This is a genomic window from Aliidiomarina taiwanensis (assembly GCF_003987015.1).
In the GTDB taxonomy this organism is placed as follows: domain Bacteria; phylum Pseudomonadota; class Gammaproteobacteria; order Enterobacterales; family Alteromonadaceae; genus Aliidiomarina; species Aliidiomarina taiwanensis.
The window spans coordinates 172,455-222,721 of sequence record NZ_PIPQ01000003.1; the positions used below are offsets into that span (position 1 = coordinate 172,455).

The following is a 50,267-nucleotide window of genomic DNA, read 5'->3' on the forward strand; positions in this document are numbered from 1 at the left end:
AACCGACCTGCAAATGGCCGCGGCCATGGGAATTCGCGGGCTGCTCTATAACCGCAACACCCTAGGTTGGCCGGAGTTAGTGCGCACCCTCACGGGGCCCGAGCGCACCGCCAGTGTCACGCGTGTCACCCGCGAAACGGCCATTGAGGTGTCGGTGAATTTAGACCAAACCCAGCCCTTAGCCTTTGACACAGGCATCGGCTTTTTCGACCACATGCTCGAACAGGTGGCCACCCATGGCGGTTTTTCCTTACAGGTGAGCGTCAAAGGCGACTTGCACATCGACGACCACCACACAGTAGAAGACACCGCCTTGGCCCTCGGCGAGGCCATGCGTAAAGCGCTGGGCAACAAACGTGGCATCGGCCGCTTTGGTTTTGCCCTGCCCATGGACGAGTGCCGGGCCGAATGCCTTATCGACTTATCAGGCCGCCCTTGGTTGGAGTTTTCAGCAAACTTTAGTCAAGCACAGGTTGGTCAACTCAGTACAGAGATGGTGCCCCACTTCTTTCGTTCCTTTGCAGACAGTATGAAAGTTAGCCTGCACCTAAGCACCACCGAAGGGAACAGCCATCACCAAGTAGAAAGCCTGTTTAAAGTGTTTGGCCGGGCTTTGCGCCAAGCCATTCGCAAAGAAGGCAACGAACTGCCATCCACTAAGGGCGTACTCTAACCAAAGGAACACAAAATGCTTATTCCAGCACTCGATATTATCGAAGGACAGGTAGTGCGCCTACAGAAAGGCGACTTTAACCAACAAACCAATTATCACTCGGACCCTGTGGCCGTGGCACGTGACTATCAAGCCCAAGGCGCTGACTATTTACACCTGGTTGATCTTGACGGCGCGCGCGCCCCTAAACTGCGCCAGCTAGCACTCATCACCCAGCTTGTGCAACAACTTGATATTCCCGTACAGGTCGGCGGCGGCGTCCGTCATCGCGAAGACATTCAGCAGTTATTAGCTGCCGGGGTGGCCCGGGTTGTTATTGGCTCCACAGCGGTCAACCAACCCACCCTCGTGAAGGAGTGGTTTCAAGAGTTCGGTGGCGAACGTTTGGTCCTCGCCCTCGATGTCAATATTAATCAGCAAGGCCAGCGCATGTTGGCCACCCACGGCTGGCAAACCACCTCGCAACAGCAACTCGAGCCCTGCTTGCAAGCTTATCTCGACGTGGGCTGCCAACATGTGTTGTGCACCGACATAAGCCGCGACGGTATGCTGCAAGGCAGTAACGTGGCGTTGTACCAAGAGCTCAAGCAGGCCTTTCCAAGTATTCAATGGCAGGCTTCCGGCGGTGTCGCCAGCTTAGCCGAGCTCACTGAGTTACAAGCAGCCCAATGCGACAGCGTTATTTTAGGCAAGTCGCTTCTTACCAATACATTCACACTTGCGGAGGCCCTAGCATGTTGGAACAACGCATCATCGCCTGTCTCGATGTAAATAACGGCAAAGTTGTCAAAGGCACACAGTTTCGACAACACGAAATTATGGGCGATATTCTGCCCTTGGCGGAAAAATACGCAGCAGAAGGAGCCGACGAACTGGTGCTCTACGACATTAGCGCCAGCGTTGAACAACGGGTCGTGGATAAGTCATGGATTCAAGACATTGCCGAACGCATTCACATTCCCTTGGCTGTTGCAGGCGGCATCAATAGCGTCGAACAAGCACGAGAAGTTCTTGCTTATGGTGCCGCTAAAGTGTCTATTAACTCCCCTGCATTGCAGCGACCCGAACTAATAAATGAATTGGTGGCTGCCTTTGGCTCGGACAAAGTTGTGGTGGGCATAGACAGTTTCTACCATGCAGAAACTAACAGCTACCAAGTCCTGCAATTTACGGGCGACGAAAACCGCACGGAAACGACCCAGTGGAACACCTTCGACTGGGTAAAGGAAGTGGTAAAGCGAGGCGCCGGTGAAATTGTATTGAACTGCATGAACCAAGACGGTGTTCGCCAAGGTTACGACATTGAACAACTACAGGCGGTGCGCGCCATTTGCCCAGTGCCTTTGGTAGCCTCTGGAGGGGCTGGCAGCATTCAGCACGTGCGTCAGGTGTTTGCCGAAGCCCGCGTCAATGGTGCCTTACTGGCTTCTGCTTTACATAAAAACCTGGTCAGCCTTCGCGTCTTACAGGCGGACCTTCGTGTAAATCCTGTGCGCGCAACCTCCGTGTGCACAAACAGCTTGAACTTAGATACCCTAGCATGGCAGAAAATGAACCAGCTGTTACCCTGCGTGGTGCAATGTGTGTCCACCGGACACGTGCTGATGCAAGGGTATATGGACCGGGCGTCGGCTGAGGCCACCTTAGCTTCTGGTCAGGTTACTTTTTTTAGCCGCAGCAAAAACCGGTTGTGGCGCAAAGGCGAAACATCAGGAAACACCTTAGATCTGGTCGAGCTCACCGCCGACTGCGACCGCGACGCACTGCTCGCTTTGGTACGCCCTCAAGGGCCCACCTGCCATTTAGGCAGCACCAGCTGCTGGCAAACGCAAACGCCTTTAGCCACAGCGCCCTACACGCAGCTGGCGACACTTGAACAGACCATTGCCGCACGCAAACAGGCCGCTGCGCCAGACACCAGCTACACTGCCCAACTGTTTGCTGAAGGGGTGCAGCGCTGCGCTCAAAAAGTGGGTGAAGAAGGTGTGGAGGTGGCGTTAGCTGGCGTGGTAGAAGACGACGCGGCCTTGCTCAATGAAAGTGCAGACTTGCTCTACCACCTTCTGGTGTTACTGCAAGCCCGAAACCTAAGCCTCGCAGATGTCAGCAAGGTATTAGCCACGCGGGCTCAAGCTTAAACGAAAAAACGCACCCAGTTGAGGTGCGTTTTTATTCTCTGCATACCCTGTTAGCCGCTCACCAAGTGCCGTTTTTGAATACGCAGCAAGCGAATGGTCAGCATCACCGCCGCCACACTTAAACCACTAATAAAACCAATCCAAAAACCTGCTGCACCTAGGGCCGGTACAACCAAGTCCGTCAGACCTAACACAATCCCCACGGTTAAACCAAAGGGCCAATAGGCAATAATAGTCACCAACATGGCTGCACGGGTGTCCTTGTAGCCGCGCAGGGCTCCCATGGCAATAGCCTGAAAGCTGTCAGACACCGTATAAATAGCAGCCAGCCCTAACAAGGTACCTGCTAGCTCAATAATCTCGGCATTCCCTGTATAAAAGCCCGCAAGCCAGCGCCCCCCAAACCACATACCCATGCCATTCACAATGGCAAAAGCCACGCCCAGCATTAACGCCACATGGTAGGCATGCACTGCGTCTTTAGGCTTGCCTGAACCAAGGGCAAAGCCAACTCGCAAGGTAATAGCCATACTGAGGCTCAAGGGGAACATATACACAATGGAGGACACATTTAGCGCCACCTGGTGCCCCGACACCATCACAGGCCCAAGGGGCGCAATTAAAATAGCCACCGCTGCAAACAAGCTGGTTTCAAAAAACAGCGACATAGATATAGGCCCGCCTAAACGGAAAAAATAAACAATATCGTCCCAGTCGGGTTTAAAGAATTGTTTGAAAGGCATCACCTCAGCGTAACGTTTCGAAAATATCACATAAGCTAAGAGACTCAATGCCATGGACCACAGCACAATAGCAGACGCTAAGCCCGAGCCAGCACCGCCAAGTGCTGGCATACCGAGCTTGCCGTATATAAAAACATAGTTCATGGGAATGTTCACCAGCAGCCCAATCACACCAATCACAAGCGAAGGCATCGTGTGGGACAAGCCCTCACAGAAATTTCTCAGCACTGCGTAAAGCACAAAGGCAGGCAAACCCCACATAATAAAACGCAGGTACTGCAAGGTCATTGCCCGAAAGGCAGGCTCCACATCCATCAGCGCCAAAAAGTACGGTGCCAAATACAACAACAAGCCCGTAAACAAGGCGCCCACAATGCAGGTGTACAGCGACTGCTGCACATAGCGTGGCATTTGGCTTTTGTCGCCGCGGCCATGGTGGTGGCTTATTACAGGTGCAAGAGCCATGCTCAAACCAAATATAAGCAGAGTCAACGGCATCCAAATAGCACTGCCTACAGCTACAGCTGCCAAGTCAATAGCCCCGACGCGGCCGGCCATTAAGGTGTCCACCACGCCCATCAGCATTTGCGTTAACTGAGCCACCAAAATAGGCCCTGTCAGTAGCGCAAGTTTCTTCGTTTCAGGCCAAAAATGGCGCATGTTGAGTGTCCTACAGTGTTACAAAAAAGAAAATTCTATTAACCGGGTAAGGCGTTTAACAGTAAGGGTGTTACGCGTCGGGCATCTGTGAGAGGGCCCATATGCCCTGCCTCGACACGGGTAAGGTTCGCCTTCGGAATCGCCTCGGCCAATAACTGAGCCACGGTTCTACTCGACAAAGGCGACTGTGTGCCTTTGAAAAGGTGCACGGGCATTGGCAGGTTGGCGTAGGCGTCAAGGCTTGCCGGCTCGTTCAGCAAGGCATCGAAGTCTGCGCTTACTTTTGGCTGCTGCTGCACCATAAGTTGCTGGGCCGCTTTCGGTAGCGCTGCAAAATAACCAGGGGTATTCCAATAGTCCACAAAGTGCTGGCAAGCTTGCTGGTCTGTCATACTCTCCATGGCATCGGCCACAGCCGTTATTTCTGTACGTGCCACATGCCCCTCTGGCAATACATGAAAGGCCACAGGCTCATAGAGTATAAGCGCCTGGACTGCCTCGGGAAAGCGCCTGGCCCAATGCAGCGCTAAGGCTCCACCATAAGAGTGCCCAACCAAGACCACAGGCCCTTGGCTTGGGGTCAGGCCTTGCCGCTCTATAGCCGCAAGCTCATGGCTTAAACGAAAGTCAGGTGTTGGCGTAAACGTTTGGTTTGCGCCATAGCCTATCAGGTTGGGCGCTTCTAAACTAAAGCCCGCCGGCAATCCTTTAGCAAAAGAGCGCCACTGGCCGCCATGGCTTTGAGAGCTATGCAGAGCAATACAACGCATACCAATAACAGCGCCCTTTTATCCTGAGTCTGGGTTACAGGGTGTAACCCAAGAAAAATCCAATGAGGTAAGCCGCTTGGAACAGCAGCACAGCAACCGTTCCCAGCACACCAAAAGCACGGAAACTGCTGGTGCCAATACTGCGGGTCAAGCCAAATGCATGACTGATCCGAGCGACAAACAGCAGGCCACCGCAAGCATAGAGTAGCACCGCACTGGCGCCAGCTAACTCCATCAATGCGAGTAAAATAATGCCCATAGGCACAAACTCAGTGAAGTTCCCGTGCACCCGCACCGCTACTTCCAATGGCTTGCTTTCGCCCACACCAATACCCACTCGTTCTTTCCAGCGCAAGGCAATAATGCGGAAGGTAAGAACCAACAATAGCAAGGCAAGTAGCCCAGCAAATAAGCTTGTTATAGGTAATGGCATGGCGGTGTCCTTTTTGTTTAACCGAATTTTTTAGGCAACAACTTACCCAAGCAGCTCGCTCAGTTGTTGATGAATCGCTTCAACCTTCTGCGTACCGTCTAGGCTGTGAAACTTCACCGTACCCTGTTCAGCAAGCTTTTGGTAGTAGCTCACCAAAGGCTCCGTTTGTTCGTGGTAAATCGCCAAACGCTTCCGCACGGTTTCTTCTTTATCGTCGTCACGTACCAGTAAGTCTTCACCAGTTACGTCGTCTTTGCCTTCTACTTGCGGTGGGTTGTATTCCACATGGTAAACACGGCCAGAACCAGGATGCACGCGGCGGCCCGCCATACGCTGAACAATCACGTCGTCAGCCACATCAAACTCAAGCACAAAGTCCACGTCAATGCCTGCTTCTTGCATCGCGTCTGCTTGTGGAATCGTGCGCGGAAAGCCGTCCAATAAAAAGCCATTTTTACAGTCGTCTAGCGCAACACGCTCTTTCACCAAACCAATCATAATGTCGTCAGAAACGAGCTGGCCCGCATCCATTACCTGCTTCGCTTTCTTACCAAGCTCTGTACCTGCTTTAATGGCCGCACGAAGCATATCGCCCGTAGAAATTTGCGGTATCTTGTAGGTGTTCATAATAAATTGTGCTTGAGTGCCTTTTCCTGCGCCCGGCGCCCCCAGAAGGATAATGCGCATGGTATGTCCCCTCGTGAATGATTGGTGAGTTCAAAGAATTAGCGCAACTTTACCCGATAGCGCTCCGCTAGGCAACGGAGCATCCAACGAAAAACCCCGCTTGAATTAAGCGGGGTTAATTTCTACTATCGGCTTACGCCTTTATGAACGGCTCAGACTACGCCAGTTTCAGTAATAAGTCGTTCATACGACGTACAAAGCTGCTTGGGTCTTTCAAATTACCCCGCTCGGCCAAGGTTGCTTGGTCCAGCAACAGCTCCGCCCAGTCAGCAAATTGCGCTTCGTCTGTTTCGTCCGCAATACGAGTCACCAAGGGGTGCTCTGGGTTCAACTCCAGAATGTACTTGGTTTCTGGTACCTTCTGACCCGCCGCTTCCATCAGCTTGGCCATTTGCGTGCTCATATCGTTCTCATCGGTCACAATACATGCCGGCGAGTCCGTTAAGCGGTGCGTACTACGGACCAACTTCACCTTATCGCCCAGCGCTTCAGTAAAGCGCTCCACTACAGGCTTAAAGGCTTCATCTGCAGCTTCTTGCTCTTTCTTGTCTTCTTCTGTGTCTAAGTCACCTAAGTCAAGATCACCACGGGTTACCGACTGGAACTGCTTGTCTTTAAACTCCGTGAGGTGCGTCATCAACCATTCGTCAATACGGTCGGAAAGCAACAACACTTCCACACCTTTCTTACGGAAGATTTCCAACGACGGGTTATTGCGCGCCGCTTCAAAGCTGTCAGCCACAATGTAGTAAATCTTGTCTTGGCCTTCTTTCATTCGCTCAAGGTAGTCGTCTAGCGACACACGCTGTTCTGCAGTGTCCGTGTGCGTAGAAGAGAAGCGCAACAACTCAGCAATTCGTTCTACGTTGGCTTGGTCTTCTGCTGGGCCTTCTTTTAACACAGTACCAAAGGCATCCCAGAACGTGTTGTAGGCGTCCACGTCGTTTTTCGCTAAACGGCTTAGCATACTCAGTACACGCTTGGTGCTGGCTGAACGCATAGAGCGAGTAATTTTGTTGTCTTGCAAAATTTCACGCGACACGTTTAATGGTAGGTCGTTCGAGTCGATCAAACCACGGACAAAGCGCAGGTACGGCGGCATAAACTGCTCTGCGTCGTCCATAATAAAGACCCGCTGCACATACAGCTTAATGCCCTTTTGCGCATCACGATTCCATAAGTCAAATGGCGCGCGCTGCGGAATATAGAACAGGCTGGTGTACTCGTGCTTACCTTCTACCTTGTTGTGACTCCACACCAATGGGTTTTCAAAGTCATGGGCCAGCGACTTGTAAAATTCGTGGTGCTCTTCATCCGTCACTTCGCTGCGGTCACGAAGCCACAGTGCTTTACCTGCGTTAATGGTTTCCCACTCGCCAGGTACAGCCGCAATTTTCTCACCGTCTTCCCCTTCACGCTCTGGCTGCTCGTCTTTCCACATTTGCACCGGCATGTTCAGGTGGTCTGAATAACGGGTAATAATTTGGCGCAAGTTCCAGGTCTCTAAAAACTCTTCCGCGTCGTCACGTAAGTGCAGAATAATGTCCGTTCCGCGGCTTTCTTTTTCAATTTCCGCTAGGGTGAACTCGCCATCACCTGCCGACTTCCATTCAACCCCAGCCGACTTGTCGACACCTGCAGCACGGGAACGTACGGTGACACTGTCGGCCACAATAAAGGCCGAGTAAAAACCAACACCAAACTGGCCAATGAGTTGTGAGTCTTTGGTTTGATCGCCAGAAAGCTGGCTAAAGAATTCTTTGGTGCCCGACTTCGCAATGGTTCCTAGGTTCACCAATGCTTCGTCTTTGGTCATACCTATTCCGTTATCGCTCACGGTCAGCGTACGGGCTTCTTTGTTTACGCTAACGCGCACATGTAGGTCTGGGTCGTCTTCAAAAAGGCTGGTATTTTCGAGCGCTTTAAAACGTAATTTGTCCGCCGCGTCCGAGGCGTTGGAAATAAGCTCACGTAGGAAAATTTCTTTGTTTGAATACAGCGAATGAATCATTAAATTCAATAGCTGCTTTACTTCTGTTTGAAATCCATGTTTTTCTGCAGTTGTATTATCAGCCATGGCTGAGTCTCTCCTGATCATACGTTATTTAAATGAACGTTATGAAGGAGATGGGGACTCAGCCTGGTTTTTTCAATCCTTTCGCCATTAAACTTTTTTACGGCCCTGAAAAGCATGGCCCAAGGTGCGGTGATCCACATACTCCAGCTCACCTCCCACAGGCACGCCATGGGCAATCCGACTAGTGTCAATTTGGTAGCGCGCCGCAGACTCTGCAATGTAATGCGCCGTGGCTTCACCTTCAACCGTGGGGTTGGTGGCAAGAATAACCTCTTGAATATGGCCTTGTTGCAAGCGTTGCTCGAGTAAGTCTAAGCCAATGTCTTTCGGGCCAATGCCGTCTAACGGCGACAGGTTACCCATTAAAACAAAGTATTGGCCATGAAACTCCCCAGTTTGCTCAACGGCAATCACATCTGCGGGTGACTCAACAATACACAATACACCTTGCTCCGCCCTTTGCGGGTCAAGGCAAATAGCACACACTTCACCTTCGGTTAAGGTGCGGCACTGCTGACAGCGCCCCACCACCTGTAAAGCATGCTCAATACTTGCAGCCAGCTTTTCAGCCCCGCCCCGCTGCCGTTCAAGCAGCATAAAGGCCATTCGCTGTGCTGTTTTTTGGCCTACGCCTGGCAGCACCCGCAAAGCCTGAATCAGCGAAGCTATCGCAGGACTAAAACCGCTCATTAAAATGGCATCTTAAAGCCTGGTGGTAAACCCATACCACCGGTAACGTCCGCCATTTTCTGCTTCGACGCTTCTTCCACACGGCGCACTGCGTCGTTGGTTGCCGCAGCAATTAAGTCTTCCAGCATTTCACGGTCATCTTCATCGCCAATAATGCTTGGGTCAATTTCAACACGCTTCACATTGTGGTTACCGTACATGGTCACTTTTACCATGCCAGCACCTGCTTCGCCTGTTACTTCCAAGCTTGCAATTTCTTCTTGGGCTTTTTGCATGCGCTCTTGCATTTGCTGCGCCTGCTTCATCATATTTCCCATACCGCCTTTAAACATGTGCTTCTCTCTTTTTCAGTACAAATAAAGTCAATTATACACTGCCCATGCAGCGTACGTATCATAACAGCCTCAATCGCGTGGTTGAATACTTCCATCCACCAGCTCCAGTTCCAGGGCTGCTGTTAAGGCTTGAATATCGTCGTGTTGTTCTACATAGCTGGCCGCAAGTTGCAGTCGGTAACTGTCAATTTCTTGCTGAATCATAAAGGGCGTGTTCTGCACCTCACCAAACTCAATGGTTAAAGGCGCATCCCCTATCAGCTGTTGCAGCGTATTCGTTAAGTGCTGCTCGGTTTGTGGCGACCATAAGGTTTGCTTGTTGCTGCCTATGGTGAGCACATAACCGCCAGCCTGCTGCTTTAAGTTCGAATGCAGTAATAACTGTCGTACTAAGCCTTGCGGCTCAATACCAGCAATAGAAGCACTCCAGCCGTCAATGTCAGCGGCTTCTCGTACCTGGGGGGTAAGCTCTGCCCGTGGTGCCTGTAAAGCGTGAACGTGCTCCGGCACCAAAACCTGTGGCTCAGGCGCCGGTTCAGGCTTTGGGGGCGGGCTGTCCGCTCTCGGAGTAGGTTCCGCAGTTGTTGGGATTGGCTCTGAAGCCTGCGGTGTCGGCGGGGTTGCCCCACTGTCCGTACCCGCTAGTAAGTCACGGGTCGCCAGCAAACTGGCTAACGGGTCTTCGGCCACCTTCTCCGCCGTTGCCGCAGGCTGCTCAACAGCAGCTGCTGGCGGCTCTACCATAGGCTCTGGCTGCGATGGCGCTGGCACGTGTTGCGCACTCGCTTGTTGCAAAATAGCGTCTTGCTGCTGCACGAGTTCCGCTTCATCCAGGGCTGTCGGTGGCGGCGTAGGCTTCGCTGGCATACGCGGCGGTGTTGGCGGTGCTGCTTGCACCGGTTGCTCTGCTACCTGCTCTGGCTGCTGTTGCGCCACTTCTGGCTCTGCCAAGGTTGGCTCAGGTTCAGGCTCAGGCTCTGGTAAAGCTGGTTCACCATGACTTGCAGGTGCCGACGTTTGCAAGCTCGATGCCGTCACAGGACGAAACGTCAATAACCGCAGCAAGGTCATTTCAACAGCTGCAAAGGCGTCTGTGGCTAATGGTAGCTCTCGGCGCCCTTCCAGCACCATGCGGTACCATACTTGAATTTGCTCAGGCGCTAATAAGGCAGCCAGCGCCTGCATGCCTTCTTGGTGTTTCACTAAACCCGAGTCTAAATAATTCGGCGCGATTTGTAGCAGCGCCAATTGGTGTAGTAAATTTTGCAGCTCATTCAGGACATCACTAATGTCCGTCATCCGGTCAGGCAGGCTACGCAAGTGTTGTAACGCTTGGTCCACCTGCCCCTGTGCTAAATAGTTCAACAGGGCAATGTTATCACGTGGGTCTAAGCGACCAAGCATCATGGCCACGCCTTGTTCGTTGACTTGGCCGTCCCCTTGAGCAATCGCTTGGTCAGTCAGGCTTAAAGCGTCGCGCATACTGCCACGGGCTGCCCGTGCTAACAGCTCAAGCGCACTCGCTTCAAAAGGAATAGACTCGGCGGACAATACCTTACTTAACTGCCCCGCAATTTCTTCACGGGTTAAAGCACGTAAGTTAAATTGCAAACAGCGCGACAGAACCGTGACCGGTAATTTGTCGGGCTCTGTTGTGGCGAGTAAGAAAATAGCGTGTTCAGGTGGTTCTTCTAAGGTTTTGAGTAAGGCATTAAAACTGTGTCGTGAAAGCATGTGCACTTCGTCTATCAAGTACACCTTATACCGACCTGAAGTAGGTCTATATTGCACATTCTCAAGAATTTCGCGTGTGTCTTCCACCTTGGTGCGCGACGCCGCGTCAATTTCTAGCAGGTCAACAAAGCGGCCCTCATTAATTTGAACACAGGCTTCGCACTCACCACACGGATTAGGGGTAATACCTGTCACACAATTCAAACTGCGAGAAAGAATACGGGCAATGGTGGTTTTGCCCACTCCTCGGGTACCTGATAATAAGTAAGCATGGTGTAGTCGTTGGTGGCGAAGCGCATTACTCAACGCTTGCAGCACATGCTGCTGGCCCACCACTTCAGAAAAAGTACTTGGACGCCATTGTCGTGCTAACACCTGATAACTCATCATCACCCCTGTAATGTGCTGCCTAACCTTCTGCACTCGCGCTCTGGTTTATGCTATCGCGTACGCGTTAGTCGTATGCCACCATGGCATAGCTTGAAATACCTTTTTCAGCCAAACGCTTACGGCCTGGCAAATATAAAAGCTCTGCTACAAATGCTGCTTCTACTATGGTCGCTTCGGTTTTTTGTATTAAGTCAATGGCAGCACTCATTGTGCCCCCAGTGGCTAACATATCGTCCATCACCACCACTCGGTCACGGTGGGTTAAGGCGTCTTTATGCAATTCAAGGGCACTTTCACCGTATTCCAAGGCATACTCTTCGCGGTATGCGTCGCGGGGCAACTTGCCTTCCTTACGAATCAAAGTAATGCCTATACCAAGTCTGTCCGCTAGCGCAGCTGCAAATAAAAAGCCACGCGCTTCGACCGCTACAATTTGCGTAAGACCATAGTTTTCATAGCGTTCGTGTAATAAGTCAATGCTATAGCGCAGTGCCTTTGGGTCGGCAAGCATAGTGGTAATATCACGAAACACCACCCCTTTACTGGGGTAGTCTGGTACATCCCGAATAGTGTCGGCAATGTACTTTCCGCGCAAATCTGCGCAAGCATAGTGCGTCATTAAACAATATCTCGTTGTCGATAGGAATTTAAAAGCTGCAGCAGGCTCTCGTCTAGCGGCTTGGCCAATACATGGTCGGCTCCCACACGTTCTGCGCGCTCCCTCACTTGCGCCACGTCACCTGTGGTCATTAAGCATAGGGGCGTGTTCTTATAGCTTGGCAACTCACTTAAGTTACGAATAAGCGCTATACCGTCCATTATTGGCATTTTGTGATCTGTTAGTACCACGTCGAAGGGCTGTTTTTTGGCTAAGTTCAGTCCGCCTAAACCGTCCTCTGCTACCGTCACCTGAAAATATGCTGGGTTCAACATGGCCAATACCGACTCACGCGCACGGGCGTTGTCGTCCACCAGCAAAACATGTAACACCATAGTTTAATCCCTTAAAACAACACAAAAGGTGTTATTAAGCGCCAAATACCAGCATAAGAACACGCAACAAAGGCGTTAACAGCGCAATGCCAACAAAGGCTAGTACACCTAATACAATGTGTAAAACCCCTGCTTGTTCGTATTTTGTATTATCTAAAGTCATTATAAATACCCTATAAAAAAGAACCTTTATGATGCGCATACTAACCGATAACAGGCTTTTTTGGAAGGTAAAGTCTTAGGCTTAAGCCCTTGCTTAGCCCATTTTGGTGCCAGCGGAATTCTGCAGCAGACACAAAAAAGCCCGCCGAAGCGGGCTTTTTAAAAACAGAGTCAACTACAGGTTCACACCACGTCGTTGAGCGGTTTCACGAATGTAACCAGCCCAGTTCTCTGCATTACGGCGAGTTGCCGAATAGCGAGCCGCATTTTCCATCGCTGCAATAGCCTGACGGTATTGCTTCGCGTTGAAATGTGCTTCACCGAGAGACATGTACAGTCGACCTGCATCCGCACCCTCAGCAGCACCTACATCAAGGGCACGTTGGAACGACTGTGCCGCCTTGCTGTATTCATCCGATAATGCATAAGCATCACCTTGTGAACGGTACGCTTTCATGAGCTCTTCGTCGTCGTCAGTAAACTTCACAACTTCGTTGTACGTTTCAGCTGCACGCTCAAACTCACGAGCGGTGTAGTAGCTACGAGCCGCCGAAGCCCAGTTCGAACGCGTTGCTTCAATCTCGCCCGACTTCAAGTGCTTCGTCATAATCTCGCCAGCGTAAAACGGAATGTTGCTGTTCGAGTACATTTGCACTAGGTAGCGGTAGTCTGAAGAACGGTCCAAGTAACCCGCGTCGTATGCAATGGCAAGTGTTGAAAGCGCTTTGTCATACTGTTCGTTCATTGCATAGAACATACCTAGCTGGCTCCACCAGCGGGTTTGCTCAGGCAATACAGTGACACCTTCTTCCAGTACTTTGATAGCGTTAGGAATATCATTTAACTCAAAGTACGCACCTATCATTAATACATAGGGGTTACGGTTAGGCTCGTCGTAGTTTTCAATTGCTTTGCGAGCAAAAGGTATAACTTGGTTATAGTTCTTTAACTCCATGTGCGCAGCAGCCATTCGGAATAGAATTTCCGGCTCCCACTCACCAGCAAACTGAAGGTAGCGTTTAAATGTTTCAATCGCATCTTCAAAGTGCTCTTCTTGAAGCTGAAGGTTACCGAGCAGTTGTAACGACTGCTTTTGGTCACCATAACTTAAAATGTCATACGCAACTGCTTCACGAAGAAGTTCAAGAGCCTTTTCAGGCTGTGCTTCTTCGTCTTCAAGCGAGGCATACATAGTACCTAGAAAGCGGCCAATATAAGCGCGCTCGTAGTCACTGCGAGGTGACAACTCTTCTAGAACCACAATAGCCTGTTGAATTTCAGACGCTTCGTAATGCTCAAACGCTTGCACAACGGCACGCGCTAGGCGGTCGCCTAAAGCGTGCGAGCGGCGGTTTTCCTGCATGGCTGTCACTTCTTCCTGGGTAGGAATGGTGAAGCCAACATCCGCCTGTTGAGCTTGCGCTGGAAGGAATGCCATACTCAGCAACGCAACCGCAGCACATAGTGTTGTTGTTAAACGCATCATGAGTGATTAACCCCCTTCCATTGTGAAATCAAGCTGAACCGTCATACCTTCTTGACGAACTGGCACACCGTCAACCATCTTCGCGGCATAACGCCAGCGACGAAGGGCTGCTCGTGCCTCGCGGTCGAATACACGACGCGGCTCTGCCTCAATGATTTCGATATCTTCAACACCACCAACTTCGTTAATGGTGAAGCGCAAACGCACCCAACCTTCAATACCGTCGCGCGCAGCAGCTGCCGGATAACGAGGTTCAACACGCACCAGCGGTTGAGCATCACCATCACGGGACATACCTGCGCCCGGGCCGGATAGGCCGGTATCACCAGCGCCAATGTTCACGTCACCTAAGTCCAAGTTAAAGCTTACAGCATCATCTGTCGCTTGTGGCTCTTGTGGTGGACTCTCCGGCGGCGTTTCTGGCGGCGGTGGAGGTGGAGGCGGAGTACGACGACGAGCGTCAACTTCTTGGTCCGCCTGCGTTTGTACAATATCGATCGTAGCAGGAGCTTCAGGCGGTTCGTTCCGCTGTTCTCCGCCACTAATCAGGAATGCCATTAAGACAAACAGAGCGAAGGTGACAGCAGCGCCTAGTAATATTGATACTAATACGCGCACCATAATTAATCGTTCTCCGCTGCTATTGATATTTGAGCAATACCTGCTTCTTTAATTTGGTCCATGACCTTCACTACAATTCCGTGCTTCGCGTTGTCATCAGCCTGAATAACCACCATATCGGTAGGCTGTTCTGCTAATAAACGCTCAAGGTTTGCAGCAACTCGTTCTACATCTACCTGACGACGGTCCATCCATACTTCACCGTTCTCGCGAACAGCAATAAAGATGTTAGCCGAAGGCTTAGATGTCGCTTGTGAAGCTTCAGGACGATTTACATCAATACCTGCCTCTTTCACAAACGAGGTCGTTACGATAAAGAAGATCAACATGATAAATACGATGTCGAGCATCGGCGTCATGTCGAGTGTTGCTTCTTCTTCTTCACGAATACGTTTACGTGCCATAATTTTACTCTCTTAATGATGAGGCATACTGTCGATTAGCTTCGATTTCTCGCGCGCGACGCGAACGTCAAGACGCTGAACGAAGAACATGCCCGACAATGCTGCCACCATTCCAGACATGGTCGGAATAGTCGCCATTGAAATACCGCCAGCCATCAGACGTGGGTTACCTGTCCCCTGCACCGCCATAATTTCAAATACTGAAATCATTCCGGTGACCGTACCAAACAGTCCGATAAGCGGACAAATGGCAATGGTTGTCTTTAGCAGCAGCATCCGCGCTGTTAAGTTGCTCGACGCTTCTGAAATCCATGCTTCACGGATTCTATGTGCGTACCAGGAGGTTTTATCTTCCCTAGCATTCCAATTCTTGATGATCTGCTCCCGCTCGCGCGGGAACACACCAAGGATGTACCAGTAACGCTCAACCATCACAATCCACATAATGAGAAGCGCTACGGCTACTAGGTAAAGTACATTACCACCAGTGCCAATAAAATCCCTGACAGTTTCCCAAAGGCCTATCAGGTACAATTCCATGGCTTACTCTCCTTTCGCTGCTTTAGGAGCCGCATGTTTTTCAGCATGCTCTGCAACAATACCCGCAGACTGCTCATCTAAGATATGTAGAACATACTTACTACGACCAGCAACGATGCTATGAACAATAATTAAAGGAAGTGCCGCAATCAGACCAAGCGCTGTTGTTACAAGTGCCATTGAAATGTCACCTGCCATGATGCGCGGGTCACCCGTACCGAATAGAGTAATTGATTGGAACGTACCAATCATACCAATTACGGTACCTAGTAGACCCATAAGCGGTGCAATAGCAGCTAGAATCTTGATAATGTTCACACCTGACTCAACCTTTGGTGTCTCGCGAAGAATTGCTTCGTCAAGTTTCAACTCAAGGTTTTCAGGGTCAATGTTCTTGTTGTCGTGGTAAACCTTCAAAATACGACCCAGTGGGTTGTTCGGTGAAGGGTTAGCAGTGTTCTTCAACTGTGCACGCATTTTGTTACCAACAATTGTTAGGGTAACTAGCTTGTAGATAGCAATGATGAAACCAAGAACAAGCAGAACGGTAATGGCGTAACCTACGGTTTGACCGTTGTGGTAGTGCTCCATAAGCGTTGCTTTTTGCGTTAGTAGGCTCAAGATTTGACCACGTGCTGGGTCAATAAATACGCCTGCATATCCGCTTTCTAGGTTTTCAAACTTCTCTACCGCGCTCAGTACGTGACCTGCTGGTTGACGAGCAATTGGCTGCATTTGGCCAGTTGTGTCGCTGTACAGTAGGTACTCGCCATCTGAAATAAGGTTGAATGAACCAATACGAATAACGTCACGAACTTCTGAACCACCACCTAGTAGCGTTACTTCGCCTTTAAAGCGAGAAACGTTACCCGACTCAGACATTTCTGTCAGAAGGGCTAACCATAGTTCTTCTAGTTCAGAGATATTTGGAAGTTCACGTGCTTCTGCTAGGTTTTCTAGCACAAGGTGACGGTCTGGGAACTGGGCACTGACCACAGACGTTGAAATACGACCGATGGTGTCTGCAGCAGCTCCACGAATTACACCGAAAATTTCACCTAGAGTACCAATCATGTTGTCGAGTTCGACTTCTTTGGCAGCAATGGTGCTTTCGTTTTCAGAGTATTCTTGTTGTAAACGCTCACTACGCGCTTGCTCATTCGCTAATTGCTGTTGAGCTTGGCGTAAAAGTGCTTGCTTGTCTGCACGCTCTTGACGGAACGCACGCTCACGCTCTTGGTCAATACGCTGAGCAGCTTGGCGGCTCTGTTGAACCTGCTGAAGCAGTTCTTCTAAAGTTTTCGCTTCTTGCGCTGAGGCAGAAAAAGCAGCACCCGCAACAAGCGTTAAACCTGCAATGGCGCTAATTAAGGTTTTAGTTACTTGTTTCATTCTGCATTCTCCGCGGCAAATACTGGTAAGCGAACGATATCAAACGCAGTTTGACGACGAGACATACGGATAGCCTGAGTTAACGGGCTAAGGAAGCTGTCATCCACTTTCTGCCAGTTACGGGCTGTGTTATCCCATAACCATGCGCTCTTGCCGTCTAGCGACTGAGCCATTAACGTCACACGACCCATGTGGAAAAAGTCCACAGCAATTTCTTGGCCGTCAATGTTTAGGTTACCACTGTATGAATTCGGCCCAATACCGTAATCCATTTCAATTTGGTACGCCTCAATGATCAAACGGAACTTTTCAGAATCCGTCACATCAGAACGTGTCATGGTTTCACGTAGACGCTCAACACGACGCTCGCGCGACTCGCTATGAATTGGAATGTCCAACTCTACGAATGTGTCGAGGGCATCGATCATTTTGTACATTAGAGGTACAACACCTTGACGCGTCTCTTCGATTCCATCGATTTGACGTTGTAAAGAAGCGATTGTTGCGTTTTGGTCGTCAACTAACTTCTGTACGTGGTTGTTGTACACATTAAGTGCTTCGTATTCAGCGACTACGCTACGGTATTCACCAAGTAGCTCGCGGCTTTGATCGAACAAGGAATCAATCCGGCCTTGAGACGCTGCTTGATTACGATGAGTCTGATTTTGCTCAGACTGCAGCTGCTGAAGGCTTGGGGTATTAGCTGCCGCTAAACCGCTTCCCGCCAGCGCCATCACACCAACCATAGCGGCGGCGATTTTGCTTCGTTTGATAACTGTGGTCATAGTTCCCAACCAATTTGACTTAACTTAGCCTTCACATCTAAGTATTAAATAAAGACAACCTTATTTAATAATAGGTGAAGGTCCTCGTTGTGTGAGTGATGAATATAACATTTACACTATATAGCTATTTTAAAAATAGCCTTAACCGAATACTCCCACGAGCATGAAGTGCTGTCAACCAGGCATTTCATGTTGTCGGAGCAGCCGACCAAATATCGACTTTTATCAGCACAAATGCCGACAGAATGTCAATATACTGCGACAAAAAAAGCCGCCCCGTAAAGGGCGGCTTAGTTCATTTTATAATTCTCAGTACGTCAATACCTTAGCTGCTTAGAAGCGCTGGGTGTAACGAACGTAGGCTACACGGCCGTAGGTGTCGTACAAGCTAAAGTTGTAGTCACGGCTACCGTCCGCATATTGAGAACCCGCTAAAGGTGCTAATTTAGGTAGTTTTTCAAATACGTTTTGAACACCTAAAGTAACTTTACCATCCCATGGCGTGGTGTAGTTAAATTGAACATCATGGGTGGTGTAGCTACCCATATTGCCACAACGTACTAAGTCCACGCCTGCGGCTGGCTCATCACACAGCATTTTGCTGCTGAAGGTGCCATCGTCACCCCGTCCGTATACAGAAGTGTATTGGGTTCCAATGAAGTTAATGTTCCACGCAAAAGAGTAATCGCCTTTCGACCATACGTTGTTAATGTTTAAACGCTGTTCTGGACGACCTGGGTCTTTCACTGTGTTACGACCACCGTCTACTTTGTGCTCAAGCACGTGCGACAACTGGATGTTATTTGTCACGCGGCCCATAGCACCTAAGTCAAAGCGCGTACGCACATTGAAGTCTAGCCCTGCGCTGGTCAGCGTACCTTCATTGGCATAACCACGAATAATTTCTTTAATGGTACCATCTGCGTTACGAGTAACACCTAAGCCAGCAGGAATCGGGTCACCTGTTCGTTCACGACGAATGAGCGTGTCTGAGCTGAATGAGCGAATGCGGTTATCAATCTCAATGTTATAATAATCCGCGGTTAGGTTTAACCATTCAGTTGGCTGGTATGCAACACCAAGCGCCATTTGCGTTGAAGTTTCTGACTCAAGCTCTGGGTTGGCAATGCTATAAGCGTCAATTTGACATGTTTTATCTGCATCACCTACTAACACTTCACAGGTTGCTGCATCGCGCACTGTGTCCGCAGAATAGGCTTTTTCTTTGGTCAAGATATCTAAACTTGGCGCTCGGAAACCTTTCCCGTAAGAGGCTCTTAGTAAAACATTTTGAACCGGCTGGTAGCGCACGCTCACCTTCGGCGAGAAGTCGGAACCATAGTCCGAATAATCGTCAAAGCGGCCCGCTAAGGAAAGCTCTAAGTCGTACGTCACAGGCACTAACATCTCAAAGTAAGCAGCGTCCACAGAACGGCTACCACCTGAAGAGCTACCCGCGGTTCCACCTACAAGGCCCGCTTCCGATTGCGAGTCCAATTGGTTGTTGTAGTATTCATCACGAGACTCAACACCCACAAAGCCTTGTACAACGCCACCGTCCATTTCGAACATATCGAAACCAACAGAAGCAAACACTTCGTCAATGTTAAACTCTGAAATACGTGTAGTGGTTACTTGGCCTGCAGCAATCACGTCTGCTGGGTTGGCACTTGGGCTTTGAATGTCGTAACCAAAGCGGCATGCATTTGGGTTGAAGCTACCATCTGCACAGTAACCTGGGTTAAAGTTATTCACATTATCCCACGCGTTTTTGGCTGCTAGGTAACCGAAACCAAGCTCAATGCTCTTGTTACGTACACGGCGCGCACCAAAGTCTACGTCATAGTCACCCACCCGGCCTTCTAAACCAACCAAGAAGTCCACGTTTTCGTTGTTCACTGTTCTGTCACGGTTGCCCATAGCGGCAAAACGGTGACGGAATTCAACTTCCACTTGGTCACCTGTCCACTCGTATGGAACTGAGTTTGGGTTACGTGGGTCATACATCCAAGCATTTGGGTTGGTTGGGTTGTTATAGCTGTCCACTGGGGTAATTAAGCTAGGTGTACCGTTTCTGTCCGGTGCTGGAGCATAACGACCGAACGACTCCGTTTTAGCAAAGCTACCATTAGCAAACAAAGTCCAGTTGTCGCTGAAGTCATGACGTACTTTTGCGAACAAAGACTCATTCGACGTGGACGCTTCTTTGGCGTTCGTTGCGTTAAAGTTGTAACGGCAACGGTTTCCGCTTTCAAAGAAGTTTTCATCACGGCAACCATTCGGTACTGGGTTATCCCCCCCAAAGGTAAAGTCACCATCATCGTCAACGCCCTTCACTGGGCGCCAGTTGTTACCTGAAATAGAGGCTCCTGGCACAACCCACGGGAAATCACGCTCAAAGATAATTTCACGCTTGTTCCAAGACACACCACCTAACACACTCGTAGTATTGCTTGAAGAACCAAAAACCAGTGAACCATTTTCACGGTCACCGCCGTCTTCCGGTACGCTTACTGAACCTTTACCCAGGCTCAGCTCTACTCCGTTAAAATCACGACGGGTAATAACGTTAATCACACCACCAATAGCGTCTGAACCGTATACGGCAGAAGCACCATCAGAAAGAATTTCAATACGTTCAACTGCACCCATAGGGATAGAGTTTAAGTCTTGTGAAGAACCCGTAGAAGGCGACATAGTTAAACGACGGCCATCGACAAGTACCAATGTACGGCCTGCACCTAAACCACGCATATCAACTGAGCTAACGCCTTGAGCTGAAGAGCCTGAACGAGGACGAGCCGAACCAGCTGTATTAAACGTAGTATTACGAATTAATTCCGCAGCAGACATTTCGCCCGACAGTTCAATAGCTTCACGATCAATAACAGTAACAGGCAACGCACCTTCCATGTCTGTGCGCTGAATACGTGAGCCTGTTACTTGTAGTCGTTCAATTTTCTTTTCGCTGTCTGCGCTTTCGTCCTGTTTGCTTTCTTGTGCATATGCGGCGCCTACACTGACAGTAGCGCCAGCACCCAACACAAGTGCTAAACGAATTGAATTCGCAATTTTACTTCTCAGATACATACTACTTACCTCTGATTGATACAAACAAGTTAATAGCACGGAGGCTATTAACGAACGCGCAGCATCTTAGAGGAAGAGCTATTCTTTAACAAGTTCGTCATGTGCCAATTGACTGACAAGAATTTTAGTCAATACATAAATTGGCCACTCGTGGCGCAATAAAAGCCATTCATCGTAGCGCCCATAAAAAAAGCCAGCTCAATGAGCCGGCTTTTTAGTCTTAACTAAGAAAACTTAGTATTAGAAACGTTGGGTGTAACGAACGTAAGTTACACGGCCATACGCATTGTACAGGTTGAAGTTATAGTCACGGTTGCTGTAACCATACTCACCACCCGCTAATGGCGCTAACTTAGGTAGCTTCTCAAATAAGTTTTGAGCACCCACTGTAACTGCACCATTCCAAGGCGTATTGTAGGTTAACTGTAGGTCATGCGTTGTAAACGTACCTACGTTACCACAGCGAATAAAGTCTATACCTGCACCAGGATCGTCACAGCTCGGGAAGGTACCGTCATCTTTACGAGCTTCAGAGCGTGTGTACTGAGTACCAATGATATTGATGTTCCACGCAAGCGTGAAGTCCGCAATGTTCCACTGGTTCTGTACGTTGGCACGGAACTCAGGTGTACCCATGTCAAGTACGTAGTTACGGCCACCGTCAACAGACTGGTCTAGGATATGAGAGTACTGGAAGTTAGAGCTTAGAGTTCCCATGTTACCCAAATCAAAGTTGGTGCGTAGGTTTAAGTCGAAACCAGAAGTTTCAAGCGTACCTTCGTTACCATAGCCAGCTGTTACTTTGCTGATAACATCCAATACAGTACCGTCATTAAGTGTTACTTGGTTACGCTCAACACCTAGACCTGATGGAATTGGGTCACCCGCCGCAGAACGGTCAATCAGCGTCTGTGCTGAGAACGAACGAATACGGTTTTCAATTTCAATGTTGAAATAGTCAACTGTCATGTTCAACCAGTCTGTTGGCTGATATGCCACACCAAAAGCCATCTGTGTTGATTGCTCAGAGTTTAGGTTCGGGTTAGCAATGTAGTACGTATCTACTTGACATTCTTTTTCCGGGTCACCTGCCAGAAGCGTACAGCTGTCTTTATCGCGAACACCTTCAGCAGAGAACGAGGTTTTCTGCGTTAAAATGTCAAGTGTTGGCGCACGGAAACCTTTACCGTATGAACCACGTACTAGTAGGCTTTCGAGTGGCTGCCAGCGGAAGCTTACTTTCGGCGAGAAGTCTGAACCGTAGTCAGAGTAGTCATCGAAACGGCCTGCTACAGACACTTCTAAGTCATAGGTTACAGGTAGTAAGAACTCAAAGTACGCAGCGTCTACTGAACGGCCACCACCAGCAGAGTTACCAGCAGAACCACCCACTAAACCAGCTTCAGACTGAGAGTCATATTTGTCAGAGAAGTACTCGTCACGGGTTTCCACACCAAGGAAACCTTGAACCATACCACCGCCAATTTCCATCACGTCAAAACCAACAGAGGCAAACATTTCGTCAATGTTGAACTCAGAGATACGTGACGTAGTAACAACACCAGCAGCTAGAACGCTAGCTGGGTTCTCAGATGGACGCTGTAGGTCATAACCAAAGCGACAGTTTACGGCGTCAAACGAACCGTCAGAACAATAACCTGGGTTAAAGTCTACAACGTTTGACCAAGCTGTATTAGCTGCTAGGTAGCCGTTACCAATCTCGTAAGTTTTGTTACGTACACGGCGTGCACCAAAATCAACGTCGAACGAACCAATACGACCTTCAACACCCACTAGGAAGTCAATGTTTTCGTTGCTTACTGTGGTGTCACGGTTACCCATGGCTGCGAAGCGGTGATAATGAATACCAGGTAAGTTAGGACCAACAACTGCTGGGTCATAAGCAACGGCGTTCGGGTTGTTTACCGCGTCATACATCCAAGCATTCGGGTTGGTTGGGTTATTGTAGCTATCAGCAGGCGTGATTAAGCTGGGGTAATAACCGTTCGTGTCCGGTGCTGGTGCGTAACGACCAAATGACTCAGTTTGCGCAATGCTTGCGTTCGCATACATGGTCCAGTCATCGTTAATGTCGTGACGTAGTTTAGTGAACAATGACTCGTTCGCTGTCGACGCTTCGTTCGCGTTGGTTGAGTTGAAGTTAAAGCGGCACAGGTCACCGTCTTCGAAGAAGTTTTCATCTTCACAGCTGCCCGGCATTCCAATGTAACCACCAAACGAACCACCTTGTAGCGAACGCCAGTTGTTACCGTAGATAGAACCACCTACGCCAACCCATGGGAAGTCACGCTCAAAAATGATTTCACGTTTGTTCCAAGAAACACCACCAATCACGCTGGTTGTGTCACTTGAAGAACCAAACACTACAGAACCGTTTTCACGATCACCGCCTTCTTTTGGCGTGCTTGGTTGTGCTTTACCCGTCATTATCTCAACACCGTTGAAGTCGCGACGAGTAATAATGTTAATTACACCACCGATGGCGTCAGAACCGTATACGGCTGATGCACCATCAGAAAGAATTTCAACACGCTCAATTGCACCCATAGGGATTGAGTTCAAGTCTTGTGAAGAACCTGTTGAAGGTGACATGGTTAGACGGCGGCCATCGACTAGTACTAGCGTACGGCTTGCACCTAGACCACGCATGTTCACCTGACTCACACCCTGTGCAGAAGAACCTGACACTGGGCGGAAAGAACCACCACTGTTAAACGTGGTGTTACGTAGTAGCTCTGCCGCTGACATCTCACCAGAAAGCTCAATGGCTTCACGGTCGATAACTGTTACAGGCAAAGCGCCTTCCATATCTGTACGCTGAATGCGTGAACCAGTTACCTGGATACGCTCTACGCGCTCTTCTGCTTTCTCTTCGTCGCTCGCTGCGTCTTGTGCTACGGCAACACCACTCATGGCAGTTGCTGTTGCACCAAACATTAGCGCTAAACGAATAGACTTAGCTAATTTACTATTGGTGTGCATGTAAGATCTCCCTGGATCACTTATTTGTGACTTTTAGGTTTATGAGCCTTAGGTTTTTTATATGTAGCAACCCTTGGCCAAGCTTCGGTTAGCAAAACTAACCTATCAACCTCGATACTAATCAAAAAAAAACATAGTGGCAACACCTTGAAACAAGCTTTTGTCACAATATTGTAAAATAATTTCGGTAGGTTAAATATTAATCAGGGTGCATGTTGTTTATACAACCACAAGAACAGAACTAAAAAGAACAACAAAATCAAGAACTTGTCACTAGACACCTGTAACATTTAAGCAACATAAATGTGTTTCTCCACCGCCGCCGCTTCCCCACTTCAGACCAGTGAGTATTTTTGTATAGCAAAGAGTTTAGAACACTTGCGGCTTGTTAACTAATTTTCAGCGACCCCTTTTTTGCATTTATGCGATACTACCCCTCGGCCTTTTTATTACAGGTGAACAACAAAAGCTATGTATACGCCACAAAATGCGAGTCAATTGTTTAAGCAGCTTTATGAAAAAGCAGAAGAAGCACGCTCTGAACTCAGTCGGCCCTGGTTTGACATGACTTTATTTAGTTGCCGCAGTACCGTTATTCGAGACTATGTAGCCGAAGCAGAGCAAACCTGGAAACGGTGTGAACAACTACAAGCGTCTTCTTCTCAGCAACAGTGGCTGCATGAACGTTTAGATCGTCAATTAACCACCTTGGTACAAGCCCTCTACCGTGGAAAGCCACCAAAAGCGTCCAGTTCTGCGCAAATAGCCCAGCAGCAGGAACAGCAACAACAAGCCCTGCGCAATCAACAAAGCAAGGACTTGGTTGCCTTATATCAGCAACTAAAACAGTACAAAGAGTATGAAGTGAGACTGACAGACAACTTGAAGTTGCTGCAACAAGAAGTGAGTGCGTTAGCCCTCGTAAAAAGCGCCACGAAACAGCATCAGGAAAAGCAACAGGAAACGCAACGGCTGTTACTGGTTGCTCAGCAACGATTACAACGCTGCCAAAGGGCAATAGCCGGTGTCGACCGAGCTATTGCCAAAATTGAACGTTAACTCCCACCCCGGCGCAAAGCCTGTTTCACTGGCTCGGGCAAAGGGGGCAACACACGTTTAGGGAGCAGGTAGGTGGCTAGGTTCATAAAGTCAGCAAATACACGGTTACGCTCTGTGGTTTTGCGAAGGTAGTCATGGCCCGACGAGCCACCCGTACCTATTTTGCTACCCAGCATACGCTGCACCATCATGACATGACGAAAACGCCAAATGGTTAGCTGCTCATCTATATCCACCAGGCTATTCAATACTTGCCAAGGTAAGTTAAATACCGGCTCTTCACGGTACATGTATATAAACAAGGCCGCCTGCATAGCGCGCTGTGAAAGCCGCACCCGCCCTTCCGCTTGTATTGCTGCATAGGCTTCTGCGTCAAATAAGGCGTGGAAATTGGCCCGGGTGCCAGCAATCGCTGCTAATTCAGCTTCACGCTCTTCGGCTGTCAGCAACTCATTGCCAGCCACTATCGCTTCGTCGTGGGAAAGCTCTGCTTCTATGGCCTCTTGATAATGCTCCCAAAAGGTAAACTCCGGCATTTCCAAGAAAGGCATACGGCTTAGCCATTCGTCCACACATTGGAATAAGTCCGGCTCTTGCTCCAGTTTCTCTAAATATGCCCGGTCTTCGTCCTGAATGCGGTTATAAAAAGAAGCTTGATCAAAGGCAATACGTTGGTTGCGGTGCAAGCCCAAACTAATTTCCAACTCTTTAAACTGAATGCTCTGAAAGCCGCTGGCAGGCACCAAGTAGTCGCGAAACTCTAAAAAATCCTGCGGCGTCATGGTTTCTATCACTTTAATTTGCTGATTCAACAACTCTTGAATCACCACCACACGATGCAAGCGATGCACCACTGTCATCAAGTGCTCATCAGGCAAATATTCAGCTTTAAACAACCCATGCACCGAACGAAGCTCATGCAACATTTGTTTAAACCAGAGTTCATACGCTTGGTGCACCACAATGAATAAGGTTTCGTCGTGCGCTTCTGGCCCATACTTAGGGCTAACCGGCTGCTGCGCATCTAATAATTTATCTAACTGAAGGTAGTCACCGTAATAAACAGGATCCGGCTTTATCGGTTTATCCGCCATTACTTGCCTGCCTTAGCTGCAATAATAGCCTGCGTTTCTGGGCTCGCGAGCACCTTTAAAAAGTCTTTTAACTCAAGGGCTATGCGCTCTTGTACTGGCTGTGTCGGAGTTTTCATCAACTTTTTGCTTAACCGCAAACTCGCTCTTGGCTTGGCTGCTAAAGCTTTCATGACCGTGGCCGCCGTTAACTCTAACTCAGCAAGAGGCACCACCTTATTTACTAAGTTGTACTCCTTGGCCGCCTGTGCATTCAATGAGTCACCTAATAACAACAACTCGGCGCTTTTTAAATGGCCACATAATAAAGGCAGTAGTTGGCTCGAACCCGCCTCGGGCACTAAGCCCATATCCACAAAGGGCATCACAAACTGTGCTGTATCTGCTGCATACACTAGGTCGCAGTGCAGCAACATGGTCGTGCCAATACCCACGGCAGGGCCTTGCACCGCAGCCACCACAGGCACATGCACCGAAGAGATAGTCGCTAAAAACTGAAAAACGGGCGAATCTGCGGCTAGTTCACCATGGCGTAAAAAGTCGGCCAAGTCATTGCCAGCACAAAACACGTCCCCTTCGCTGCGAATGAGCACAGCCGCAACCTCTTGCTCCCGCGCATTGGCGTCCAGCAAGGCGTCATTCATAATTTGGTACATGTCTTGGGTGAGAGCGTTCTTTTTTTCAGGTCGGTGCAAGTGAATGGTCATGATCCCGTTTTCTTCACTTACTTTAATATGTGGTGCTGTCATCGCTTCCTCGCGCATCTTGTTATGATTGCTTTCCATGTCCCTTTGTACTCTCTCATGGGCCCATAAATCAAGCCGAAGCGCTCGAATTATAAGCAATCACGCCAAGTACACTTGCCACTGCGCTGTGTATCGAGCATAATGCTTCGCGGTGGCCCTGCGGGTCCCCTCGCAACATGAACCAGCGAACCCGGTCAGGCCCGGAAGGGAGCAGCCGTAGTTGGGGTAGTGTGTGCCGGGGTGCGGCTGGTAGGGTCACCACCTCCTTTCTTCGGTTTTTTAACCACCTTCTTCTTTTATTCGCTCCAATAAAAACGCCAAGCTTTCGTTCACTGTGTCCGCAACACGCTTATCCATTTCCGCGCGCTCTTGCGACGACAGAAAAAATGCCATATCCACCGCATTGCGAATATAACGCGGCGGTAACCGGTTCAGCACCAAGCAGCACAGGTCTGCCATAAATTCTTCGTCATAGCGCAGGTGAAGTTCCTGCGCATGAAAGTAGTCCAGAACCAGCTGCTCGTAATAGTTACGAATATCATCGCCTAAGTTCATACTTATCCTCTGCCTTTGTTTTCCCACGCGGCCTTCGAGCCCTTGTATAAGGGTAAAATCAAATCAAGTGCCGAAGGTCCGTCTTCTGGTAATGTTTTTTGGTTGTCCCCAAGAGGCGTTACCCGCTCGCCCCAACGAATTAAGCCTGCACCACAGGTTAAGCCACCGCCAAATACTGCCGACATAATGGTATCACCTGGCTTCACCATACCCGTTTCTAGTGCTTCACAAAAGGCAATAGGTAAAGTAGCCGACGACGTATTACCATACTTCTGAATATTCACCATGGTTTTCCCTTCAGGCACTTTACACATTTTGCCTAAAAAGTCGATTAAGCGCTTGTTCGCTTGGTGCGGTATTAATGCATCAATGTCGTCAACGGTTTTCCCCGTTTGCTTAAATACGTCTTCAATAGCGGCACTCATCCCTTTTACCGCGCGTTTGAAAATTTCTTGGCCTTCAAAATTAAAAGGCATAACACCGTCAAAGTCGTAACGGTCAAAGCCCAAGCCAAAGTCCAGGCTCAGCACGTCGCGGGCATCTGCGTCACAGCTTACCTTTGAAGCCAACAGCCCCACTTCGTTTTCTGAGCTTTCCAGCAGCATAGCGCCCGCACCGTCACCAAACAGCACCGCGCTCTCACGCTTGGTCCAGTCTAAAATTCGGGTTAAACGCTCGGCCCCAATAATAAGCACCTTTTGGTGCATGCCCGCTTTAATAGCACCCGTTGCATAATGCATGGCGTACAGAAATCCACTACAGGCCGCATTCAGGTCAAAGGCCGCCGCATTTTTAGCACCAATATCTTGCTGCACTTTCGACGCCATATTCGGAATAATTTCATCCGCAGTGCACGAAGCAACAATAATGAGGTCGACTTCTGTTGCATCCACGTCCGCTGCTGCTAACGCATTTTCAGCCGCAACACGGGCCATGGTGGAAGTACCAACCGCGCTTACTCGGCGCTCTTCTATACCAGTACGGGTCCGAATCCATTCATCCGACGTATCTAAAAAAGTAGCCAGATCATCGTTGGTCATAATGGCCGGTGGTACACATTTACCCCACCCCGTAATTTCTGCGTATGTCATTATAAAATCCTCTGTAAGCGCCACTTCACTGTGCTTTCTTATGAAAGCCAAAGATGCGGGCGTGACTCATATACACTAATCGTATACCTTAATGGACAGAACAAAAACCCTAAACGAGGCAATGATGTATAAGCACACACCATGTAACCCCTTTTCACTGCGCCCTGCGCTGCTCGCTGCCTGTGCCAGCATGGTTTTACTTAGCGGCTGTAAAAGTACCGAATTTGGTCCTTTGCAAGCCGACCTCAGCACCACACAGCTTGCCAATCAAGCAAGCACACAACAGCCCCGCTTGCCTGCCCAATTAAACGTGGTCGACATGCGACCCCAGCATCATGTGCTGCGTCTCCATTACAAAACGGAACCTGCGCAGTTTGCCACGTTCCAGCAACCTTTAACAATGATCATACAACAACAACTAGCCCCTTACCTTGCTGATCCGACCAATAACCCCCTTCGTTTGCAGCTCAACATACAAGAAGGGCTCTGCGTGGCTGATCAAACTTTAAGCCGTCACGCCATGAACTGTCGCTTCTCGGTGCAAGTTACCGCAAATCAAAGCCGCGGCACCTGGACAAAGACCTACACAGCAACGCGCAACCGCGAAGGCAAACTTAAACTGAAACCAGACTACGTAGAAAGTGACATGGTGGCCATAATGGACACAGCCCTCAGCCACTTCATGAACGACCAAGACTTTAAAGACTGGCTCACTCGGCCTTAACCATTTACCCAAACACCAGACAAGGAGCCCCCATGCGACGCATTAGCATTTTTCTATTTTCCTGTTTGCTCGCCCTCTGCAGCCTTAACTACGCGCAAGCCAGCGACACCCAAGCCGACAATTTGTTTCCTCGGGTTAAGTTTGTCACCAGCCATGGGGACATGGTGGTAGAGCTGAACCGCATGCGTGCGCCCTACACAGTCGAAAACTTTCTGCAGTACGTGGTATCCTGTAGCTACAACAACACCCTGTTTCACCGGGTCATCGACGAATTCGTAGTGCAAGGGGGTGGCTTTGACGCCGAATGGAATGAACTTCCCACGGGCGAAACCATAGTGAACGAAAGCGGCAATGGCTTAAAAAACCGATTCGGCACCATCGCCATGGCCCGCCAGTCCGACCCACACAGCGCTATACGGCAGTTTTACTTTAACGCCAACGACAACGACAGCTTAAACCCAAGTGCCCGCCGTTGGGGTTACACGGTTTTTGGTGAAGTAGTAGAAAACGCCGAGTTATTGCGTACACTAGCGGCTGTTCCAACCGGCTTTCACGAGCCAACCCAGTATGAAAATGTGCCATTAGCGCCGTTACTGTTGCTGCGGGTTGAGCTTTTACCCGCCGAGTTTTAAGTACTACCTTTACACTTTAAGGACACCGCCGTTTTATGCCACAGCATCATGCGCCTCAAGGCCTACGGAATATCCTGCGCTTTTATACCCAGCGACGCCTTCTGAGTATTTTCTTATTTGGTATTGCCAGCGGCTTTCCCTGGGTCATGATAGGCTCCTCCATGTCCGCTTGGCTTAACGAAGCCGGCATGAGCCGCAGTGCCATTGGCTATTTTGGTGCTGTGTATGTGATGTACTCGGTCAACTTCCTCTGGTCCCCCTTAGTCGACCGCATAAAAATTCCGGCTCTTACCCAGTGGCTTGGTCAACGACGCGGTTGGATCTTATTCTGCCAGTTGGGTTTAGCGGTTACTTGCTTCGCTCTTTCCACCATTAACTTTGAAGTGCACGCCCTCACCACCGCCGGCCTCATTGCCCTCGCAGTCGCTACTTTTTCGGCAACCCAAGACATTGCCATCGACGCCTATCGCATCGACTCCATCGGTGAGCATGAAGGCACAGTGCAGTCGGCGGCAGCCGCCATGGCCACCTCCGGCTGGTGGACAGGCTTTGCTGGCATCGGCAGTATTCCGTTCTTTTTAAGTGAGCTGCCCGGCTGGGACTGGGCCACCATATACAAAGGATTAGCCTTTATTATGCTGCTGCTCACCAGCGGCATCTGGCTCGCCCGCGAGCCGTACACCAACCGAGCCGAGCGCCAGTTCAACGCCGAACAGCGCTACATCGCTGCAGCAGTGAGCCGCCCCAGCTTGTCCTTTAGTTTACCACTGCTTGGTTTTACCTTGTTTGCACTGCTAGCCCTAGCGATTACCCGCATGGAGGAAGCCAGCGCCAGCCAGTGGGCCTTGTGGGGGCTATGTGTGCTAGCGGCCTTTGCGCTTGCCACCCGGAATTTAATGGCTCTGGAGCGTCACACCAATGGCTCGGCGTCGGCTGCACACACACCAACAAGCCACACTCTTATCCGCAGCCACCACCGTATTTCTGCCTGGCTCATTGTCACCATGATAGAGCCCCTGGCCGAGTTTTTCCGACGCAATGGTGTGCGCTTTGCCCTGTCCATTTTGTTGTTCGTTTTACTATTTAAAGTCGGCGAAGCCTTCTTAGGCCGCATGTCGATTGTTTTTTATCAAGAAATTGGATTTAGCAATGCGCAAATTGGTGTGTACTCCAAACTGCTCAACTGGTGGGTCACCATTTTCTTCTCTTTAGTGGGCAGTTACGTCACCATGCGCGCCGGTATTATTAAAGGTTTGTTTATTGGCGGCAGCGCCATGGCCTTAAGCAATCTGTTTTTTGCCGCCCTCGCCCTCATTGGCCCAAGCGAGCCACTACTGGTTGCCGCCGTTATTGTCGACGGCTTTACGTCCGCCTGGTCCACCGTTGCTTTCGTGGCACTCATAAGCCTCATGACCAACCGCGCCTTTACCGCCTCCCAGTATGCACTCATGGCCTCCATCGCCACGCTCGGCCGCACTCTACTTGGCAGCTACTCCGGCGCGCTGGTGGACTGGCTCAACGGCAACTGGGCTCTCTTCTTTGTTATCACCACTGTTATGGTATTACCCAGCTTGTTGTTTCTATGGAGCATACGCAAGCCCATTCAAGACCTAGAGCAAGCAGGCAAAAACAAGCAAAGAAACACAGAAAACGGAGAACAAACATGAGCCAACCGCCTTGGGTTATCGTCGGTACGGGAGCAATCGGCAGCATTTTAGGCGCTCGCTTACTACAGCAGCAACAGTCGGTGTACTTCGTGACTCGTTCAGAAGCGACCGAAGCACACCTGCAGGTTACAGGCCATACTCAGCTCACTGGCCCAGTGCAAACCGTGCATCAAGGCACCTTACAGCAGCTCCCAGCCAACGCCGTATGGGTGTTCCCGGTGAAGGCGTGGCAGTTAGCGTCCGCCCTTACAAGCTACCAGTCTGCCTTATCACAGGCACAACATATTATTATCAGCCACAACGGGCTAGGCGCAGCAGAAGAAGCCTTGCAGCCTTATCAAGGGAAACTTATTGACTGGGTCACCACCCACGGCGGGTGGCGTAAAGAAAAGTACCACACAGTACATAGTGGCATGGGTCAGAATTGGCTGGGCATGCGCCACGGTGAACAAGCAGCACCTACTTGGTGGCCTCTTTGGCAACAGGCCTTTAGCAGTGAATGGGAGCCCCACATTGCCCTCAGGCGGTGGCATAAACTGGCTATTAACTGCGCTATCAACCCATTGGCTACGCTAGCCAATAGCCCCAATGGCGAACTTCAAAAGCCCCACTACCAAGCGGACATTCAGGCCGTCTGCGAGGAAGTAAGCGCCCTGATGCAGCAAGCGTTACCACAGCATACACAGCCCGTCCGCGCCGAAAACCTCTACCAACACGTTCAACAGGTCATTGCTGGCACCGCGGAAAACATCAACTCCATGCTGCAAGACGTGCGCGCCAAGCGGCCCACGGAAGTAGACTATTTAAATGGTTTTGTGCATAAAAAAGGTCGGCAACTCCATGTGCCGACCCCGGTTAACTCACGCCTTTGGCAAGCTATTTTAGCGCTTAATTAAACTTCGTCGTATCAAAACGAACCACCACAGGGTTCCGCTCAGCCGCACGGAATGCTGATTGGTCATACCAAGTAATGTGATGCCGATCTTTCTTGCCAGTCATGGTGAAGTCAATGGCTTTTGGCTCATCTGCATTCACTTGCCAAATATCCTTAGTCACCACCGCTTTGGTCAACGCATTTGGTATGAACGCATAGTCCAGCGTACCCGCCAACCCATTTTCAACATGAGTAAACCGAATACCCGTTAAGTCATCAGCAGCACTTGTGTATCCAGCCTGCGCAAATGCTTGAATTGGCTCCTCCTGGCGGTAGGCGTTAAAGTCACCTAACACAATCGTTTCAGCTGTCGCCACGCCTGTTGGTTTACTTGCTGCCCAGTTAATTAAGCTATTTGCCCCTTCTCGGCGCGCTAAACTCGCACAGCCCTGGCCATCTTCGCGGTCACGTAACAATTCACTTTGGTTACTCGTTTCCGTGCAAGTCCGCTCAGCTAACTGAGTGCCAACAATCGTCAGTTGTTTGCCCGACAATGTGTGTGTAAAGGTTTGGGCTATAGCAGGCGTATGAACCGTGCCGTTAAAGTCGCCCGTGTCTAGCTTGCTCGCAACGCCCGACTCCGATACACGATCTTGGCGATATACCAAAGCATTACTCAGTTCGCCTTGTCCCATCGGCTCATCCGAGTAAGCCACATAAGCATACGGTGCACCTTCTTCCGCTTCATTCAGCATATTCACTAAGTCAGCAACTGCACTCATAGGCCCAGTGCCATTATTCGGCAGCTCTTGTAACGCATACACATCTGCGTCAAGGCCACGTAGTAAAGCTGTTATTTTAGGACGCTGCCTAACAAAACCAGCAGTACCTGGCTGGTAGAACCAAAGATTCACCGTGGCCACACGAAGTTGCGACGCATCACGCTCAAGTGGCTCTTCGCTCGACTCCGCCTGCTGCTTCTCTGCCTCTGTGAATAAATCCGGCACCCGTGGGCGTTCGTTCACCTTTGCAAAAATAGGCATGCTGGTTGGCTGAAAACGATATTCGCCTTCCTTCTGGCCTATAGTGCCCTCAAGCCCAAGTACACGGTCGCCTATACGCGCCGTATGGCTCGACATCAGCTCGGGTGGTGGAAATTCAACTGAAATTGGATACGGAACAAACGAGCCATCGTCCAACACAATCTGCTTAACATCATAACTGTCGGCGTGTGCGTATGCTTCTGTACCTGGCGTCATAATATCTGTTGGATAACGCAGAAGCTCGGTCGCTAAGGTCAGCTCACTTTCAGCGCCTAGGTTCTCGTTATTGGTTATAAAGCGCAAGCCACTTAAACGAACCGCCATGCCTTCATAACGCTTTAACGTGTCTAAGCTTGCTAAAGGAAACTCAATGTCTTTATAAATAATCGTACTGCTAGAGCGGCACACCTTATATTCGGCAAGCTCACGCAACTGCACTTCACCACCATGGTTTGCAACCACAGCTTGCACAATAACTTCTTGCCCTGTTTTTACATCTGTAATGCTCGGATCATGCACAAACACACCTTGCGACACATCGGCTTGGTCATCTATTTCGGCCTTCAAGGCTTGTATATAGAAACCGCCAAGCCGCTTATTACCAGCAAACACAGCATGCACCACCCCTTTAACCGTCACTGTTTCACCTAACAGTGGGCTGGGTCCCGTGCTCGCGCGCAAAGCTGTTAATGCTGTGGTTTCTGCGCTACAGCTTAGTGTGGTACCTCCATTATCACCATCACCATTGTTACCACCATTATTCCCACCCGTAACCGAGTCACTCGAAGAGCCGCCACAGCCAGAAATGAGCGCGGCCAGAACAATGGCTAAGCTGCCTTTTCTCAATATCATAAATACGTCCTTTATTATTAGTATGTGTCTTCTATAAATTCGACAATTTCTAAGCCAAACCCTGACAATGAAGAGTATTTACGCGGCGAGCTTAACAGACGCATTTTACTCACACCCAACTGCGAAAGTATTTGTGAACCCACCCCCACATTGCGCGACTGGTTCGACAAGGTAGCCGTTGGGCGAGTTTCACCTTGGTCTTCCGCTTCAAAGTGACGCACCTGATCAATCAAGTCGCTTGGCGTTTGTTGACGACCAAGTAACACCAGCACCCCACCTTCTTCCGCTATTTTGCGCATGGCACGGTACAAAGGCCAACTTCGGCGTGCGGCGCGGTCCGTGGCCAATAAGTCATTAAAGGTGTCTTGCAAATGCACCCGCACTAAGGTTGGCTGCGCTTCTTTTATTTCGCCACTCACCAAAGCAAAGTGCACCTGACCGTCCACAGTGTCTTGGAAGGTCACACAGTCAAACTCACCGTAACTGGTCGGTAAACGACACTGAGCCACACGGTCTACCGTGTGCTCTGTAAGCGAGCGGTACTCAATTAAGTCGGCAATGGTGCCCATTTTAATACCATGCTCAGCCGCAAACTTTTCTAAGTCGGCACGGCGTGCCATGGTGCCGTCTTCATTTAAAATTTCCACAATCACCGCTGCCGGCTCGTGGCCCGCTAGCTTGGCTAAGTCGCAGCCGGCTTCCGTATGGCCCGCGCGGTTTAACACTCCACCTTCCCGTGCTTTCAACGGGAATATATGACCGGGCATTACCAAGTCGGTCGGCTTAGCGTCTTTGGCTACAGCCGCTAGCACAGTGCGGGCACGGTCTGCTGCAGAAATTCCTGTGGTCACGCCTTCTGCCGCTTCAATCGACACGGTAAAGTTGGTGGCATAAGGAGAATTATTTTGACCCACCATTAACGGTAGGTTTAGCTGCTCGCAACGCTCTTCTGTTAACGTCAGGCAAATTAATCCACGACCATAACGCGCCATAAAATTAATCGCTTCCGGTGTAATACACTCGGCCGCCATAATTAAATCGCCTTCGTTCTCCCGGTCTTCGTCGTCCATAAGAATCACCATTTTACCCGCTTTAATATCTTCAATAATTTCAGCAGTGGTGTTCAGTGTACTCATACTCGGGTTACTCCTCGGTTACTTGCAATTAACTACAGTAAATAAATAAGTTTTACGTCATTGCCTATCGGCTCAGCGCTACTTAAGGTAAAACAAGGCACATCACGCATGGCCTTGTACTGGGGCAGTGCTAACACCGGCTGCGCCCCTTGCCCCATTAATTTCGGGCCAATATACAGCCATAATTCTTGGGCCAACTGCTGCTCTATTAAGGCGCCAGCCAGTTGGTGTCCCGCTTCACACCAAAGAGTATGAATGTTCATTTTGCCCACAGCTGCTAACATGGCCGCCAGGTCAACTTTGCCGTGCCTATCGGGCACAATTAGCTCGTGCACATGCTCAGGGTAGTCCATACCTAAAGCCCGCGTGCGCACAAGGTACACAGGCGTGCCATCGGCAAAAATAGTGGCATCCAGCGGTACCCGGCCTAAGCTGTCAATCACAATCCGCACCGGCTGTTGAAAACCTTCTGGCAAAGACTCTAAACGAACATTTAACTGTGGGTTGTCGTACAGAACCGTGTCGGCTCCGGTCAGAATGGCACCTGCACAGGCTCGTGCTTCATGCACATCGCGCCGTGCTTCTGGCCCTGTTATCCATTGGCTTTCACCCGTGGCTAAGGCGGTTGCCCCGTCAATACTGGCCGCTAGTTTCACCTGCACCAATGGCAAGCCCGTTTGGCAGTGGTGAATAAACCCTTTATTTAAAGCGTGAGCGGCGGCTTCTTCTACACCGACAACCACTTCAATACCCGCTTGCTGCAGCCGTTGAATACCACGTCCCGCCACCTGATGAAACGGGTCTTCCATGGCCACGACCACGCGGGCCACCCCCGCCTCAACCAAGGCTTCAGCACATGGCGGTGTGCGGCCATAATGACTACAGGGCTCTAAGGTTACATAGGCCGTACCGCCTTGCGCCCGTTCCCCAGCCATACGCAAAGCATGCACCTCGGCATGGGGTTCGCCGGCTCGCGCATGCCAGCCTTCGCCCACCACTTCGCCTGCGGCGCTCACTATCACGCAGCCCACATTCGGGTTTGGTCGTGTGGTTTGTTGGCCCTTGGCTGCTAATTGCAGCGCCTGCTGCATATGCACAACATCCTGAGAGAGTACAGCCGTCATCCTAGTCGTCCAGCCGTGCTATTTCTTCGCCAAACTCACCTAAGTTTTCAAAGGACCGGTACACAGAAGCAAAACGAATATAAGCCACTTTATCCACCTGCTTCAGTGCTTCCATTACAAGGTTGCCCACATGCTTACTCGACACTTCTCGCTCGCCAATGCTCCGCAGCGACGACTTTATCGCATTCACGGTTTGTTCAATTTTCTCCATGCTCACGGGGCGCTTCTCTAGCGCACGTAACAAGCCAGCACGTAATTTGTCTTCATTAAAAGGTTCCCGCGCACCATTGGTTTTTACAATGCGTGGCATCACCAGTTCTGCGGTTTCAAAGGTGGTGAAACGCTCCTTGCACGCCAAACACTCACGCCGTCTGCGCACCGACATGCCGTCGGTCACTAATCGTGAGTCAATCACTTTAGTGTCTTGCATATTACAAAATGGACAGTGCAATCTGTTTACCTCCAACGCAGTGGGGGGCCCATACAGCCCCCCGCCTTTTCTTTACAGCCTTATGCGTACACAGGGAAGCGTGCACACAGTGCTTTTACTTCTTCGCGAACACGGGCTTCTACACTTTCATCACCTAGGTTGTCTAACACGTCAGCAATCCAAGTGGCTACTTGCTTCGCTTCGGCTTCTTTAAAACCACGGCGAGTAATAGCCGGCGTACCTAAACGTAAACCAGAGGTCACAAACGGTGAACGTGGGTCATTGGGTACCGAGTTTTTGTTGACCGTAATAAAGGCACGGCCTAAAGCTGCGTCCGCATCTTTACCGGTAATGTCTTTCTTAATCAGATCAACCAAGAACAAGTGGTTCTCAGTGCCGTTCGACACAATGTCGTACCCACGCTCTTGCAACACACTCACCATAGCTTTGGCGTTATCTAATACTTGCTGCTGGTACACTTTAAATTCAGGCGACAAGGCTTCTTTAAAAGCAATGGCTTTGGCTGCAATCACGTGCATCAATGGGCCACCTTGATTGCCTGGGAATACCGCACTGTTTAAGCGCTTATGCAAGTCTTCGTCGTCAGAGCCCGACAAAATCAAACCACTGCGTGGACCCGCTAAGGTTTTATGCGTGGTGGTAGTCACCACGTGTGCATGAGGTACTGGGTTCGGGTATAGGCCCGCTGCTACTAAACCTGCAACGTGCGCCATGTCTACTAACAAGTACGCGCCCACTTCGTCGGCAATTTCACGGAACTTAGCCCAGTCGATAACACCTGAGAACGCCGAGAAACCAGCAATAATCATTTTTGGCTTGTGCTCACGGGCTAGCTCAGCCACTTCAGCGTAGTTAATGTCACCTGTTTCAGGGTCTAAACCGTACTGCACCGCATTGTAGTTTTTGCCAGAGAAGTTCACCGACGAGCCATGCGTTAAGTGACCACCATGGGCCAGGCTCATACCTAAAATAGTGTCACCTGCATTCACTAACGCCATGAAAGCCGCCGTGTTTGCTTGCGAGCCAGAGTGTGGCTGTACGTTCGCGTATTTGGCAGAAAACAGTTCTTTAGCACGGTCAATGGCCAAGGTTTCCGCCACGTCCACAAACTCACAGCCGCCGTAATAACGCTTACCTGGGTAGCCTTCAGCGTATTTATTAGTTAACTGCGAACCCTGCGCTTCCATCACCGCACGGCTTACATAGTTTTCAGAAGCAATCAGCTCAATGTGCTCTTCTTGACGCTTGTCTTCTGCTTGCATGGCTTCCCAAAGTTGGGGATCAAAGTCAGCAATATTCGTATTACGGCTTTGCATACGTACTCCTAGCTAAATTAAAAAGAATAAATCAAAGTCACAGCAATATGCTGCTCGTTTACTTACTAATACGCTTGTACTTAATACGGTGCGGTTCCATCGCATCTGCACCATAGGTCTTCTTCATGTAAGCTTCGTATTCTGTGTAGTTACCTTCGTAGAAGGTCACTTGGCCTTCGTCACGGTAATCCAGAATATGCGTCGCTACACGGTCTAGGAACCAACGGTCATGCGATATCACCATGGCGGCCCCTGGGAACTCCAATAACGCTTCTTCTAGCGCTCGTAATGTTTCAACGTCTAAGTCGTTCGTAGGCTCATCCAGCAGCAACAAGTTACCGCCGGCTTTAAGCAGCTTGGCTAAATGCACGCGGTTGCGTTCACCACCCGAAAGTTCACCCACTCGTTTTTGCTGATCAGTACCCCGGAAGTTAAAGCGGCCCACATAGGCACGGCTTGGAATTTCATAGGTACCAATGCGAAGAATGTCATGACCTTCCGACACTTCTTCCCACACTGTTTTGTTCGGATCCATATTGTCACGGAACTGATCAACCGACGCCAATTGTACCGACTCGCCCAGCTCAATGCTGCCCGCGTCTGGCTGCTCTAAGCCACTGATCATACGGAACAAGGTAGACTTACCGGCACCGTTAGGGCCAATAATGCCCACAATCGCGCCCTTCGGCATGCTAAAGCTTAAATTATCAATCAGCAAGCGGTCGCCATAGCTCTTGCTCAGGCCTTCCACCTCCACCACCTTGTCACCTAAACGTGGACCTGGTGGAATAAACATTTCGTTAGTTTCGTTACGGGCCTGGTGCTCTGAGCTTTGTAATTCTTCAAAGCGCGACAAACGTGCCTTACTTTTCGCTTGGCGTCCTTTCGGGTTTTCACGCACCCACTCAAGCTCTTTCTGAATTGACTTCTGGCGTGCAGCTTCCGTTCGCTCTTCTTGCTTCAAACGGGCGTCTTTTTGCTCAAGCCAGCTCGAATAGTTCCCTTCCCACGGAATACCATGGCCACGGTCTAGTTCTAAAATCCAACCAGCTACGTTGTCTAAGAAGTAACGGTCGTGGGTAATGGCCACAACAGTGCCTTCATAGTCGTGTAAAAAGCGCTCAAGCCAAGCCACAGACTCAGCGTCCAAGTGGTTCGTCGGTTCGTCCAGCAATAACATGTCGGGCTTTTCAAGTAACAAGCGGCAAATGGCGACACGGCGGCGCTCACCCCCGGACAGGTGCTCAATGGTGGCGTCCCATGGTGGCAAGCGTAAAGCGTTCGCCGCACGCTCTAAAGCATTTTCTAGGTTATGGCCGTCGTGGGCTTGAATAATCGCTTCCAGCTCACCCTGGCGTTTGGCCAAAGCGTCAAAGTCTGCGTCTTCTTCTGCGTAAGCCGTGTACACGCTTTCCAGCTCAGCTAAGGCTTCTTTTACTTCCGACACGGCTTCTTCAATGGTTTCCCGCACAGTCTTAGCCGGATCGAGTTCCGGCTCCTGTGGCAAATAACCAATTTTAATGCCCGCTTGTGGAATGGCTTCGCCGTCAAACTCTTTGTCGACTCCCGCCATAATACGAAGCAAGGTCGACTTACCCGAGCCGTTTAATCCCAGCACACCAATCTTGGCACCGGGGAAAAAGCTCAAGGAAATATCTTTCAGAATCGTCCGCTTCGGAGGAACAACTTTGCTCACCCGCTGCATGTTATAAATAAATTGCGCCATGAATACACTAAATCCTGTATAAAAACCTACATAAGAATACCCCATATAATAACATACTCAGGGTATTCAGCAGTAACCTTCGAGCTATTCACGGTTTATTAGGTTAAACCGCATTAATACCTCGTTTGTTACCACAGTAACGTCAAGCAAGCCGCCAATACTCCACATTTCGTCTTGCACTTCTTCTGCGCGGTGGCTGGCGTATTGCTGAATATAGCGAAACTCATCGGCAATAAATTCCGTGTCGGGGCGACCTGTACGAATTAAACTAAATTGCAGTGCCAGCACTTCCCCCGCTTCCAGCCCTTGTTGCAAGAATGCTTTTACATTCCCCGCTTCTTCCGGCTCATAGGCTGAAGGCAGCAACCATTTGCGCCGGCTGCGAATACTATTGTTTTCAATGGTGCGCTGTATCATCAGCGTCGCTGTCCAGGGCCGGCTTGTAGGCTCCAAGCGCTGCCAAGCCGCCACAATCGTGCGCTCTAAAATCACATCTGACACCACAGGTTCAATATTCAACTTGCCTTTTTCTGACACGGCCAAGCATATTTTTTTCAGCTTTTCGTTTAAACTCGAAACGCCCGCCCGGTGTAGCGACAGCCCACCATTCGCCTCTTGTTTTAAAAATAACGGCAAAGTCATCAATGAATTACAGTACAAGTTGCGCAAACACAGCTGCAAGCCATGCACTGTTCCTGTTTGCTCATGCACTTTTAACGCTTTTTTGTTCGCACTAATCAAGTGACTAAAGAATTGTTGCCCCACATGCTCAAAGTCTCCTAAGCGCTGCAAATGAAACACGGTATTTTCCGCGCTCACATGCATCACCTGATAGGGCATTTTTTTTAAATCAAAACTGGTAAAGCGTTTGCCTAGCTCGGGCAAACTAATAAACACCTTGTCTCCCCGCTTTATGTCCATGGCCTGCTCTACTTGCACCTGCAGCCCCGACACAGAGAAGTCACGAGTAATACCTAGTTGACCACTGTCGTGCGCCTCAATCCGCATTTGCGTTCTGTGGTTAAAGCGGCTCTCGCGGCGAATGTCCTTAAAGTCAAAGGCTGCACGGAGCAAAGGCGCCTGTAAACGCCGCGGGTGCACAAACTTATTCAGTTTAGGAAGCTTTTCTTTGTCATACTCAAAATGCTGATAAAACTCCACGGGCGGGGTAATGTCTGTTAACAGCCCCACATGGGTTAAGCCTTCAAGCTGCTTCATAATTTCCGGGGAAGGCGGCCGAACGCCACTACCCATGCTTTTTAAAACATCGGCAGGGACGGTCGTAGGAATCCAGGCTTTACCAATATCCAACGGGGCAAAACTAAACCGGTACACTTTAAACTGGGCACGGCGGCTGGCATAACCAAGAAACTGCTGCCGCAGCTCTGGGTCTTTTAAGTCACTGTCCAACGCCGAATAAAAATAAGACTTGCCGTCACGAAGGAGTTGAAAGGTATACACAATGGTTTCCACAATCCCCTTCGGCGACTGGCTTAACTGGCGCAGAAAGTTGGCTAAGCGCTTCCCCGAGAACATGCCCCCCACAACACAGCGATTTTGTTCGTCTACCCAGTTATCCAACACACTCCGGTTTACTTCTGTTTCCAAGGCCAGCTTCGGGTACATAAACTTTTCTTCGCGCTTAAAAAACAACGGCACCCCGCTCATACGGGGGAAGTACAGCTGTTCATTGGCCTTTGCCAATAAGGCCTGGTACACATTGTCTACATTTACTTTGTACCTGTGTTTGTACCCGGCAATAAAGCGCGACAAAAACACATCAAAGTCATCGTCATCTTCCGTGTAGCTTCGTTTCAAGCGTAAATACATCCCTTGGCGGCGCTGCTCCGACGCCATCAACACATAAGGCACCCCTTGGTTTACATCTATGGTGAACTCTTGGGCAAAGCCAATAAAGCGCACTTCAACGGGTGTGCCGCGCTCAAATTCTTTCGGTATTACTACGTCGTGCTCGGCCTTTAAGCGAATACGAATACCGCTCACAGAAATGTCCGACGTGACCGCTTCATAAAGTGTTCCGTTTATTTTTACGCGAATGGCTCCTGCATAATTCATCCGCTCTTCACGGCGCGCCACATAACGGCCAAAGGTAAAATAAGGTATGTGAATGGCTTCGTCGTGCTTCATTGCAGTCAGCGGCGCATGTAACTGAGACGCAGCTCCCCGTACTTTGGCCCCTTCCCGCTCTTTGCGCAGCTCCCGCAAGGCGTGCTGTTTTTCCTTATCTTGAATTACCCGAATATTGTTGTCAGCTAAAAATATTTTATTGTAAGTGTCCACGGTAAACACACCGTTATACCGCTCCAGTCCTTCTTCAAAAATACCAATAGCCACTGCGTCCATATAATGCACGCGGCCTTCAAAGGTGTACGCTTGAACATCGCCATATACACGTTTACGTAAATCAATTTGGCGGTTGCACGGCGCCGCCAGCTCCCGCAGGCGCGCTTTTAATTTAAAGCGATCCGGACCGGCCATATCTGCGGTCAGCATATTGAAAATTTTGTCGAATTCAGGCTCGTTCACTACAGGCTTTAATTGCTCTGTTAGCTGTTCAAGCAGTGCGTCTTCCATTGTCGTTGTTTCCTGCGATAATGCATTCACTACATTGTTGTCGACCAAGTAAACAGAGTCTATAGACAAACAGCAATAAAATCATTCATCCATTTAGTATAGGAAACCGCATAAGCTTATGGCTAAAGCAAAACAAAAAACCGCTTATGTATGCACCGAATGTGGTGCCGACTACCCCCGCTGGGCAGGCCAGTGCAACGCCTGTGGTACTTGGAACACCATCACCGAAGTGCGTCTTGGCGCCAGCCCGGCACGCCAGCATGTCCGCTCAGGCTTTGCTGGGGCGGTACAGGCCAAAGTACAGCGTTTAAGCGAAGTAGACCTTGAACAAGTGCCCCGCTTTTCTAGCGGTTTTAGTGAATTCGACCGGGTGCTTGGCGGCGGTATAGTGCCTGGGTCAGCTATTCTAATTGGCGGCTCCCCTGGGGCTGGTAAAAGTACCCTGTTATTGCAAACCATGTGCCTGCTAGCCGAACACATGCCCGCTTTGTATGTCACCGGTGAAGAGTCCTTGCAGCAAGTAGCCATGCGCGCTCAGCGCCTCAATTTACCCACCGAAAAACTGATGATGCTGGCGGAAACCTCCGTCGAAAGCATTTGCCAACTGGCAGACCAAGAGCAACCGAAAGTCATGGTCATCGACTCCATTCAAGTCATGCATCTCAGCGACATACAGTCGGCCCCGGGCAGCGTTTCTCAAGTGCGCGAAACCGCCGCTTACCTCACCCGCTACGCCAAGCAAAATAACGTGGCCATTATTATGGTGGGACATGTCACCAAAGACGGTACCCTCGCAGGCCCGAAAGTACTCGAGCATTGCATAGACTGCTCCGTCATGCTCGACGGCGACACAGACGGTCGCTACCGCACCCTACGCGGCACCAAAAACCGCTTTGGCGCTGTCAATGAACTGGGCGTGTTCGCCATGACCGGCAGCGGCTTAAAAGAAGTGAAAAACCCTTCCGCTATATTCCTTTCCCGTGGCGACGACCACGGCAGTGGCTCCGTTGTCATTGTGGTATGGGAAGGCACTCGGCCTTTGCTGGTAGAAATACAAGCCTTGGTAGACCACTCCCAGCTATCCAACCCTCGCCGCGTCGCCGTTGGTACTGAGCAAAACCGCTTAGCCTTATTGCTAGCCGTTTTGCACCGCCATGGTGGCTTGGCATTAGGCGACCAAGACGTGTTTGTGAATGTGGTAGGCGGCGTAAAAGTCACCGAAACAAGCGCCGACTTAGCCCTGCTGCTGGCCATTATTTCCAGCTTTAAAGACCAGCAACTACCGCGCGACTTAATTGTATTTGGAGAAGTGGGTCTATCGGGAGAAATCCGCCCCGTGCCAAACGGCACCGAGCGGGTGAATGAAGCAGCCAAGCACGGCTTTACCCGGGCTATTGTACCTATTGCGAATGTACCTAAAACGCCGCCCAAGGGCATGCAGGTACAAGGCGTGCGCACCATTGCCGAGGCCATTGAACTGGTCTAACCCAGCCATGGTGCGTGTTACCAAGACAACCCCAACTTAAGCGTTGGGGTTGTTGTATACGTCCTTATCAAGCTTGCCTTCACTCTTGGCAATAATTGTGGTCACCATAGAGTCGCCCGTTACGTTTACCGCCGTGCGGGTCATATCCAGCAGTCGGTCTACACCAATAATCAGGGCAATACCTTCCACCGGCAAGCCAACTTGTTGTAATACCATGGCCAGCATAATCAAGCCAACGCCCGGCACTCCCGCGGTCCCAATCGAGGCTAAGGTGGCTGTACCAATCACCATCAAGTACTGGGTCATGGTCAGGTCAATGCCGTAAATCTGAGAAATAAATACCGTGGCCACACCCTGCATAATCGCGGTACCGTCCATATTAATGGTGGCACCCAGCGGGATAGTGAAAGACGCCACACTATTGTCGGCACCTAAACGCTGCTCGGCATTTTTCAAGTTCACCGGAATGGTGGCGTTACTGCTGGAAATACTAAAGGCAAACACTTGCACGTTCATCATTTTGCGCAAGAAAAGCATTGGGTTTAACCGGGTAAATGCCGCTAGCAATACCGGGTACACCACAAAGCCTTGGAACAGCAAAATAAAGAATACAGTACCGAAGTACCAGCCCAAGCTTTGCACCATGTCCAAGCCTAGGTCTGCAAATACACGGGCCATCAAGGCAAACACACCATAAGGTGCCACGTACATCAGCATCACTACCAACTTCATAATGACTTCGTTAATGTCTTCAAACACCACCTTCAAGCGTTCGCCCGGCTTACCACTTAAGGCAATGGCCACCCCAAACAACAAGGCAAACACAATTATTTGCAGCATATTGCCTTCACTCATTGCTGCAATCGGGTTGCGTGGCACCATGTTCAACAGCACCTCAATAAAAGGGGGTGCTTCCGCAGCGGTAAAGGCCGTCGCAGCAGGCTTCTCCAGGTTCACACCTTCGCCAGGACCTATCAGCACAGCCACAAACAAAGCAATACTAATAGCCACGGCTGTGGTCACTAAGTACAGTACAATCGACTTACCACCTAAACGCCCCAGCATGGCCGGGTCGCTCAGCGAGCTAGTACCAACCACCAAAGAAAAGAACACCAAGGGCACCACCAGCATCATCAAGCTGGCAATAAACACATCCCCCATTAAACGGAACACACCGTCCACGAATACAGACTGTATCAGGGTGTCTTGCACGCCAACTTTATTCAGAATAAAGCCAACAATCGCACCCAAGAACATTCCCGTCAGAATTTGGCCGGTTAAGCCGAGCTTTTTCGAAGCCATATCTACACCTATATTATAGTTTTTTCTCGCGCATAACTTACCACACTACGCCGTAAAAATTACTCTGCCAAAAGCGATTCAACCTCTACTCTTGTCAGTTGGTGGTATCCTGCACGGGCCACTTGATAAATATCCCGTGCCCGCTGTTTTCCTGCCTCTGTTTCCACAAGTGCTTTGTACACAGGCAAAACAAACAATAAACGGCCCATACTGGTCAACATGTGTTCAACTCGGGACATAGCCGGCTCATAGTCGTTGCGAATCGCTATCACCAACCAGGTACTCAATAATTCGTTGTTGCGCGTTTGCGTTAAATGAAACTCGGCATCCAAGCGCGCCAGCTGCGCTTCACTCAGCTCCGCAGGCAAGGTCCGCAAAAAGTACAAGGTTTCATGCAAGCTCCAGTCCTGCACATCTATCGCGTCGCCTGCTAGCCATATTTCGCGCTGGGCATCCACTTGCTCAAACACATCCACCACAGGCACCGTGGCCGTGCTGGGAAGTCCCGGTGCGTGCAGCCATTCCTCAACTTCTTCTGGGGTGACCACCCCTGGGTATTTCGCAAGCAGCTGCTCCTGCAAATACACTTCAAATTCCGGCGTGGTAATACTTTTAAAACTAAAGTGGGCAAAGTAGTCGCGCACAAAAGCGTCAAATACGTCTCGGCCAAAACGCTCTTCTAAAAAGAATAAAAACTGCTGCGCTTTTATGTAGGGCACATTGGTAAACACTGTGTCTGGGTCACGCTGCTCAAGCTCTACATACATCACCTGGTAGCGTTCGCTCATATTCGGCAAGGCGCGGCGAAGCTTCTGACCGTCCAGCATGCGCTCCATCAGCGCCCGCTTTTCCCCGTATACCCGCTCCATAATGCGGTTTTCCACATAGGAGGTAAAACCTTCGTTCAACCAAATATCTCGCCAGGTGCCATTGGTCACCAAGTTCCCCGACCAACTATGGGCCAGCTCATGAGCAATTAAGCCCACCAAGCTTTGGTCGCCGGCAATGGCCGTTGGCGTAATAAAGGCCAACTGCGGGTTTTCCATACCACCAAAAGGAAAGCTCGGTGGCAAAATCACTTGGTCGTAGCGGTCCCAGGCATAAGCCCCAAACATATCTTCCGTGGCAGCCATCATGTCGGTGGTATAACCAAACTCAGCCACTGCATCGGCCAGCACACTCGGCTCTGCGTAAATTCCCATGCGCTCATTCAGCGCCTGAAACTCCAAGTCACCCACCACCAGCGCCATTAAATACGAAGGAATGGGCTGCTGACTCTCAAAAGTGTAATAACCCGTTCGTTCCGGATCTGGGCTATTGTTTGCCCCCATCAAGCCCACCAAATGGGGCGGCGTCGCCAGCTCACCGGAGAAGGTAAAGCGCACCGCCGGCGTGTCCTGAATCGGAATCCAGGTCCGCGCATAATGGGGCTGCGACTGGCTGTACAAAAACGGCTGCTCGCCGCCTGCCGTGCCTTCCGGCGCCACCCAGTCTAAGCCCGTCGCATTCGGCGACGTGGCGTAGTGAACCCTTACTTTTTCAGCACCTTCTGGCAACTGAATATGCAGCGGCGTGCCTAATACAGGGTCGCTTTCACCCAGGCTGTAGTCGGTTAAAGCCCAGTCTTCCCCCACATAGGCTTCTACGTACTGAATAAGCAGTCCCTCAGTGTCCAGCACTAATTCTTCCGCCCGAGGCGCTTGATGAAACGCCAAGGTATGCTCGGCAAAGCCAAACAGTTGCTGCTGCTCAAAGTTTACCGTTAAGCTGACATGCAAGTGGGCCGTTGACACCTCATGGCTGTTGGCAAAGCTATGTAAGTCAGCTGTGGGCGTCGCCACCCGCATATGCTCACTGGGCACAAAAGGCTCCACGGCTACAGGGGTTTGCTTCGCTGGCTCCGGGCTACAAGCCGTTACCAGCAGCACAGCTGCACATAAACTTTTCCAACGCATGGTTTACACCTCTCGGGTTTTGTGGAATTCAATATCCGGGTAACGCTCTTCCGTTAGCATCAAGTTGGCACGGGTTGGCGCAATATAAGTTAGGTTTTCACCCCCGTCTAAAGCCAAGTTGTGCTCAGCTCGGCGGCGGAATTCATCCAACTTTTTCTCGTCTTTGCAGTACACCCAACGGGCAGTATACACCTGCACGTTTTCGTAAATCGCCTGTACACCGTACTCAGACTTTAACCGATGCACAACCACATCAAACTGCAGCACCCCAACAGCACCTACTATTAAGTCGTTGTTCATCAGCGGTCGGAACACCTGCACCGCGCCTTCTTCCGCTAATTGCACCAAGCCTTTTAACAGTTGTTTTTGCTTTAACGGATCTTTCAAACGAATGCGGCGGAACATTTCCGGAGCAAAGTTAGGAATACCAGTAAAACGGAAATCCTCACCCCAGCTAAAGGTGTCACCAATTTGAATGGTGCCGTGGTTATGCAGGCCAATAATGTCGCCCGGCCAGGCTTCATCCACCGCTTCTCGATCGCCTGCCACAAAGGTCAGCGCATCACTAATCCGCACGTCTTTGCCAATGCGCACATGGCGCATGCGCATGCCTTTTTCATATCGGCCTGAAACAATGCGCATAAAAGCCACCCGGTCGCGGTGCTTTGGGTCCATATTGGCTTGAATTTTAAATACAAAGCCAGAAATACCCGGCGCTTCAGGCTCCACCACCTCACCTGCGTCCGTCGGGCGCCCTTGCGGCTTCGGCGCCCACTCCAGCATGCCGTCAAGCATGTGGTCCACACCAAAGTTACCTAAGGCTGTACCAAAAAATACTGGGGTTAAGTCGCCCGAAAGGAACATTTCCAAGTCAAAGTCGTTCGAGGCACCCTGCACCAGTTCAATTTGCTCGCGCAACTCTTCTGCATACACCCCAATGCGCTCGTCTAACTCTGGGTTATCAATGCCCTGAATAATGTCCAGCTCTTGAATGGTGTGGCCCTGGCCCGACTTATATAAAATCGTTTCGTCGCGCAATAAATGGTACACCCCTTTAAAACTCTTACCCGAACCAATCGGCCAAGTAATAGGCGCACACATAATATTCAAAACGCTTTCCACCTCATCCAACAGCTCTAGAGGGTCACGAATATCCCGGTCCAGCTTGTTAATAAAGGTTAAAATAGGCGTGTCACGTAGGCGAGTTACTTCCATTAACTTAATGGTTCTGTCTTCCACACCCTTGGCCGCGTCAATCACCATCAAGCAGGCGTCCACCGCCGTCAGCGTACGGTAGGTGTCTTCCGAGAAGTCTTCGTGCCCCGGCGTGTCCAACAGGTTCATCAAACCGTCGCGGTAAGGAAACTGCATCACCGAGGTGGTGACGGAAATACCCCGCTCCTTTTCCATTTCCATCCAGTCCGACTTCGCGTGCTGCTTCGAACCACGGCCTTTCACCGTTCCAGCTTTTTGCAACTTCTGTCCGTGCAAAAGAACCTTCTCAGTTATCGTGGTTTTACCCGCATCAGGGTGAGAAATAATGGCAAAAGTGCGGCGTTTCGCCACTTCGTTAGCAATTTCAAGCTTCGGCATGTATCCATCTTCTAAGTTAAGGAGTATCGAAAGTAGTGGGGCATTTTCCCTGAAATGGGCGCAAGATACAATATTGTAGGCACAAGCGATGCTTAAGACACAGGTTCCATAGTCACTCCTCGTTGTTTGAATTGAGAAGTGAAGAATGCCTTGAGATTGACAGGTTCAGTGGTCAGCTAGATGCCGAATTCTTGAAGGTTTTGAGGTGGCTTAGCGATTCAATTCTTACAAGCATCTTGACATCGTAACCTTTAGGGTTACAATAAAGCCATGATTAAAAGCTTTAAGCACAAAGGTCTGGAAAAGTTTTATCGAACAGGCAGCACAGCGGGCATACAGGCGACTCATGCCAAGCGACTTCGATTAATTCTATCTAACCTTGATCAAGCAGAAATCGCCGATGACATGGACCTTCCAGGACTGCGCTTACATGAACTCTCAGGTTCAAGAAAAGGCACTTGGTCGGTCACTGTCAATGGTAATTGGCGCATTACGTTCAGATTCAACGGACGTGATGCGGAAATTGTTAACTACGAGGATTATCACTAATGACTATGCATAACCCCGCTCATCCTGGTGAGATATTAAAAGAGTTGGTCATCGAGCCGTTGGAGTTGACGATTACCGATGTTGCAGAGCACTTAAATGTAAGCCGTAAAACCCTATCCAAGGTATTGAACGGACGAGGTGCAATAACTCCGGAAATGGCCGTACGCTTGGAACTGGCTTTTGCTAAGCCCTCTGCTGACCACTGGTTACGCCTGCAAAGCGCTTATGACTTGTCAGTACTCAGAAATCAAAAGGCAACGTTACACGTCCAACCTTATGAACTTGCTTTTGGACAAAGTTGATGTCTTTAAAAACATTGAAAAAGAAGGCTCTTAAAAAACCTTCGGTGTATAACGAATACAAAAAACTGGAGCATGAGTTTGATGGTATTAAACGAGCCATACTAAAAAATACTTTTAATCCCCCCGAAAAATCGGAGCAGTTATAAGTAGAAAATTCCGTTAAACTAAAACGAAGGAGTTTTCTATGCGCAAATCACGATACACAGACAGCCAGATCTTAGCGATTCTGAAGCAAAACGAGAACGGTGTACCCGTTCCAGAGCTGTGCCGAGAGCACGGTATGAGTTCAGCTCAGTTTTACAAATGGCGCGCCAAATTTGGCGGCATGGACGCATCAATGATGAAGCGTCTCAAAGAGCTTGAGGACGAAAACAAACGGCTCAAGAAAATGTATGCCGAAGAGCGACTCAAAGCTGAGATCCGCAAGGAAGCGCTTGAGGGAAAGCTGTAAAGCCATCTCAGCGTAAAGAGATGGCGCGAGCTGCCATTCAACGTCATGGTATTAGCGTTCGTTTTGCCTGTGTTTGTATGGGCATTAGCGAGAGCTGTTACCACTACCAAAGCAAACTCAGCGATGAAAACGCTGTAATTG

General features: G+C 50.0%; 43 protein-coding genes, 1 other RNA gene and 3 pseudogenes (1 of these 47 only partly in view). 14 read left to right on the plus strand and 33 right to left on the minus strand.

What is annotated here, in order from left to right; genetic code table 11:
- The 4 genes and pseudogenes from hisB to hisIE form a co-directional block, all read left to right on the plus strand.
- Positions 1-673, plus strand: partial view of a bifunctional histidinol-phosphatase/imidazoleglycerol-phosphate dehydratase HisB gene (gene hisB, locus CWE15_RS07495; protein WP_126757459.1) — the 3' portion only. 392 nt of this gene lie to the left of the window's left edge; 673 of the gene's 1,065 nt are visible here — the last part of the coding sequence; its start codon lies beyond the left edge, outside the window; the stop codon is at positions 671-673.
- 15 nt (positions 674-688) lie between these two features.
- A complete protein-coding gene (gene hisA / locus CWE15_RS07500; RefSeq protein ID WP_126757460.1) occupies positions 689-1,444 on the plus strand; it encodes a 1-(5-phosphoribosyl)-5-[(5-phosphoribosylamino)methylideneamino]imidazole-4-carboxamide isomerase in 756 nt (251 codons plus the stop codon).
- Positions 1,408-2,154 (plus strand): annotated as a pseudogene (gene hisF, locus CWE15_RS11965) (imidazole glycerol phosphate synthase subunit HisF); the annotation flags it as partial. The gene hisA and the pseudogene hisF, both read left to right, overlap by 37 nt.
- A gap of 51 nt (positions 2,155-2,205) precedes the next feature.
- Positions 2,206-2,811 (plus strand): annotated as a pseudogene (gene hisIE, locus CWE15_RS11970) (bifunctional phosphoribosyl-AMP cyclohydrolase/phosphoribosyl-ATP diphosphatase HisIE); the annotation flags it as partial.
- A 50-nt stretch (positions 2,812-2,861) separates the two neighbouring features.
- Here hisIE and CWE15_RS07510 read toward each other — a convergent pair.
- The 19 genes from CWE15_RS07510 to CWE15_RS07595 all read right to left on the minus strand — a co-directional run bounded on the left by CWE15_RS07510 (position 2,862) and on the right by CWE15_RS07595 (position 23,806).
- Entirely contained in the window at positions 2,862-4,214 is a 1,353-nt protein-coding gene (locus tag CWE15_RS07510; RefSeq protein ID WP_126757462.1) for an MATE family efflux transporter, read from the minus strand.
- Positions 4,215-4,252: 38 nt separating this feature from the next.
- Positions 4,253-4,984, minus strand: coding sequence for an alpha/beta fold hydrolase (locus CWE15_RS07515; RefSeq protein ID WP_126757463.1), 732 nt, complete (start codon positions 4,982-4,984; stop codon positions 4,253-4,255).
- 34 nt (positions 4,985-5,018) lie between these two features.
- On the minus strand, positions 5,019-5,417 hold the full coding sequence (locus tag CWE15_RS07520) for an MAPEG family protein (protein ID WP_126757464.1): 399 nt from the start codon (positions 5,415-5,417) through the stop codon (positions 5,019-5,021).
- Between the two features lie 42 nt (positions 5,418-5,459).
- Complete coding sequence (gene adk / locus CWE15_RS07525) at positions 5,460-6,104, minus strand: adenylate kinase (RefSeq protein WP_126757465.1); 645 nt, start codon at positions 6,102-6,104, stop codon at positions 5,460-5,462.
- 157 nt (positions 6,105-6,261) lie between these two features.
- A complete protein-coding gene (gene htpG, locus CWE15_RS07530) occupies positions 6,262-8,181 on the minus strand; it encodes a molecular chaperone HtpG (protein WP_126757466.1) in 1,920 nt (639 codons plus the stop codon).
- Positions 8,182-8,268: 87 nt separating this feature from the next.
- The gene (recR, locus tag CWE15_RS07535; RefSeq protein ID WP_126757467.1) at positions 8,269-8,871 is read right to left on the minus strand and encodes a recombination mediator RecR; all 603 of its coding nucleotides are present in this window, start codon (positions 8,869-8,871) and stop codon (positions 8,269-8,271) included.
- A complete protein-coding gene (locus CWE15_RS07540; protein WP_126757468.1) occupies positions 8,871-9,203 on the minus strand; it encodes a YbaB/EbfC family nucleoid-associated protein in 333 nt (110 codons plus the stop codon). Before CWE15_RS07540 ends, recR begins: the two co-directional genes overlap by 1 nt.
- Positions 9,204-9,275: 72 nt before the next feature.
- On the minus strand, positions 9,276-11,363 hold the full coding sequence (gene dnaX, locus CWE15_RS07545; protein WP_126757469.1) for a DNA polymerase III subunit gamma/tau: 2,088 nt from the start codon (positions 11,361-11,363) through the stop codon (positions 9,276-9,278).
- A 31-nt stretch (positions 11,364-11,394) separates the two neighbouring features.
- Positions 11,395-11,949: an adenine phosphoribosyltransferase gene (locus tag CWE15_RS07550; protein ID WP_126757470.1), complete on the minus strand. Its 555-nt coding sequence runs from the start codon at positions 11,947-11,949 to the stop codon at positions 11,395-11,397.
- Positions 11,949-12,323: a response regulator gene (locus CWE15_RS07555; RefSeq protein ID WP_126757471.1), complete on the minus strand. Its 375-nt coding sequence runs from the start codon at positions 12,321-12,323 to the stop codon at positions 11,949-11,951. Before CWE15_RS07555 ends, CWE15_RS07550 begins: the two co-directional genes overlap by 1 nt.
- A 34-nt stretch (positions 12,324-12,357) precedes the next feature.
- A complete protein-coding gene (locus CWE15_RS12130) occupies positions 12,358-12,486 on the minus strand; it encodes a hypothetical protein (protein WP_275065508.1) in 129 nt (42 codons plus the stop codon).
- A gap of 174 nt (positions 12,487-12,660) precedes the next feature.
- The gene (locus CWE15_RS07560; protein WP_126757472.1) at positions 12,661-13,971 is read right to left on the minus strand and encodes a tetratricopeptide repeat protein; all 1,311 of its coding nucleotides are present in this window, start codon (positions 13,969-13,971) and stop codon (positions 12,661-12,663) included.
- 6 nt (positions 13,972-13,977) lie between these two features.
- The gene (locus CWE15_RS07565) at positions 13,978-14,592 is read right to left on the minus strand and encodes a TonB family protein (protein ID WP_126757473.1); all 615 of its coding nucleotides are present in this window, start codon (positions 14,590-14,592) and stop codon (positions 13,978-13,980) included.
- Positions 14,593-14,594: 2 nt separating this feature from the next.
- Positions 14,595-14,996: an ExbD/TolR family protein gene (locus CWE15_RS07570; protein WP_126757474.1), complete on the minus strand. Its 402-nt coding sequence runs from the start codon at positions 14,994-14,996 to the stop codon at positions 14,595-14,597.
- A gap of 12 nt (positions 14,997-15,008) precedes the next feature.
- Positions 15,009-15,536: a MotA/TolQ/ExbB proton channel family protein gene (locus tag CWE15_RS07575; RefSeq protein WP_126757475.1), complete on the minus strand. Its 528-nt coding sequence runs from the start codon at positions 15,534-15,536 to the stop codon at positions 15,009-15,011.
- A gap of 3 nt (positions 15,537-15,539) precedes the next feature.
- Positions 15,540-16,928, minus strand: coding sequence for a MotA/TolQ/ExbB proton channel family protein (locus CWE15_RS07580; protein ID WP_126757476.1), 1,389 nt, complete (start codon positions 16,926-16,928; stop codon positions 15,540-15,542).
- The gene (locus tag CWE15_RS07585) at positions 16,925-17,713 is read right to left on the minus strand and encodes a DUF3450 domain-containing protein (RefSeq protein ID WP_126757477.1); all 789 of its coding nucleotides are present in this window, start codon (positions 17,711-17,713) and stop codon (positions 16,925-16,927) included. Before CWE15_RS07585 ends, CWE15_RS07580 begins: the two co-directional genes overlap by 4 nt.
- A gap of 333 nt (positions 17,714-18,046) precedes the next feature.
- Positions 18,047-20,803: a TonB-dependent receptor plug domain-containing protein gene (locus CWE15_RS07590; RefSeq protein ID WP_126757478.1), complete on the minus strand. Its 2,757-nt coding sequence runs from the start codon at positions 20,801-20,803 to the stop codon at positions 18,047-18,049.
- Positions 20,804-21,043: 240 nt separating this feature from the next.
- A complete protein-coding gene (locus tag CWE15_RS07595; RefSeq protein WP_126757479.1) occupies positions 21,044-23,806 on the minus strand; it encodes a TonB-dependent receptor plug domain-containing protein in 2,763 nt (920 codons plus the stop codon).
- A 471-nt stretch (positions 23,807-24,277) separates the two neighbouring features.
- Between CWE15_RS07595 and priC the strand changes: the two genes are divergently transcribed.
- Positions 24,278-24,865 carry a primosomal replication protein PriC gene (gene priC / locus CWE15_RS07600; RefSeq protein ID WP_126757480.1) on the plus strand — a complete coding sequence of 196 codons (588 nt, stop codon included), beginning with the start codon at positions 24,278-24,280 and terminating at the stop codon, positions 24,863-24,865.
- Here priC and CWE15_RS07605 read toward each other — a convergent pair.
- Positions 24,862-25,959, minus strand: a complete 1,098-nt coding sequence (locus CWE15_RS07605; RefSeq protein WP_126757481.1) for a tryptophan 2,3-dioxygenase family protein — start codon at positions 25,957-25,959, stop codon at positions 24,862-24,864. The two genes, priC and CWE15_RS07605, sit on opposite strands and share 4 nt — an antisense overlap.
- Entirely contained in the window at positions 25,959-26,705 is a 747-nt protein-coding gene (locus CWE15_RS07610; RefSeq protein WP_126757482.1) for an enoyl-CoA hydratase-related protein, read from the minus strand. Before CWE15_RS07610 ends, CWE15_RS07605 begins: the two co-directional genes overlap by 1 nt.
- A 155-nt stretch (positions 26,706-26,860) precedes the next feature.
- On the opposite strand from CWE15_RS07610, the gene ffs reads away from it, so the two are divergent.
- An RNA gene (gene ffs, locus CWE15_RS07615) (signal recognition particle sRNA small type) lies at positions 26,861-26,957 on the plus strand.
- 24 nt (positions 26,958-26,981) lie between these two features.
- On the opposite strand, the gene CWE15_RS07620 is transcribed toward ffs, so the two are convergent.
- Entirely contained in the window at positions 26,982-27,257 is a 276-nt protein-coding gene (locus CWE15_RS07620) for a late competence development ComFB family protein (RefSeq protein WP_126757483.1), read from the minus strand.
- Positions 27,258-27,259: 2 nt separating this feature from the next.
- Positions 27,260-28,348, minus strand: a complete 1,089-nt coding sequence (locus tag CWE15_RS07625; RefSeq protein ID WP_198674993.1) for a ketoacyl-ACP synthase III — start codon at positions 28,346-28,348, stop codon at positions 27,260-27,262.
- 121 nt (positions 28,349-28,469) lie between these two features.
- On the opposite strand from CWE15_RS07625, the gene CWE15_RS07630 reads away from it, so the two are divergent.
- Genes CWE15_RS07630 through CWE15_RS07645 form a run of 4 tightly spaced genes read left to right on the plus strand, consistent with a single transcriptional unit; the run spans position 28,470 to position 32,267 of the window.
- On the plus strand, positions 28,470-29,072 hold the full coding sequence (locus tag CWE15_RS07630) for a YajG family lipoprotein (RefSeq protein ID WP_157980733.1): 603 nt from the start codon (positions 28,470-28,472) through the stop codon (positions 29,070-29,072).
- A 32-nt stretch (positions 29,073-29,104) separates the two neighbouring features.
- Positions 29,105-29,704 carry a peptidylprolyl isomerase gene (locus tag CWE15_RS07635; RefSeq protein ID WP_126757485.1) on the plus strand — a complete coding sequence of 200 codons (600 nt, stop codon included), beginning with the start codon at positions 29,105-29,107 and terminating at the stop codon, positions 29,702-29,704.
- 35 nt (positions 29,705-29,739) lie between these two features.
- Entirely contained in the window at positions 29,740-31,371 is a 1,632-nt protein-coding gene (locus CWE15_RS07640) for an AmpG family muropeptide MFS transporter (protein WP_126757486.1), read from the plus strand.
- The gene (locus CWE15_RS07645) at positions 31,368-32,267 is read left to right on the plus strand and encodes a ketopantoate reductase family protein (RefSeq protein ID WP_157980734.1); all 900 of its coding nucleotides are present in this window, start codon (positions 31,368-31,370) and stop codon (positions 32,265-32,267) included. The genes CWE15_RS07640 and CWE15_RS07645 overlap by 4 nt, the downstream gene beginning before the upstream one ends.
- Here CWE15_RS07645 and CWE15_RS07650 read toward each other — a convergent pair.
- The 7 genes from CWE15_RS07650 to CWE15_RS07680 all read right to left on the minus strand — a co-directional run bounded on the left by CWE15_RS07650 (position 32,260) and on the right by CWE15_RS07680 (position 42,557).
- On the minus strand, positions 32,260-34,140 hold the full coding sequence (locus CWE15_RS07650) for an ExeM/NucH family extracellular endonuclease (RefSeq protein WP_126757488.1): 1,881 nt from the start codon (positions 34,138-34,140) through the stop codon (positions 32,260-32,262). The genes CWE15_RS07645 and CWE15_RS07650 overlap by 8 nt on opposite strands.
- Positions 34,141-34,157: 17 nt before the next feature.
- Positions 34,158-35,276 (minus strand): bifunctional 3,4-dihydroxy-2-butanone-4-phosphate synthase/GTP cyclohydrolase II, encoded by a 1,119-nt coding sequence (ribBA, locus tag CWE15_RS07655; RefSeq protein WP_126757489.1) that lies wholly within the window; start codon positions 35,274-35,276, stop codon positions 34,158-34,160.
- A 32-nt stretch (positions 35,277-35,308) separates the two neighbouring features.
- The gene (gene ribD, locus CWE15_RS07660) at positions 35,309-36,400 is read right to left on the minus strand and encodes a bifunctional diaminohydroxyphosphoribosylaminopyrimidine deaminase/5-amino-6-(5-phosphoribosylamino)uracil reductase RibD (RefSeq protein WP_126757490.1); all 1,092 of its coding nucleotides are present in this window, start codon (positions 36,398-36,400) and stop codon (positions 35,309-35,311) included.
- A gap of 1 nt (position 36,401) precedes the next feature.
- Complete coding sequence (gene nrdR / locus CWE15_RS07665; RefSeq protein WP_126757491.1) at positions 36,402-36,851, minus strand: transcriptional regulator NrdR; 450 nt, start codon at positions 36,849-36,851, stop codon at positions 36,402-36,404.
- 59 nt (positions 36,852-36,910) lie between these two features.
- Entirely contained in the window at positions 36,911-38,167 is a 1,257-nt protein-coding gene (glyA, locus tag CWE15_RS07670) for a serine hydroxymethyltransferase (RefSeq protein WP_126757492.1), read from the minus strand.
- Positions 38,168-38,225: 58 nt separating this feature from the next.
- Complete coding sequence (gene ettA, locus CWE15_RS07675; RefSeq protein WP_126757493.1) at positions 38,226-39,893, minus strand: energy-dependent translational throttle protein EttA; 1,668 nt, start codon at positions 39,891-39,893, stop codon at positions 38,226-38,228.
- Between the two features lie 84 nt (positions 39,894-39,977).
- On the minus strand, positions 39,978-42,557 hold the full coding sequence (locus CWE15_RS07680) for a PilZ domain-containing protein (protein WP_126757494.1): 2,580 nt from the start codon (positions 42,555-42,557) through the stop codon (positions 39,978-39,980).
- A 49-nt stretch (positions 42,558-42,606) separates the two neighbouring features.
- On the opposite strand from CWE15_RS07680, the gene radA reads away from it, so the two are divergent.
- A complete protein-coding gene (gene radA, locus CWE15_RS07685; RefSeq protein ID WP_126757495.1) occupies positions 42,607-43,974 on the plus strand; it encodes a DNA repair protein RadA in 1,368 nt (455 codons plus the stop codon).
- Between the two features lie 36 nt (positions 43,975-44,010).
- Here the strand turns inward: radA and CWE15_RS07690 are convergent, their stop codons facing one another.
- The 3 genes from CWE15_RS07690 to prfC are packed head-to-tail and all read right to left on the minus strand — an operon-like array spanning position 44,011 to position 48,824.
- On the minus strand, positions 44,011-45,276 hold the full coding sequence (locus tag CWE15_RS07690; RefSeq protein WP_126757496.1) for a dicarboxylate/amino acid:cation symporter: 1,266 nt from the start codon (positions 45,274-45,276) through the stop codon (positions 44,011-44,013).
- A gap of 59 nt (positions 45,277-45,335) precedes the next feature.
- On the minus strand, positions 45,336-47,231 hold the full coding sequence (locus CWE15_RS07695; RefSeq protein ID WP_126757497.1) for a M1 family metallopeptidase: 1,896 nt from the start codon (positions 47,229-47,231) through the stop codon (positions 45,336-45,338).
- Between the two features lie 3 nt (positions 47,232-47,234).
- Positions 47,235-48,824: a peptide chain release factor 3 gene (gene prfC, locus CWE15_RS07700; protein ID WP_126757498.1), complete on the minus strand. Its 1,590-nt coding sequence runs from the start codon at positions 48,822-48,824 to the stop codon at positions 47,235-47,237.
- A 270-nt stretch (positions 48,825-49,094) separates the two neighbouring features.
- Between prfC and CWE15_RS07705 the strand changes: the two genes are divergently transcribed.
- The 3 genes and pseudogenes from CWE15_RS07705 to CWE15_RS07715 form a co-directional block, all read left to right on the plus strand.
- Positions 49,095-49,373, plus strand: coding sequence for a type II toxin-antitoxin system RelE/ParE family toxin (locus tag CWE15_RS07705; protein ID WP_126757499.1), 279 nt, complete (start codon positions 49,095-49,097; stop codon positions 49,371-49,373).
- Entirely contained in the window at positions 49,373-49,675 is a 303-nt protein-coding gene (locus CWE15_RS07710; RefSeq protein ID WP_126757500.1) for a HigA family addiction module antitoxin, read from the plus strand. The genes CWE15_RS07705 and CWE15_RS07710 overlap by 1 nt, the downstream gene beginning before the upstream one ends.
- A 184-nt stretch (positions 49,676-49,859) precedes the next feature.
- Positions 49,860-50,267: pseudogene (locus tag CWE15_RS07715) on the plus strand (transposase); the annotation flags it as partial.

Bases quoted from the DNA above. Each gene is read 5' to 3' on its own strand.
- hisA (WP_126757460.1), top strand. From the start codon at position 689: ATGCTTATTCCAGCACTCGATATTATCGAAGGACAGGTAGTGCGCCTA.
- CWE15_RS07510 (WP_126757462.1), bottom strand. From the start codon at position 4,214: ATGCGCCATTTTTGGCCTGAAACGAAGAAACTTGCGCTACTGACAGGG.
- CWE15_RS07515 (WP_126757463.1), bottom strand. From the start codon at position 4,984: ATGCGTTGTATTGCTCTGCATAGCTCTCAAAGCCATGGCGGCCAGTGG.
- CWE15_RS07520 (WP_126757464.1), bottom strand. From the start codon at position 5,417: ATGCCATTACCTATAACAAGCTTATTTGCTGGGCTACTTGCCTTGCTA.
- adk (WP_126757465.1), bottom strand. From the start codon at position 6,104: ATGCGCATTATCCTTCTGGGGGCGCCGGGCGCAGGAAAAGGCACTCAA.
- htpG (WP_126757466.1), bottom strand. From the start codon at position 8,181: ATGGCTGATAATACAACTGCAGAAAAACATGGATTTCAAACAGAAGTA.
- recR (WP_126757467.1), bottom strand. From the start codon at position 8,871: ATGAGCGGTTTTAGTCCTGCGATAGCTTCGCTGATTCAGGCTTTGCGG.
- CWE15_RS07540 (WP_126757468.1), bottom strand. From the start codon at position 9,203: ATGTTTAAAGGCGGTATGGGAAATATGATGAAGCAGGCGCAGCAAATG.
- CWE15_RS07550 (WP_126757470.1), bottom strand. From the start codon at position 11,949: ATGACGCACTATGCTTGCGCAGATTTGCGCGGAAAGTACATTGCCGAC.
- CWE15_RS07555 (WP_126757471.1), bottom strand. From the start codon at position 12,323: ATGGTGTTACATGTTTTGCTGGTGGACGACAACGCCCGTGCGCGTGAG.
- CWE15_RS12130 (WP_275065508.1), bottom strand. From the start codon at position 12,486: ATGACTTTAGATAATACAAAATACGAACAAGCAGGGGTTTTACACATT.
- CWE15_RS07560 (WP_126757472.1), bottom strand. From the start codon at position 13,971: ATGATGCGTTTAACAACAACACTATGTGCTGCGGTTGCGTTGCTGAGT.
- CWE15_RS07565 (WP_126757473.1), bottom strand. From the start codon at position 14,592: ATGGTGCGCGTATTAGTATCAATATTACTAGGCGCTGCTGTCACCTTC.
- CWE15_RS07570 (WP_126757474.1), bottom strand. From the start codon at position 14,996: ATGGCACGTAAACGTATTCGTGAAGAAGAAGAAGCAACACTCGACATG.
- CWE15_RS07575 (WP_126757475.1), bottom strand. From the start codon at position 15,536: ATGGAATTGTACCTGATAGGCCTTTGGGAAACTGTCAGGGATTTTATT.
- CWE15_RS07580 (WP_126757476.1), bottom strand. From the start codon at position 16,928: ATGAAACAAGTAACTAAAACCTTAATTAGCGCCATTGCAGGTTTAACG.
- CWE15_RS07585 (WP_126757477.1), bottom strand. From the start codon at position 17,713: ATGACCACAGTTATCAAACGAAGCAAAATCGCCGCCGCTATGGTTGGT.
- CWE15_RS07590 (WP_126757478.1), bottom strand. From the start codon at position 20,803: ATGTATCTGAGAAGTAAAATTGCGAATTCAATTCGTTTAGCACTTGTG.
- CWE15_RS07595 (WP_126757479.1), bottom strand. From the start codon at position 23,806: ATGCACACCAATAGTAAATTAGCTAAGTCTATTCGTTTAGCGCTAATG.
- priC (WP_126757480.1), top strand. From the start codon at position 24,278: ATGTATACGCCACAAAATGCGAGTCAATTGTTTAAGCAGCTTTATGAA.
- CWE15_RS07605 (WP_126757481.1), bottom strand. From the start codon at position 25,959: ATGGCGGATAAACCGATAAAGCCGGATCCTGTTTATTACGGTGACTAC.
- CWE15_RS07610 (WP_126757482.1), bottom strand. From the start codon at position 26,705: ATGACAGCACCACATATTAAAGTAAGTGAAGAAAACGGGATCATGACC.
- CWE15_RS07620 (WP_126757483.1), bottom strand. From the start codon at position 27,257: ATGAACTTAGGCGATGATATTCGTAACTATTACGAGCAGCTGGTTCTG.
- CWE15_RS07625 (WP_198674993.1), bottom strand. From the start codon at position 28,348: ATGACATACGCAGAAATTACGGGGTGGGGTAAATGTGTACCACCGGCC.
- CWE15_RS07630 (WP_157980733.1), top strand. From the start codon at position 28,470: ATGATGTATAAGCACACACCATGTAACCCCTTTTCACTGCGCCCTGCG.
- CWE15_RS07635 (WP_126757485.1), top strand. From the start codon at position 29,105: ATGCGACGCATTAGCATTTTTCTATTTTCCTGTTTGCTCGCCCTCTGC.
- CWE15_RS07640 (WP_126757486.1), top strand. From the start codon at position 29,740: ATGCCACAGCATCATGCGCCTCAAGGCCTACGGAATATCCTGCGCTTT.
- CWE15_RS07645 (WP_157980734.1), top strand. From the start codon at position 31,368: ATGAGCCAACCGCCTTGGGTTATCGTCGGTACGGGAGCAATCGGCAGC.
- CWE15_RS07650 (WP_126757488.1), bottom strand. From the start codon at position 34,140: ATGATATTGAGAAAAGGCAGCTTAGCCATTGTTCTGGCCGCGCTCATT.
- ribBA (WP_126757489.1), bottom strand. From the start codon at position 35,276: ATGAGTACACTGAACACCACTGCTGAAATTATTGAAGATATTAAAGCG.
- ribD (WP_126757490.1), bottom strand. From the start codon at position 36,400: ATGACGGCTGTACTCTCTCAGGATGTTGTGCATATGCAGCAGGCGCTG.
- glyA (WP_126757492.1), bottom strand. From the start codon at position 38,167: ATGCAAAGCCGTAATACGAATATTGCTGACTTTGATCCCCAACTTTGG.
- ettA (WP_126757493.1), bottom strand. From the start codon at position 39,893: ATGGCGCAATTTATTTATAACATGCAGCGGGTGAGCAAAGTTGTTCCT.
- radA (WP_126757495.1), top strand. From the start codon at position 42,607: ATGGCTAAAGCAAAACAAAAAACCGCTTATGTATGCACCGAATGTGGT.
- CWE15_RS07690 (WP_126757496.1), bottom strand. From the start codon at position 45,276: ATGGCTTCGAAAAAGCTCGGCTTAACCGGCCAAATTCTGACGGGAATG.
- CWE15_RS07695 (WP_126757497.1), bottom strand. From the start codon at position 47,231: ATGCGTTGGAAAAGTTTATGTGCAGCTGTGCTGCTGGTAACGGCTTGT.
- prfC (WP_126757498.1), bottom strand. From the start codon at position 48,824: ATGCCGAAGCTTGAAATTGCTAACGAAGTGGCGAAACGCCGCACTTTT.
- CWE15_RS07705 (WP_126757499.1), top strand. From the start codon at position 49,095: ATGATTAAAAGCTTTAAGCACAAAGGTCTGGAAAAGTTTTATCGAACA.
- CWE15_RS07710 (WP_126757500.1), top strand. From the start codon at position 49,373: ATGACTATGCATAACCCCGCTCATCCTGGTGAGATATTAAAAGAGTTG.